The organism is Verrucomicrobiia bacterium, from assembly GCA_019634625.1.
GTDB lineage: Bacteria > Verrucomicrobiota > Verrucomicrobiia > Limisphaerales > CAIMTB01 > CAIMTB01.
Genome location: JAHCBA010000014.1, coordinates 1 through 57,671, shown reverse-complemented (window position 1 = coordinate 57,671; position 57,671 = coordinate 1). Strand labels below are relative to the sequence as shown.

Annotated in this window: 40 protein-coding genes (1 of these 40 running past the window's edge); 23 read left to right on the top strand and 17 right to left on the bottom strand. The window is 68.2% G+C overall.

Annotated features, from left to right (window positions below; translation table 11 throughout):
* Positions 1–573: the 3' portion of a hypothetical protein gene (locus KF833_10475; GenBank protein ID MBX3745722.1), read on the top strand. Its footprint begins 135 nt before the window's first position; the window shows 573 of its 708 coding nt (coding positions 136–708); its start codon lies beyond the left edge, outside the window; its stop codon occupies positions 571–573.
* Between the two features lie 154 nt (positions 574–727).
* Here KF833_10475 and aceE read toward each other — a convergent pair whose 3' ends face one another.
* Entirely contained in the window at positions 728–3,466 is a 2,739-nt protein-coding gene (aceE, locus tag KF833_10470) for a pyruvate dehydrogenase (acetyl-transferring), homodimeric type (GenBank protein ID MBX3745721.1), read from the bottom strand.
* Positions 3,467–3,571: 105 nt separating this feature from the next.
* Between aceE and KF833_10465 the strand changes: the two genes are divergently transcribed.
* Positions 3,572–4,291 carry a lipoate--protein ligase family protein gene (locus KF833_10465; GenBank protein MBX3745720.1) on the top strand — a complete coding sequence of 240 codons (720 nt, stop codon included), beginning with the start codon at positions 3,572–3,574 and terminating at the stop codon, positions 4,289–4,291.
* Positions 4,292–4,309: 18 nt separating this feature from the next.
* Here KF833_10465 and KF833_10460 read toward each other — a convergent pair whose 3' ends face one another.
* Positions 4,310–5,632 (bottom strand): DUF1552 domain-containing protein, encoded by a 1,323-nt coding sequence (locus KF833_10460; GenBank protein MBX3745719.1) that lies wholly within the window; start codon positions 5,630–5,632, stop codon positions 4,310–4,312.
* Positions 5,632–8,079, bottom strand: a complete 2,448-nt coding sequence (locus KF833_10455) for a DUF1592 domain-containing protein (protein ID MBX3745718.1) — start codon at positions 8,077–8,079, stop codon at positions 5,632–5,634. Before KF833_10455 ends, KF833_10460 begins: the two co-directional genes overlap by 1 nt.
* Positions 8,080–8,243: 164 nt before the next feature.
* Between KF833_10455 and KF833_10450 the strand changes: the two genes are divergently transcribed.
* Positions 8,244–8,585, top strand: coding sequence for a hypothetical protein (locus KF833_10450; GenBank protein ID MBX3745717.1), 342 nt, complete (start codon positions 8,244–8,246; stop codon positions 8,583–8,585).
* 16 nt (positions 8,586–8,601) lie between these two features.
* Here the strand turns inward: KF833_10450 and KF833_10445 are convergent, their stop codons facing one another.
* The 4 genes from KF833_10445 to KF833_10430 form a co-directional block, all read right to left on the bottom strand.
* Positions 8,602–9,879 (bottom strand): 6-phosphofructokinase, encoded by a 1,278-nt coding sequence (locus KF833_10445; protein ID MBX3745716.1) that lies wholly within the window; start codon positions 9,877–9,879, stop codon positions 8,602–8,604.
* Positions 9,880–9,983: 104 nt separating this feature from the next.
* The gene (locus KF833_10440) at positions 9,984–11,465 is read right to left on the bottom strand and encodes a rhamnulokinase (protein MBX3745715.1); all 1,482 of its coding nucleotides are present in this window, start codon (positions 11,463–11,465) and stop codon (positions 9,984–9,986) included.
* Positions 11,450–12,214: a class II aldolase/adducin family protein gene (locus tag KF833_10435; GenBank protein MBX3745714.1), complete on the bottom strand. Its 765-nt coding sequence runs from the start codon at positions 12,212–12,214 to the stop codon at positions 11,450–11,452. Before KF833_10435 ends, KF833_10440 begins: the two co-directional genes overlap by 16 nt.
* Positions 12,215–12,311: 97 nt before the next feature.
* Positions 12,312–13,067 carry a hypothetical protein gene (locus KF833_10430; GenBank protein ID MBX3745713.1) on the bottom strand — a complete coding sequence of 252 codons (756 nt, stop codon included), beginning with the start codon at positions 13,065–13,067 and terminating at the stop codon, positions 12,312–12,314.
* A gap of 174 nt (positions 13,068–13,241) precedes the next feature.
* On the opposite strand from KF833_10430, the gene KF833_10425 reads away from it, so the two are divergent.
* The 14 genes from KF833_10425 (at position 13,242) to KF833_10360 (ending at position 31,518) form a co-directional block, all read left to right on the top strand.
* Complete coding sequence (locus tag KF833_10425) at positions 13,242–14,231, top strand: tRNA-dihydrouridine synthase family protein (GenBank protein ID MBX3745712.1); 990 nt, start codon at positions 13,242–13,244, stop codon at positions 14,229–14,231.
* 264 nt (positions 14,232–14,495) lie between these two features.
* Positions 14,496–15,323 (top strand): NIPSNAP family protein, encoded by an 828-nt coding sequence (locus KF833_10420; GenBank protein MBX3745711.1) that lies wholly within the window; start codon positions 14,496–14,498, stop codon positions 15,321–15,323.
* Between the two features lie 296 nt (positions 15,324–15,619).
* Positions 15,620–17,167, top strand: coding sequence for a pyruvate carboxylase subunit B (locus KF833_10415; protein MBX3745710.1), 1,548 nt, complete (start codon positions 15,620–15,622; stop codon positions 17,165–17,167).
* A gap of 36 nt (positions 17,168–17,203) precedes the next feature.
* Complete coding sequence (locus KF833_10410; protein MBX3745709.1) at positions 17,204–19,363, top strand: acyl-CoA mutase large subunit family protein; 2,160 nt, start codon at positions 17,204–17,206, stop codon at positions 19,361–19,363.
* A 57-nt stretch (positions 19,364–19,420) separates the two neighbouring features.
* A complete protein-coding gene (gene scpA / locus KF833_10405) occupies positions 19,421–21,610 on the top strand; it encodes a methylmalonyl-CoA mutase (protein ID MBX3745708.1) in 2,190 nt (729 codons plus the stop codon).
* A 65-nt stretch (positions 21,611–21,675) separates the two neighbouring features.
* Positions 21,676–22,731 carry a methylmalonyl Co-A mutase-associated GTPase MeaB gene (gene meaB / locus KF833_10400; GenBank protein ID MBX3745707.1) on the top strand — a complete coding sequence of 352 codons (1,056 nt, stop codon included), beginning with the start codon at positions 21,676–21,678 and terminating at the stop codon, positions 22,729–22,731.
* Between the two features lie 10 nt (positions 22,732–22,741).
* Positions 22,742–23,149: a methylmalonyl-CoA epimerase gene (gene mce / locus KF833_10395; protein ID MBX3745706.1), complete on the top strand. Its 408-nt coding sequence runs from the start codon at positions 22,742–22,744 to the stop codon at positions 23,147–23,149.
* Between the two features lie 47 nt (positions 23,150–23,196).
* Positions 23,197–24,750, top strand: a complete 1,554-nt coding sequence (locus KF833_10390) for an acyl-CoA carboxylase subunit beta (protein MBX3745705.1) — start codon at positions 23,197–23,199, stop codon at positions 24,748–24,750.
* A gap of 44 nt (positions 24,751–24,794) precedes the next feature.
* On the top strand, positions 24,795–25,193 hold the full coding sequence (locus tag KF833_10385; GenBank protein ID MBX3745704.1) for a hypothetical protein: 399 nt from the start codon (positions 24,795–24,797) through the stop codon (positions 25,191–25,193).
* 12 nt (positions 25,194–25,205) lie between these two features.
* Positions 25,206–25,604, top strand: coding sequence for a biotin/lipoyl-binding protein (locus KF833_10380; GenBank protein ID MBX3745703.1), 399 nt, complete (start codon positions 25,206–25,208; stop codon positions 25,602–25,604).
* 50 nt (positions 25,605–25,654) lie between these two features.
* Complete coding sequence (locus KF833_10375) at positions 25,655–26,485, top strand: biotin--[acetyl-CoA-carboxylase] ligase (protein MBX3745702.1); 831 nt, start codon at positions 25,655–25,657, stop codon at positions 26,483–26,485.
* On the top strand, positions 26,482–27,984 hold the full coding sequence (locus tag KF833_10370; GenBank protein MBX3745701.1) for a succinate CoA transferase: 1,503 nt from the start codon (positions 26,482–26,484) through the stop codon (positions 27,982–27,984). Before KF833_10375 ends, KF833_10370 begins: the two co-directional genes overlap by 4 nt.
* 443 nt (positions 27,985–28,427) lie before the next feature.
* Positions 28,428–29,876, top strand: coding sequence for a DUF4912 domain-containing protein (locus tag KF833_10365; GenBank protein ID MBX3745700.1), 1,449 nt, complete (start codon positions 28,428–28,430; stop codon positions 29,874–29,876).
* A gap of 64 nt (positions 29,877–29,940) precedes the next feature.
* Positions 29,941–31,518, top strand: coding sequence for a DUF1957 domain-containing protein (locus tag KF833_10360; GenBank protein MBX3745699.1), 1,578 nt, complete (start codon positions 29,941–29,943; stop codon positions 31,516–31,518).
* Positions 31,519–31,927: 409 nt separating this feature from the next.
* Here the strand turns inward: KF833_10360 and KF833_10355 are convergent, their stop codons facing one another.
* From KF833_10355 to KF833_10340, 4 genes are all read right to left on the bottom strand, one after another.
* Positions 31,928–32,980, bottom strand: a complete 1,053-nt coding sequence (locus KF833_10355) for a class I fructose-bisphosphate aldolase (GenBank protein MBX3745698.1) — start codon at positions 32,978–32,980, stop codon at positions 31,928–31,930.
* A gap of 123 nt (positions 32,981–33,103) precedes the next feature.
* Positions 33,104–33,787, bottom strand: coding sequence for a pyridoxamine 5'-phosphate oxidase (gene pdxH / locus KF833_10350; protein ID MBX3745697.1), 684 nt, complete (start codon positions 33,785–33,787; stop codon positions 33,104–33,106).
* 29 nt (positions 33,788–33,816) lie between these two features.
* Complete coding sequence (locus KF833_10345) at positions 33,817–35,082, bottom strand: amino acid permease (protein MBX3745696.1); 1,266 nt, start codon at positions 35,080–35,082, stop codon at positions 33,817–33,819.
* 132 nt (positions 35,083–35,214) lie between these two features.
* Positions 35,215–35,853 (bottom strand): protein-L-isoaspartate(D-aspartate) O-methyltransferase, encoded by a 639-nt coding sequence (locus KF833_10340; GenBank protein ID MBX3745695.1) that lies wholly within the window; start codon positions 35,851–35,853, stop codon positions 35,215–35,217.
* A 467-nt stretch (positions 35,854–36,320) separates the two neighbouring features.
* Between KF833_10340 and KF833_10335 the strand changes: the two genes are divergently transcribed.
* The 6 genes from KF833_10335 to KF833_10310 all read left to right on the top strand — a co-directional run bounded on the left by KF833_10335 (position 36,321) and on the right by KF833_10310 (position 43,439).
* Positions 36,321–36,581 carry a DUF465 domain-containing protein gene (locus KF833_10335; GenBank protein MBX3745694.1) on the top strand — a complete coding sequence of 87 codons (261 nt, stop codon included), beginning with the start codon at positions 36,321–36,323 and terminating at the stop codon, positions 36,579–36,581.
* Positions 36,582–36,688: 107 nt separating this feature from the next.
* The gene (locus KF833_10330; GenBank protein MBX3745693.1) at positions 36,689–37,612 is read left to right on the top strand and encodes a dihydrodipicolinate synthase family protein; all 924 of its coding nucleotides are present in this window, start codon (positions 36,689–36,691) and stop codon (positions 37,610–37,612) included.
* Positions 37,613–37,619: 7 nt separating this feature from the next.
* Positions 37,620–39,686 (top strand): ATP-dependent helicase, encoded by a 2,067-nt coding sequence (locus tag KF833_10325; protein MBX3745692.1) that lies wholly within the window; start codon positions 37,620–37,622, stop codon positions 39,684–39,686.
* 225 nt (positions 39,687–39,911) lie between these two features.
* Positions 39,912–40,913: a J domain-containing protein gene (locus KF833_10320; GenBank protein ID MBX3745691.1), complete on the top strand. Its 1,002-nt coding sequence runs from the start codon at positions 39,912–39,914 to the stop codon at positions 40,911–40,913.
* A 61-nt stretch (positions 40,914–40,974) separates the two neighbouring features.
* Complete coding sequence (locus tag KF833_10315) at positions 40,975–42,327, top strand: homoserine dehydrogenase (GenBank protein MBX3745690.1); 1,353 nt, start codon at positions 40,975–40,977, stop codon at positions 42,325–42,327.
* Positions 42,328–42,362: 35 nt separating this feature from the next.
* Positions 42,363–43,439: a threonine synthase gene (locus KF833_10310; GenBank protein MBX3745689.1), complete on the top strand. Its 1,077-nt coding sequence runs from the start codon at positions 42,363–42,365 to the stop codon at positions 43,437–43,439.
* Positions 43,440–43,453: 14 nt separating this feature from the next.
* Here KF833_10310 and KF833_10305 read toward each other — a convergent pair whose 3' ends face one another.
* From KF833_10305 to KF833_10280, 6 genes are all read right to left on the bottom strand, one after another.
* A complete protein-coding gene (locus KF833_10305) occupies positions 43,454–44,797 on the bottom strand; it encodes a hypothetical protein (GenBank protein MBX3745688.1) in 1,344 nt (447 codons plus the stop codon).
* Between the two features lie 135 nt (positions 44,798–44,932).
* The gene (locus KF833_10300) at positions 44,933–45,976 is read right to left on the bottom strand and encodes a hypothetical protein (GenBank protein MBX3745687.1); all 1,044 of its coding nucleotides are present in this window, start codon (positions 45,974–45,976) and stop codon (positions 44,933–44,935) included.
* 20 nt (positions 45,977–45,996) lie between these two features.
* On the bottom strand, positions 45,997–50,880 hold the full coding sequence (locus KF833_10295; protein ID MBX3745686.1) for a hypothetical protein: 4,884 nt from the start codon (positions 50,878–50,880) through the stop codon (positions 45,997–45,999).
* A gap of 583 nt (positions 50,881–51,463) precedes the next feature.
* Positions 51,464–52,906, bottom strand: a complete 1,443-nt coding sequence (locus tag KF833_10290) for a DUF1501 domain-containing protein (GenBank protein ID MBX3745685.1) — start codon at positions 52,904–52,906, stop codon at positions 51,464–51,466.
* Positions 52,907–52,937: 31 nt separating this feature from the next.
* Positions 52,938–56,645, bottom strand: coding sequence for a PSD1 domain-containing protein (locus KF833_10285; protein ID MBX3745684.1), 3,708 nt, complete (start codon positions 56,643–56,645; stop codon positions 52,938–52,940).
* 18 nt (positions 56,646–56,663) lie between these two features.
* A complete protein-coding gene (locus KF833_10280; protein ID MBX3745683.1) occupies positions 56,664–57,506 on the bottom strand; it encodes a type II secretion system protein in 843 nt (280 codons plus the stop codon).
* Positions 57,507–57,671 lie beyond the last annotated feature (165 nt).

Genomic DNA, 57,671 nt, shown 5'->3' with positions numbered 1-57,671 from the left:
CAGGTGCGGTCCTCTGAGGCGTCGAGGCCGACGGTCGGGGCGGCGCCAATGTCGGAGCTGTCCGCTTTGGATCCCGAGGAGAAGATCGAGCTGATGCGGCTTCGGGACCGGGTCTCGACGTTGCGTGAACGGCAGCGCGGGTCGGGGATCCTTTCCAACGAACATCACCGGCTGAAGGCGCAGTTGGCATCCCTGGGAGCCGGCGCGGCGAGGCCGATGCCGGAGGGATACGTCCGGCGCCGGGAAGCGCGGCAGGCGGGAATGGCGACTCCGGAGGCGGTCCTGGAATCCCTGTTGTGGGCGCTGGAACGAAGGGACTGGCAGGCGCTGATCCGGATGTCGGCGTCGCATGGCACGCCCGAGGGGCAGGCCGCAAGCCGCTGGTGGGGTTCCGAGGGGGGCCAGCGGGAACTGGAGTCGATGGCGGCGGGGATTCCGGGATTCCGGGTACTGGAACGTCGGGAATTGGGACCGGACCGGGTCGAACTCGAGGTGGGACTTGGCCCGACGGTGGGGGCGACGATGGACTGGCGGTTCCGGAGGGTGGACGGGGAATGGCGGTGGGATCGGTGAGGGGTGGGCCAGGGCTGGGCCAGGGATGCGTTCCGCGGGTTCAGATTGGGACGCACCACTCGCTTGTGGCCGCGTGGAACCCGGGCCTCGGAACGGACCGATGCGCCGTCTGGGCTTCGGGACGAGCGGCGAATCGGATTCCAGGTTGCCGCCATTACGAGGCGGTGGGCTGGGCGAGTTGGGGGAAGGGTTTTTCGGGATCGATGCCGAGGTCGATGATGGCCTGGGCGACGGTGGTGCGGGGAAGGGCGCCCTGGTCGGCAAGGGCGGCGAGGGTGGCGAGGGCGGTGGATTCGGCGTCGATCTCGAAGAAGCGCCGGAGGTTGTCGCGGGTTTCGCTGCGTCCGAAGCCGTCGGTGCCGAGGGAGGTGAGGCCGCCTGGGACCCAGGGGGCGATCTGGTCGGGGACGAGCTTCATGTGATCGGAGACGGCGACGAAGACGCCGGTTTCGGGGGAGAGGACGGTTTCGAGGTAGGAGCGGCGGGGCGGTTCGGAGGGGTGGAGGAGGTTCCAGCGGCGGCAGGCGAGGGCTTCGTTGCGGAGGAGTTTGTAGCTGGTGGCGCTCCAGACATCGGCCGAGACGTCGTAGCGGGCGAGGATTTCCTGGGCTTTGAGGGCGGAACGGATGATGGGGCCGCTGCCGAGGAGGTGGGCGCGGTGGGAGAGGCCGGCGGGACCGGGCTGGAATTTGTAGAGGCCCTTGAGGATGCCTTCGGGGGCATGGGCCGGCATGGGGGGCTGGGGATGGTTCTCGTTGTAGAGGGTGATGTAGTAGAGGACGTCCTCGCCCTGGCCGTACATGCGTTGGAGGCCGTCGGCGATAATGACGGCGAGTTCGTAGGCGAAGGCGGGGTCGTAGGCGAGGAGGTTGGGGACGGAGGCGGCGGCGAGATGGCTGTGGCCGTCCTGGTGCTGGAGTCCTTCGCCGTTGAGGGTGGTGCGTCCGGCGGTGGCCCCGAGGAGGAAGCCGCGGGCGCGGCTGTCGGCGGCGGCCCAGATGGAGTCACCGACCCTCTGGAAGCCGAACATCGAGTAGTAGATGTAGAAGGGGACGGTGGTGACGCCGAGGTTGGCGTGGGCGGTGCCGGCGGCGATGAAGGAGGCCATGGAACCGGCCTCGGTGATGCCTTCCTCGAGGATCTGTCCGTCGGTGGCCTCGTGGTAGTAGCTGAGGGATTTGCGATCGACGGGTTCGTAGAGCTGGCCTTTGGAGGAGTAGATGCCGAATTCGGGGAACATGGCCTCCATGCCGAAGGTGCGGGCCTCGTCGGGGATGATGGGAACGATGTGGCGTCCGAGCCCCTCGTCGCGGAGGAGGCGTTTGAGGAGATCGACGAAGGCCATGGTGGTGGAGGCCTCGCGATGTCCGGAGCCTTTGAGGGCCTCGGCCCCGAAGGTGTCGAGGGCGGGGATGGGGAGGGTCTGGGAGACGGGTGTGCGACGGGGGATTTCACCGCCGAGGGCCTTGCGGCGGGAGCGGACGTAGCGGACTTCGGGGCTGTCCTCGGGGGGGCGATAGAAGGGGAGTTCGGCGATGTCCTCGTCGGAGACGGGGATTTCGAAGCGGGCACGGAACTCGCGGAGTTCCTTTTCGTTCAGTTTTTTCTGCTGATGGGAGATGTTGCGGCCTTCGCCGGCTTCGCCGAGGCCGTAGCCCTTGACGGTTTTGGCGAGGATGACGGTGGGCTGGCCGGAGTGGGCGAGGGCGGCGGCATAGGCGGCATAGACTTTGCGGGAGTCGTGGCCGCCGCGGAGCATCTTGGTGAGCTGGGTGTCGGAGAGGTGATTGATGCGGGCCTTGAGGGCGGGGTATTTGCCGAAGAAGTGCTTCCGGATGTAGCTGCCGGACTCGACGGAGAACTTCTGGAAATCGCCATCGACGCATTCCTCCATGCGGCGCTGGAGGAGGCCGTCGTGATCGGCGGCGAAGAGGGGATCCCAGTCGCGGCCCCAGATGAGCTTGATGACATTCCAGCCGGCGCCGCGGAAGAGGCCTTCGAGTTCCTGGATGATCTTGCCATTGCCACGGACGGGGCCGTCGAGGCGCTGGAGATTGCAGTTAATGATCCAGGTGAGGTTGTCGAGGTGTTCACGGCCGGCCATGGCGATGGCGCCGAGGGATTCGGGTTCATCGCTTTCGCCGTCGCCGATGAAGGACCAGACGTGGGGTTCGCGGCCTTCGGGGAGGAGCTGGCGGGCCTTGAGGTAACGGATGTAGCGGGCCTGGTAGAGGGAATTGATGGGGCCGAGGCCCATGGAGACGGTGGGGAACTGCCAGAAGTCCGGCATCAGGTAGGGATGCGGATAGGAGGACAGGCCGCCGTCGGGGGCGAGTTCGCGGCGGAAGTTCTGGAGGTGCCGGGCGGAGAGGCGACCTTCGAGGAAGGCGCGGGCGTAGTTGCCCGGGGTGGTATGGCCCTGGAAGTAGATGAGGTCCCCGAGGGCCCCGACGTCGGCGCCGCGAAAGAAGTGGTTGTAGCCGACCTCGTAGAGGGTGGCGGAGGAGGCGTAGCTGGAGATGTGGCCTCCCAATCCGTCGGAGACCTTGTTACCATGGACCACCATGGCCATGGCGTTCCAGCGGCAGATGCTTTTGATGCGGCGTTCGATCTGGAGATCGCCGGGGTATTCGGGCTGCTGGTCGGCGGGGATGGTGTTGCGGTAGGGGGTATGGGTGAGGGAGGGGGCGTTGATGCCGGCGCGGCGGAGGTGATCGATGAGATTCTCGAGGAAGGTGGCGGATTGTTCGGGCCGTTGGCGGCGAAGTTCGCGGGCGAGGCCTTCCTCGAGGACGCGGATCCAGGCGGCGTTGTCTTCGTGCGGTTCGCCGGCGGGGTGGGAAGAGGCGGCGTGGCTGGAGGCGCGATGGGAGCGGGCGGTGGTGGTATTCACGAGAGAAACGGGGCCGCCGGCGGGCGGCCGAAAGGCGGGTAACGCTACGGAAAAGCGTGGGTTGCTCCAATCAAATATGGGCCGTCAGCGGGTGGCGGGTGTGGCATGAAGGTGCTGGATTGCAGCGAATCATCGCCTGAAAGGGATCTGGCGCTGGACGAGGCGCTGCTGGAGGTGTGCGAGGAAGGGGGGGGGAGGGGGGTGTTGCGGTTGCACGCATCGGGCAGGACGCACGTGGTGGTGGGCTTTGGGAACCGCGTGGCGGCGGAGGTGGATGTGGAGGCGTGCGAGCGGGAGGGCGTGCCGGTCCTGAGGCGGGTCAGTGGGGGGGGCACGGTGGTGCTGGGGCCGGGATGCCTGGCGTATGCGTTGGTGCTGCCGATCGATGGGGAGCCGGAGCTGGCGAGTGTGACGGGGACGAACCGGTGGGTGATGGAGCGTCAGCGGGCGGCCCTGGAGTCCGTGTTGGGGCGACCGGTGGCGGTGGCCGGGCACACGGATCTGGTGGTGGACGGGAGGAAGTTCAGCGGCAACGCGCAACGGCGGCGTCGCCGGATGGTGCTGTTCCACGGGACCCTGCTGCTGGACTTCGATCTGCCGCGGATCGGGCGGTTGCTGCGGATGCCATCGCAGCAGCCGGAGTACCGCGAGGGCCGGGACCACGCGGGGTTCGTGACGAATCTCGGGGTGCCGGCCGGGGTGGTGAAGGAGGCATTGCGGCGGGCCTGGGGCGCGACGGAGCCTTGGGAGGTTCCGGTGGAGGGCACGGTGCAGCGCCTGATGGACGAGCGGTACGGTCAGGCGACCTGGCACCGGCGGCGTTGACGCGGATGGGAGAGGGGTTCAGCCGAGGGACAGCGGGCCGCCTTCGCAGAGGGTGGGATTGCCGAAGGTTTCGAGGCGATGCCCGACCGCGTGGGCGAGGGAGAGGAGGAAGCGGTTATGGGGGACGCGGTTGAGGCGGAGGGCCTGGCCCATGGGGAATCCGAAGCCGCCTCCGACGAGAACGAAGGGAATATCGTTGAGCGTGTGGGAATTGCCTTTGCCCAGCTCGTTGGTCCAGACGACGAGGGTGTGGTCGAGGAGGGAACCTTCGCCGCCGGGTTCGGGGGTGGTGTGGAGACGTTCGACGAGGTAGGCGAGTTCCTCGCAGAACCAGCGGTTGATGCGGACCAGCTTGTCCTGGGAGACGGCGTCGCTGTCGGGTTCGTGGGAGAGGGAGTGATGGCCGTCGCGGATATCGAGCCAGTTCATGCGGGCCTGACCGACGGACTTGGTGTACTGGAGCGTGGCCACGCGGGTCATGTCGTTGGCGAGGCTGTTGACCAGGAGGTCAATCTGCATGCGGGAGAGGCGGGGGACGTTGTCATTCTGGTCGGCGACGCCGCCTTCGAGGGCTGGGGGATCGGTGCGGAGGGGTTGGCGGCGGGCGTCGTCGATTTCACGTTCCATGCGGCGGACGAGGGACTCGTGCTGTTCGAGCATGTGCCGGTCTTCGCGGCTGACGTGGTTACGGACCTTGGCGAGGTCGGTGCGGACCTCGTCGAGGACGCTGCGGAGATGTTCGCGGTCGCGGATCTGCCCGTAGAGCTTGCGGTACATCTGGTACGGGTCGGAGATGGGGGCGACGGGCTGGTTGGGGCCGGCGTAGGACATGCGGGTCCAGGGGTCGGCACGGTCGGAGACGCCAACGCCGAATTCGAGGGAACCAAAGCGGGTGCGGGTTTCGGGGCGGCTTTGGAGGTGGCGGGCGATTTCCTGGTCGATGGAGATGCCGCGGGGCCAGCCGGCGGGGGTGTCGGAACCGCCCTGGATATTGCCGGGGAAGAGTTCGATGCCGGTCAGGAGGCAGGCCATGCCGCGCATGTGGTTGTCGCCATCGCCACGGACGCGATTGCAGAGGCCCTGGAGGACGAGGAGTTGGTCCTTCCAGGGGGCGAGGGGCTCCATGATCGACTTGAGGGCGAAATCCGGGCCGGAGGTGTCGGGCCAGAACTCGGGCGGGATGGTGCCGTTGGGGCTGAAGAGGATGATGAGGCGCTGTTTGGGGCCGGAGGCGGTGGAGAGGCCGAGGCTGGGAAGGCCGGTGAGGAAGGGGAGGGCGGCGGCGGAGACGCCGAGCTGACGGAGGAACTGTCGGCGGGCGAGAGGGCTGCGGGGCGTCATCATCGGGTGTGGGGGTGGGTTGGGGTTGCCGTTGGGGTTGAGAGGGAGGCGCTGGCGTTGACTTCGGGCCAGGCAGCGAGCGTGGCAATCTCGACCAGCAGGTGCGGGACGGAGAAATGCGAGTCGGCGAAGGTGTTTCGGAGCCGGGTCAAGATTTCGGGACCATAGGCAAGGGCCGGTTGCTTGACAACCTGATGAAACAGCATTTCGACGAAGGCCGTTTGGGCGGCGTGGCTGTCGGCGGCGTACCGGGCGAGGTCGCGGGCGCCTTGGAACCGGACAGGGCGGTCGTCGGGTCCGGGGAATTCCGAGGAGGCATCGACGGGGCGCCCGTCCTCCTCGGTGCGGAAACGGCCGACGGCATCGTAGTGTTCGAGGGCGAAGCCGAGGGGATTGATGATGGAATGGCAGCTCCAGCAGGCGTCGGGGCGGGTGAGTTCGGTGACTTTTTCGCGCATGGAGAGGGCGGGATCGAAGGCGGCGTCGTTGAACTCGACGGCTATCGGGGGTGAACGGAGCGGGCGTCCGACGACATTGCGGGCGAGGAAGACGCCGCGGTGGATGGGGGAGGTGTCGCGCGGGTAGGAGAAGACCGAGAGGAGGTAGGGGTGGGTGACGACGCCGAAGCGCGGTTCGTTGGCGGCCCGGGTTTTCACCCAGTCGGATCCGGGTCGGGGTTCGAGGTTATAGAACGTGGCGAGGCGTTCGTTGACCCAGAGGTCCGGGCGGAGGAGGAGATCGCGGAAACTGCCCGACCCGTTCCAGACGACGTCATCGAGGAAAAGGTCGAGGGAGGTGCGGAGATCGGCTTCGAGTTCCGGGGAGTAGCCGGGGAAGCGGTCGGGGTCTTTCGAGAAGTGGGGGCCGTGATGGAGGTCGAGCCAGTGGTGGAGGGCGTGGCGGAGTTTGGAGCGGGTGCGGGGATCGTGGAGCATCCGTCCAGCATGGCTTCGGACCTGTTCCCGGCTGTCCAGGGCGCCGCGCCGGGCGGCTTCGAGGAGGGCGCGGTCCGGGAGGGAATCCCAGAGCGCGTAGGAGAGCCGGGCGGCGACGGCGTGTGGATCCGAGGGGTCTTCGTGAAGGCCGAGGTAGAGGAAGTGAGGGGATTTGAGGGAGAGCAGGACGACGGTGCGGATGGCGTCTTCGGGGTTGGCAGCCCGGAGGAAAGGGGCATCGACCGTGCGTTGGCGTTCGTCGGGATCGAGGGGGCGTCGGAAGGCGGCCTCGACCCACTGGGCGGCGAAGGCGCGGATCCGGTCCGGGCGGTCGGCGTTTTGGGGCCGGGTGCGGGCGAAGGTGTCCAGGTGGGCGACGACATGGTCGGCCGCCTCGAGGGCGGCCTGGGTGGTGGCGTCGTCCCAGGCGCGGGAGATGGCGACGCCGCGTTCATACCCGACGCTGGCATCGTCGGGCGGGAAGGGGGTGGCGATGGCGAGGGTGACGGGACGGGACGCGGGCAGGAGCCGGTGGTTGGGGATGGGTTGGAGGGTGCCGCGGGGTGGTTTCCAGAGGAGGGAGACCGACGCGGATTCGTTGCGGTTGCGGACGAGTTCGAGGCGGAGGGGATAGGCGCGGCCTTCGAGGAGGCGGAGGGAGGCGGTATGGCGGCGGAGTCCGCCGGAGGCCACGGCGGCGTCGATGAGCGGCGTGGAGGGGTCGTTGATCCAGAGTCGGGCGCCGTTGGGGGTTTCCACGGCGAACTCGTGGAGGCCGGTATCGGCGGCCACGACGGAACCCGTCCAGCGGATGGCGAACTCGTCCGGGTTGATCCGTTCCGGGTCCGGGCTGTCGAGGCCGAAGTCGAGGTGGACGTTGGGATCGAGGCGTTCGAAGACGCGGCGATCGCGATTGAAGCCGCGTCCCTGGAAGTACTCGCCGCGCAGGCCGGCCTCGGGGGAGGTCGTTGGCGGGAAGGCGTCGCCATGGAAGCGGCCGGCGAGGTCGGCGACGGTGGTGAGGAACTGGCGGTTGGTGAGGCGGGAGAGTTCGATGCGGGCGGAGCGGCGCCGCTGGCGGGCTTCGGGCGAGTAGAAGGACTCGAAGAGGTACAGGGCGACCGCTGCGGCGTCCTCGCCGACGCAGGCGTCCGGGTCGTCGTCCGGCATGGTGCGGTCGATGATGCGGGTGAGGCGGGAGAGGGATTCGTCGCCTTCGAGGGGGCGGTCGTATTTGCCGGGGACACCCTGGGCATCGGAGCCGTGACAGGAGGCGCAGCGATCGAGGTAGAGGCGCCGGCCTAGGGCGAGGGGGTCTGCTGCGGCGGCGAGGGGGGCGAGGAAAGCCAGGAGGAGGGCGAGGACGGGGGGTGAGGGGAGGATGGGGCGCTTTTGGGTGAGGGGAGGGGCAGGGCCAGGGCCGGAGTTGCGAGGGGCGGGCGCCGAGAATGGGCGGCTGAACTCGGTTGGGCTCGCGGCGCGGGGCCGTCCGGTGGGACGGATTGGGTACATGGAGAGGGGAGCGCCTACGGCGAATGGCGTATGGATCTGCGGGGGCAGGTTGTGATAGACATGGCAGAGGCGGTTGGGAGGAGGGCTCTTGGCGGCGCGGAAGCGGCGGAGGACCCGTGGGATACGGCGACCGGACCGGCCGGAATCGGGAGCGAGGTGGTGGTATGAAGTGCTCGATTTGTTGCACCACGGAGGGGACGCGGAGGTTGGCACTCCGGACCGTTCGCACGGCGGTGCGGAACGGTTTCAACCCGTTCCGGGAGCGTGGGTTGGTGTCCGACTACATGTTGGGGCTGATGCCGCCGGGATTTCCCGGGCGATGGGCGGAGTCGGTCCTGCGGAAGGGCGAGGGCGAGGGCGAGGGCGGGAGCGGGGGCGAGGACGAGGTGGAGTGGGAAGTGTGCGGGCGGTGTGAGGAGCGGTTGGGACATTACCTGACTCCTGTGGGGGATGCGGTCTCGGAGCGGGCCCCGCGAGCCGTCGGCGTACGTCGGCCCGCGGGGTAAGGGGTCCGGGCCCGGTTCAGGAGCGTGGGGGGAGTTTCTTCTCGACGGGATTGCGGTCGAGGGTGACGAAGCGGGGCAGGCCGCCTTCCATGGGGGGGCGGACTTCGCCCTCGATGAGAGGGGCGGCGTACTCGACGAAGCGCTCATTGGGGAGGAATCCATCTTCGGAGACCCAGTCGCGGGGGACGAAGTGTTCCACGTTGGCGACTTCGGCGAGGGGCTGGAGGTCGCAGAACCAGCGGATGCCGGAATCGCCTTTTTGGCGGACGATTTTGACCATGAAGCCGCTTTTGCCGTCGATGGCGGCACGAACGGCGGCTTCGCCGCAGGAGAAGGCGTTGGAGATGTCGGTGAGACTGGCGCAGTGGGCGGCGGCGCGCTGGGCGTAGCCGAGGAGGATGGTGCGGGTCTTGGTGTTGAGTTTGCCCTGGATGAGTTCCTTGAGCTTCTCGGCGGCCCCGGCGAGGACCGGATGACCGAAGGCGTCGAGGCGGGAGGCATCGGCGCCGATTTCCTCGCCCTTTTCGTTGCGGATTCCTTCGCCGACGACCATGACGCAGAACTTGTGAGCGGCGATGGTCTCGCGGACACGCTCGACGAGGGCGTCGAGGTTATACTGGATCTCGGGGAGGAGGATGATGTGGGGCGGGAAGGCGGCGTTGCCGCGTTTGGCGAGGACGGTTCCGGCGGCGATCCAGCCGGCGGAACGGCCCATGACTTCGATGATGCAGCAGGAGCCGTCGTCGGTGGCCATGCTGCCGACATCGAGGCCGACCTCCATGACCGTGGTGGCGCAGTATTTCACGGCGGAGCCATAGCCGGGGCAGCTATCGGTGTGGGGGAGATCGTTGTCGATGGTTTTGGGGACTCCGATGGCGCGGAGATCGTAGCCGCGGCGGACGGCCTCCTCGTGGATCTTGTGGGTGGTATCCTGGGAATCGTTGCCGCCGGCGTAGAAGAAGTAGCGGATGTTGTGGGCTTGGAAGACCTCGAACAGGCGGTCCATGTCCTGGGCGGCCTTTTCGGGCTTCTTCTTGAAGTCGATCTTATAGCGGCAGGTGCCGAGGGCGGCGGCCGGGGTGGACTTGAGGCCCTCGATGGTTTTCTGGCGCTCGTCGTTGAGGTCGATGAGGTCCTCGTTGAGGATGCCGAGGATGCCGTTGAGGCCGCCGTAGATCTCCTCGATGAATTCGTGTCGTCCCGCTTCGGTGATGACGCCGGCGATGCTGGCGTTGATCGCGCAGGTGGGGCCGCCCGACTGGGCGACCAAGAGGTTTCCGGTGAGTTCTGCCATAAAAAAGTGTGCCTTGGACCGCGATCCAAGCCGTGGGCGCTGAGATCAGGGTCGCCCCGGCCGCTCAGGCGACGATGCCGACGGGGGGGGGAAGCGTCAAAAAGTTAATTGGCACCAAGCGTTTGGAAGCGGTGGTAGGCGGCGTTCCAAGGGTGGGCGGGTTCTGGATGGAAGACCTGGACGGGGAAGGAACGGCGGACGACGGCGCGCATGCTGGCGAGGGAGGGGAGGCGACCGAGGGCGAAGGCCTGGACCAGGACGTTGCCGGCGGCGGTGGCCTCGACGGGTCCGGCGTGAACGGGAATGCCAAGGGCGCTGGCGGTGAACTGGTTGAGGAGGGCGTTTTGGGAGCCGCCACCCACGATATGGAGGCGTTGGAGGGAGCGCCCGGTGACCTCCTGGATCTGATCCCGGGTCTGGCGGTAGAGGAGGGCAAGGCTTTCGAGGATGCAGCGGACCATGGCGCCGGGGGACTCCGGGACGGGTTCGCCCCGGTCGCGGCAGAACGCGGCGATGCGGTCCGGCATGCCGTCCGGGGCGAGGAAGCAGGGATGATCGGGCCGGATGAGGGAGCGGAAAGGCGGGGCGGCTTCGGCGAGGGCGACGAGTTGGGTGTAGTCGTGGGGGTGCCCGGCTTCGGTCCAGGCGCGGCGGCACTCCTGGAGGAGCCAGAGTCCGCTGATGTTCTTGAGGAGGCGAACGGTATTTCCGAACCCGATCTCGTTGGTGAAGTTCCGTTCGCGGGCGGCGGCGGTGAGGACGGGGGTTGGGCATTCGACGCCCATGAGGGACCAGGTGCCCGAGCTGAGGTAAGCCCAGTCGTCCCCTTCGGAAGGGACGCCGACAACCGCGGCGGCGGTGTCGTGAGAGCAGGAGGCGATCACCTCGGGTGGGGAGGCGGCGAGGCCGACGCGGGAGGCGAGGTCGGGGAGGAGTGGGCCGAGGCGCGTGCCGGACGGGACGATCGGAGGAAGGATTGATTGGGGCAGGTGGAGGGTGCAACAGAGGTGGGAGGACCAGGTACCGTCGGCGGGGCGGTAGAGCATCGAGGTGCTGGCGAGCGAGGCTTCGGCGACGGCGACGCCGGAGAGGAGGCGGTTGAAGCCGTCGCCGATGAGGAGGAGCCGGTCTGTCTGGGCGAGGCGGTCGGGGGCTTCGGCGGCAAGCTGGTAGAGGGTGTTGAGCGGCATGAACTGGATGCCGGTCTCGGCGAAGATCCCGGTCCAGGGGATCCGGGCGTGGGCGGCCGCGACGCCGCGGGCGGTGCGGGCATCGCGGTAATGGAAGGTGGGATGGACGATGGAGCCGTCGGCGCGGAAGAGAAGGTAATCGACACCCCAGGAATCGGTGCCGAGGGAGGACCAGGGGCGGTCAAGGGTGGCGGCGCGGGTGAGGGCGGTCTGGACATCCTGCCAGATGCGGGGGATGTCCCAGGTGAGGGAGTGGCCTTCACGGGTGGCGCCGGTGGAGAAGCGGTGGATTTCCTCGAGGGACAGTCGATCGCCTTCCAGGGTGGCGGCGATGAGGCGGCCGCTTTCGGCGCCGAGATCGAGGGCGAGGTGATGGGAAGTCAGCGGAGCTTCCATTGCTGCTGGCGATAGGTTTCGTCGGCGCGGCCCGCGATCCGATCGACGTGCTGCGGGGTGAGGAAGACGGGTCCGCCGAGGGCGGCGGCGCCGACGAAGATGGCGGCGGCCTTGACGGCCATGAGGGTGGTGGCGAGGACGGAGGGGGGATTGGGGCCGAGGGCGATGAGGCCGTGGTTTTGGAGAAGGATGAGGCGGGGCGGTTGTCCGAGTTTGTCGGCCAGCGCCCGGGTGCGGTCGCGGATTTCGCGGGCGAGGGGAAGTCCGGGATCGGTGTAGGGGACGAACACGGAGGCGGGGCCGCAGACCACGATTTCGTCAGGGAACATGCGGCGCTCGGAGAAGTCGCGAGCGCGCGGGGAACAGAGGACGCGATTGACGTCGAGGGGATGGGTGTGTCCGACGCAGTGGACTCCATCGAGGGAGAGGAGCCAGGCGTGGAAGACGCTTTCGATGCTGGGCTGGCGGGCATCGGGATCGACGCGGCTGGAGCGGAGGGTTTCGGAGATTTCGGCGTCGGTGGCGTGTTTCCGGTCGAGGAGGGCGAGAAGCGGCGGGGTATGACAGAGGGTGAGGTCGGCCGGTTGGAGAGTGGCCAGCGAGGCGCCGCTGGCTTTGACCGCCATGCGGCCATCGCCCATGCGGGCGGAGGTGTTGCCCTCGCCGAGAATGGCGAGATGCCGGTCATCGCGCCCCAGTTCGCGGGAGAGGGAGACGAGCGCGTCGAGGTCCGGTTGCACGGGCGCGATTCAAGGGCGCGGTGCGGGGTTGCGCAAAGGGGAAAAGGCGGGGAAGGGCAGGTTGGGGTCCCGGGACGGCCCGGGAGTGTGCCGGGGGGCGCGGGGATCAGCGTGGGGCGGAATCCGCCAGACCGGGATTGACAAGTTGCATGGTGTCGTCGCCCATGGCGACACCGTACACGCGGCTTCGATTGAGGAAGGGGATGATGGACGGATCGATCGAGACGCTGGCCACCACGGGGATGAGCTGGTGGTGGGCGTATTCCGGAAGGAACTCGGGGATAAGACGCACCGCGTCGAGGAATTCCCGGACCTTGTCGGCGCCGAGGCGACGCTTGGCCTCGACGATCATCAGGTGCCGTTGGCCGGCGGCGAGGAGATCGATTTCGATGGAGCGCCCGCGGTCTGCGGGGTGGGTTTGGCGGAAGCGCTGGGCGACGCGGATCACGGGGTCGTCGGGGAAGATTTCCGAGGCGATGCGGCGGGCGTTGGGGGCCACCATGTCCTCGACGAGGGTGCCCATGCTGTCGGAAGCCTCGGCCAGGCGTTTGTTGAAGTCCCTTCGGTCTTTTTCCGCCTGCTGACGGTCCCTGTCCGCCTGCTGACGGTCCCTGTCCGCCTGCTGACGGTCCCTGTCCGCCTGCTGACGATCCTTGTCTGCCTGCTGGCGATCCCTGTCCGCCTGCTGGCGATCCTTCTCTGCCTGACGCTGCATTTCGAGGAGGATGGCGTCGGTGCGGAGGTTGCTGGCGCGAATTTCAGCGGTGCTGGCACGAATATCGGCCAGCGCCTCTTCGGTTCGCTCCATGAAGGAGGCGAAGACGCGTTCGAGTCGATCCACCCGTTCCACGACTTCCATCATTGGATTTGAACGATCATGGGTGGGGTGCGGTTGTGTCAATGCGGATGGGTTCCGGAGGATTCAGGTCGCGGAGGGGTGGGCGGACGTGGTAGGGGAGGGGGCTCGATGAAGGAAGGGTTGGCAGAGATGGAGGCGTTGCTGGCGGGACGGGAGCCGGTGTTGGCGCTGGCGCCGATGCAGGACATCACGGATCTGCCGTTCTGGCGGATCATGGCGGCGCGGGGAGGGGCGGATGTGTATTTCACGGAGTATTTCCGGGTGCATGCGACGGCGCGGCTGGACCGGACGATCCTGCGGTCGGTGACGGAGAATCCGACGGGGCGCCCGGTGGTGGCGCAGTTGATGGGGAACGATGTGGAGGCGCTGGCGCGGGCGGCGCGGGAGTTGCAGCGGTACCCGGTGGCGGGCATCGATCTCAACCTGGGGTGTCCGGCGCCGGTGGTGTATCGGAAGTGCGCGGGGGGAGGGTTGCTGCGGTTTCCGGAGCGGGTGGATGCCGTGCTGGGAGCGTTGCGGGAGGCGGTGACGGAGGTGAAGTTCACGGTCAAGACCCGGCTGGGTTTCGACGATCCGCGGACGATCGAGACCCTGCTGCCGATCTTTGCGCGGCATCGTCCCGATCTGGTGACCGTCCATGGGAGGACGGTGAAGGAGATGTATCGTCCGCAGGTGCATGTGGATGGGATTGCGCGGGCGGCGCGGGAGCTTGGCTGTCCGGTGCTGGCGAACGGCGGAGTGGATTCGCCGGAGCGTGCGGAGCGGATGCTGCGGGAGTCGGGGGCGCGGGGATTGATGATCGGGCGGGGGGCGATTCGGAACCCGTGGTTGTTCGACCAGATCCGGGCGCGGTGGCGCGGACAAAGGGTTCGGGTGCCGACGGGGCGCGAGGTCCTGGCGTACGTGCGGGATCTGTGGGAAACGACGGCGCCGGCGGGACTGGACGCGGCGAAGCAGGTCCAGAAGCTGAAGAAGTATCTGAATTTCCTGGGGGAGGGGGTCGAGCCGAGCGGGCGGTTTCTGGAGTCGATGCGGAGGGTTCGGACCGAGGAGGAGTTGTTTGGGGTGGGGGAGGAATGGCTGGATCACGACCGGCCGATGGAATTGGTGCCGGGGGGGCGCGAGGGGGAAGCGGGCGTGGCAGCGGGCGTGGAGCGCCAGCCGTAGCCATGCAGCAAGGTCGGTGTCGAAATCGAAATCGATTCAGATTCTTTGAAAGATTTCGGCGGTTCGTCGCGTTATCCGGGCGACGCCAAGGAGGGCGTCACCGGGTGGGGACCCGCGAGGGGCCCGGTGGGCCCGCCTTCCCGGGCCGGGGCCGGGAGGGCGGGCCAATCCCGTTGGGCCCCCGGGTTATGTGGAAGCCTGGGATTGAACTTTGGGTGGGAACGGCGCATGGGACAGGGGCTGACACGAACCGAAGACGATCCCATGAACCGACGTGATTTTCTTTCCTCGACGGCCGCCACGGCGGCGGTGACGACGGCCCTGGCGGCGGCGGGTCCGGCTGCCAACCCGGCTGCAAACGGTGCGGCGGCCCCGGCGGCCCCGGCGGCGCGGGAGTATTACGAGTTGCGGCGCTACCATCTGCGGAGGGGTCCGCGCCAGGCGGTGTTCGAGAACTACCTGGAGAAGGCGTGGCTGCCGGCGATGAAGCGTTTGGGCATCGGACCGATCGGGGTGTTCCATGTGATGGTCGGGCCGGGCAGTCCGAGTGTGTACGTCCTGATTCCGTATGCGTCGATGGAGGTGTATGCGTCGGTCGGGGCGCGGTTGCGGGAGGATGGGGAGTATCGGGCGGCGGCGGCGGAGGCGGGCGGCGCTCCGGCGAGCGATCCGGTCTATCAGCGGGTGGAGAGCAGCCTGCTGGGATCGATTGCCAGTGTGCCGCGGTTGGAGGTGCCGGTGCAGAAGCGGGAAGGGAGGGGCAGGATTTTCGAGTTGCGGGTGTACGAGAGCCACAGCAAGCGGGCGAACCTGAAGAAGATCGAGATGTTCGACATCGGGGAGACCGCGTTGTTCCGGCGGACCGGACTGACGCCGGTGTTTTTCGGTGAGGCACTGATCGGGGGGCGGTTGCCGAACCTGACGTACCTGCTGGTGTTCGACGATCTGGCGGCGCGGGACCGGGCGTGGCGGACGTTTGCGGGGGATCCGGAATGGAAGACCCTGAGCAGCACGTCGGGCTTCACGGATCCGGAGATTGTGACGGACATCAGCAACCAGCTGCTGCGACCGGCGGGGTACTCGGAGGTGTGAGCCGGGTCCATGTGGGTGATTAGTTTCTGTGGTTTCTACGATGTTTGTGAATTAGCGATGCTTTCATTCTGCCGGAGGCCGGGGGCCGGGGCCGGAATCGGGTTGGGCAGGTGTGAATGGCTTGCTATCAGCCGGTTGCACGAGGGATGATCGGCGTCATTCGGTCTGTTGATGACAAAAGGTGGTCAGGTCTCGCCAAGGGAGGCGAAGCGGGCTGGGGGTGGGGGGGCCAAGGTGGCCGGGGCCGGGGGGAACGACCCGGCGCAGGTGGAACGCGAAAGAGAGAAGGACTTGATGTGAGCGCCCAACCGGTACTCTTCAACAACACGGTGCTGCGGGATGGACACCAGTCGATGGCGGCGACGCGGATGACGACCGCCCAGATGCTGCCACCGGCTCCAATACTGGACGGGATGGGATTCCACGGGCTGGAGACCTGGGGAGGGGCGACGATCGACTCGTGTCTGCGGTTTCTCGGGGAGAACCCGTTTGAACGGCTGCGGGCGGTGAAGAAGGCGGCGCCGAAGACGCCGCATCTGATGCTGTTGCGGGGGCAGAACATCGTGCAGTACGCGAGTTTTCCCGACGACGTGGTGGAGGCGTTTGTGAAGTGCACGGCCGATGCGGGGATGGACATCTTCCGGATCTTCGACGCGTTGAATGACGTGCGGAACCTTCAGACGGCGATCCGGGCGGTGAAGCGGTGCGGCAAGCATGCGCGGGGGGAGTTGTGCTACACGATCAGCCCGGTGCACACGGTGGAGAACTTTGTGAAGATGGGGGTCGAACTCGAGTCGATGGGCTGCGATTCGATCGCCATCAAGGACATGTCGGGGATACTTCAGCCGCAGGTGACCTACCGGATGGTGAGCGAATTGAAGCGCAAGGTGGGGATTCCGCTGACGGTGCACACCCACGACACGGCGGGGTTGGGGGCGGCGAGTTACCTGGCGGCCATCGAGGCGGGGGTGGATGCGGTCGAGGTATCGATCGTGCCATTTGCCAACGGAACCTCGCAGCCGGACACGCAGCGGATGCTGGCGTTGCTCGACGGGCATCCGCGGTGTCCGTCGTTCGATGGTGCCAAGCTGACGGAACTGCGGGGCTACTTCGAGGGGGTGTACCGGGAGTTGGGGCAGTTCACGAGTCCGGCCAACGAGCGGGTGGACTCGGACATTCTGATCTACCAGGTGCCGGGCGGGATGCTTTCGAACTTCCGGAACCAGCTCAAGGAGCAGGGGATGGCGGAGCAGTTCGACGACGTGGTGCGGGAGATCCCGGTGGTGCGCGAGGCGCTGGGCTGGGTGCCGCTGGTGACGCCGACCTCCCAGATCGTCGGGACGCAGGCGATGATGAACGTGAAGTTCGGGCGCTGGAAGATGATCTGCCAGCCGGCCCAGGACATCGCGTTGGGCAAGTACGGCCGGACGCCGGGCCCGATCGCCCCGGACGTGCTGGCGCAGGTGGAGCGGCAGACCGGCAAGCGGCCGATCGACGGGCGTCCGGCGGACCTGTTGGAGCCGGGGCTGGAGAAGTACCGGAGCCAGTGCGGGGCGAAGGGATTGCCGACCGACGACGAGACGGTGGTGTTGTTCGCGATGTTCCCGCAGCAGGTCGAGGCGCTGATCAAGCAACCCCCGGCCAAGCCTGCCGGCGCGGATGCCTCCAAGGCCGCTCCATCGGCGCCCGCGGCTTCGGCGGCCACTCCGGCCCCGGCGGCCACTCGGGCCCCGGCGGCCGCATCGCCGGCGGGGGCTCCAGCGTCCGGCGGGCGTGGACGCAACCTGGTCCTGACATTGAACGGCACGCGACACCAGGTGACGGTGGAGACCCTGGAAGGCTGAGAGCGGGTGCCGGGCGAATTGAAGCGAATCCCATCCATGAGCGACACGACGCCTGCCAATCCGTCTGCCGGGGCCCTGTTGTCCGAATTCCCACCGGCCGGGTACGACACGTGGAAGGCGTTGGTGGAGGCGGAGCTCAAGGGGGCGCCGTTCGAGCGGCGCATGGTGACGGAGCTGGTGGAAGGGATTGCGTTGCGGCCGATTTACCGGGCAGAGGATGCGGAGGGGGTGGCGCATGCGGGGTCGCTGCCGGGGTTTGCGCCGTACGTGCGCGGCACGCGGGCTGCGGGGTATCTGGACCAGCCCTGGGAGGTGTCGCAGGAGATTGCGGCGTCGAGTCCGGCTGAATTCAACGATGCGGCGCGGGCGGGGCTGGGGCGGGGACTGACGGCGCTGAACATGGTGCTCGACCGGGCGACGCGGAACGGGGCGGACCCGGACTGGGCGGAGGCATCGGACGTGGGGGCGGGCGGCCTGTCGCTGGCCTCGCTGGACGATCTCGACCGGGCGCTGGAGGGGATCGATCTGGAGTCCACGCCGCTGTTCATCCGGTCCGGGGCGTCGGGGATGCCGGTGGCGGCGTTGCTGGTGGCGCTGGCGCGGCGGCGCGGGGACGATGTGCGGTGTCTGCGGGGCTGTGTGGAGGTGGATCCGCTGGGGGTGCTGGCGCACGAGGGGCGGCTGGCGCAGTCGTTGTCGGGGGCGTACCGGGAGATGGCGTCGTTGACGGCGTGGGGTGCGGCGCATGCGCCGCGGTTGCAGACGATCTGCGTGCACAGCCGGGCGTGGCATGAGGCGGGGGGGCACGCGGTGCAGGAACTGGCGTTCGCGCTTGCCACGGCGCTGGAGTATGCGCGGGCGATGGCGGGGGCGGGGTTGGGGATCGACGTGGTGGCGCCGCGGCTGCGTTTTGCGTTCACGGTGGGGAGCCGGTATTTCGTGGAGATTGCCAAGCTGCGGGCGGCGCGGCTCCTGTGGGCGCGGCTGGTATCGGTGCTGGGGGGAGGGATGGAGGCGCAGCGGGCGACGCTGCATGTGCGGACGGCGCACTTCAACAAGACGGCGTTTGATCCGTACGTGAACCTGCTGAGGACGACGGTCGAGGCGTTTGCCGGGGTTCTGGGCGGGTGCGACAGCATGCAGGTGGGCGGGTTCGACGAAGTGATCCGGTCACCGGACGAGTTTTCGCAGCGGGTGGCACGGAACCAGCAGTTGGTGTTGCGGGAGGAATGTCACCTGACGCGGGTGATCGATCCGGCGGGGGGCTCGTGGTACGTCGAGTGGCTGACCGATGCGCTGGCGCGACGGGCCTGGGAACTGTTCCAGGAGGTGGAGAAGCGGGGCGGGATGGCCGAGGCCATGCGCTCCGGGTGGCCGCAGCTCGAGGTGGCACGGGTGGCGCAGGGTCGGTTGCAGGCGGTGGCGCGGCGACGGGAAAGCGTGGTGGGCACCAACGTCTATGCGCAGGTCGGGGAGAAGGCCTTGGGCGCCGTGGAGACGGACCGGGCGACGTTTCATCGGCGCCGGGTGCGGGAGGTGACGGACGTGCGGACGGCGGCGGAGGGGCAGCACCAGATGGTGCTGGACCGGCTGGCCGGGGTGCTGGGGCAATCGGAGGCGGCGCTGTTCCAGGCCTGCAGCGAGGCGGTGGAGGCGGGGGCGACGCTGGGCGAAGTGACGCGTGCGGTGCGGATCGAGGACCAGCTGGAGACTCCGATCACGCCGGTGTGTCTCGTCCGGCTGGCCGAGGGATTCGAGCGGGTGCGGCGGGCGGTCGAGGTCCGGGCGGCGGAGGGCGAGGGACGTCGGCCGGCGGTGTTTCTGGCGAACTTCGGGCCGTTGAAGCAGCACAAGGCGCGGGCGGATTTCGCGCGGGGATTTCTGGAGGCGGGAGGGTTCAAGGTGATTTCGCCGGCGGGATTCCGGACGGCGGAAGAGGCGGCGGCGGCGGGGGATGCGGCGGGGGTGGAGGCGGTGTGCCTGTGTTCGACCGACGAGACGTATCCCGAGTGGGTGCCGGCATTCATGGCGGTGTGGCGGGCACGGCGGCCGGGGGTGCCGGTGCTGCTGGCCGGGCATCCGTCGGAGCAGGTGGAGGCGTTGAAGGCGGCCGGGGTGGAGGATTTCATCCATTTGCGGGCCGACGCCCTCGAGGTGTTGAAGCGGCTGGCGGCGCGACTGGGGGTGGCACCGTGAGGCATGGCAGGGAGCGGATCGAGGACCGGCGAAGCGCGGCAGAAGGAGAAACACGCGATGCAATCGTTTCCTGATTTCACCCGGGTGGACTACGAGGCGACGGCGGGATCGGCCACATGGGCCGACTGGGCCGAGGCGGTGCGGCGCGAGACCGGGAAGACCGTGGAGGAGTGGGTGGAGCGGACGCTGGAGGGGATCGATGTGCGGCCGCTGTACGGGGCCGGGGACCTGGAGGAGTGCGAACACCTTGGGGGAATGCCGGGAGTGCCGCCCTATGTGCGGGGCCCGTACGGGTCGATGTACGTATCGCGACCGTGGACGGTGCGGCAGTACGCTGGGTTCTCGACGGCGGAGGAATCGAACGCGTTTTACCGGAGGAACATTGCGGCCGGGCAGCAGGGGTTGTCGGTGGCCTTCGATCTGCCGACGCACCGGGGGTACGACTCGGATCATCCGCGGGCGTTTGCGGACGTGGGGAAGGCGGGGGTGGCGGTGGACTCGATCCTCGACATGAAGCTGCTGTTCGACGGGATCCCGCTGGACCGCATCTCGGTGTCGATGACGATGAACGGGGCGGTGCTGCCGGTGATGGCGTTCTACGTGGTGGCGGCGGAGGAGCAGGGGGTGCGGATGGATCAGCTTTCGGGGACGATCCAGAACGACATCCTGAAGGAGTACATGGTGCGGAACACCTACATCTATCCGCCCGCCTCCTCGATGCGGATTGTCGCCGACATTTTCGCGTTCGCCTCGCGGAACATGCCGCGGTTCAACTCGATCTCGATCTCGGGGTATCACATGCAGGAGGCCGGGGCGCCGGCGGATCTGGAGATGGCGTACACGCTGGCGGACGGGTTGGAGTATGTGCGGGCGGGGTTGAAGGCGGGGATCGACATCGACGCCTTTGCGCCGCGGCTCTCGTTTTTCTGGGCGCAGGGGAAGCACTACTTCATGGAGGTGGCGAAGATGCGGGCGGCACGGGCGTTGTGGGCGAAGCTGATCCGGGGATTCGAGCCGAAGAACGCCAAGTCGATGGCCTTGCGGACGCATTCGCAGACCTCGGGCTGGTCGCTGACCGAACAGGATCCGTACAACAACGTGGCGCGGACCTGCATCGAGGCCATGGCGGCGGCCCTGGGGCACACGCAATCGCTGCACACCAACTCGCTGGACGAGGCCATCGCCCTGCCGACGGATTTCTCGGCGCGGATTGCCCGGAACACGCAGCTTTTCCTGCAGGAGGAGACGGGGATCACGCGGGTGATCGATCCGTGGGCGGGATCGTTTTTTGTGGAGGCCTTGACGCACGAACTGATGCGGCGGGCGTGGGGCCACATCCGGGAGGTGGAGGCGCTGGGCGGGATGGCGAAGGCGATCGAGACGGGGTTGCCCAAGCTGCGCATCGAGGAGGCGGCCGCGCGGCGGCAGGCGCGGATCGATTCGGGCCAGGAGGCGATCATCGGGGTGAACCGTCATCGCCTGGACAAGCAGGAGGCGCTGCCGGTGCTGGAGGTGGACAACACCACCGTGCGCCAGTCGCAGATCCAGCGGTTGCAGCAGTTGCGGTCGAACCGGGACGCGGCCCGGGTCCGAACGGCGCTGGAGGCGTTGGAGCGGGCGGCGGCGGACGGGGGCGGGAACCTGCTGGAACTGGCCATCGAGGCGGCGCGGGCCCGGGCGAGTCTGGGCGAGATTTCGTCGGCGTTGGAAACCCATTTCGGCCGCCACCAGGCGGTTCATCGCACCGTGAGCGGCGTGTATCAGTCCGAGTTCGGGGCCACCGACGACATCCGGTCGGTGCGCACGTTGACCGACGGGTTTGCCGAGCGGCACGGCCGGCGTCCGCGGATCCTGATTGCGAAGATGGGACAGGACGGGCACGACCGGGGCGCCAAGGTGGTGGCGACGGCGTATGCGGATCTGGGGTTCGATGTCGATATCGGGCCGTTGTTCCAGTCGCCGGAGGAAGCCGCGAAGATGGCGGTGGAGAACGACGTGCACATGGTGGGGATCAGTTCGCTGGCGGGGGGGCACAAGACGTTGCTGACGCAGTTGCGCGAGGAACTGGGGAAGGTGGGGAGGGACGACATCATGGTCATTGTGGGCGGGGTGATCCCGCCGCAGGACTATGGCTTCCTGAAGGAGCACGGGGCGGCGGCGGTGTTTGGTCCGGGCACGCGGATTCCGCAGGCGGCCCGGGAGATGCTCGAGGAACTGGAACGGCGCCTGGGAGGTGCGGGCGCATGACGGCGCCGGCCATGATGGGGCTCCCGGACTGGCTCGCCACCCTGGGTTCGGTGTGGAATGGGGCCATGCGAGCGCATGGGGCGAAGGCATCGATGGGGATGGGAGTGGACGACTATGTGGCGGGCGTGCGGCGGGGGGACCGGGCGGTGCTGGCGCGGGCGATCACCTTGATCGAGAGCACCAGTGCGCGGCACCAGGGAATGGCGCGGGACGTGCTGGAACAGTTGTTGCCGGCCACCGGGCGGTCGCGTCGGGTGGGGATCACCGGAGTGCCCGGGGTGGGCAAGAGCACCTTCATCGAAGCCTTGGGACTGCATCTGTGCGGGCGCGGGTTGAAGGTGGCGGTGCTGGCGATCGACCCGACCAGCACGTTGTCCCGGGGGAGCATTCTCGGGGACAGGACGCGGATGGAACGGCTGAGCGGGGAACCGAATGCGTTCATCCGGCCGTCGCCGGCGGGGGGAACGCTGGGCGGGGTGGCACGGCGGACGCGGGAGACGTTGCTGCTGTGCGAGGCGGCCGGGTTCGAGGCGGTGCTGGTCGAGACCGTCGGGGTGGGACAGAGCGAGGTGACGCTGCGGTCGATGGTGGATTTCTTTCTGCTGCTGTTGCTGCCGGGGGCGGGCGACGATTTGCAGGGCATCAAGCGGGGGATCATGGAGATGGCGGACGCGGTGTTGATCAACAAGGCGGACGGGGAGAACCGGGCGCGGGCGGAATCGGCCCGATCCGAGCAGGCCATGGCGCTCCATCACCTGGCGCCGGCGACGGCGGGCTGGGCGCCGGAGGTGGGGTTGTGTTCGGGGCGGACGGGGGAGGGGATCCCGGAATTCTGGGCGATGGTGGAACAGTTTTACGGGGTGTTCGAGGGGAACGGCGGGATTGCCGCGAGGCGCCGGGAGCAATCGATGCAGTGGCTGGAGGAGACCTTGAGTGATGCGTTGGTCACGCGGTTCCGGCGGCATCCGGAGGTCCGTTCGAGGCGGCCGGACATCGAGCGTGCCCTGGCGGCGGGGGAGATCGGCGTGGCCGAGGCGGCGGCGCGGCTTCTGGAGATTTTTCAGCAGACACCTGCGGGCGAACCTGGGGGGACGTTCTCCGGGACCGGCCGCCAACCTTGAACGGACCCCCATGCTTCAGCGAATCGATCATCTTGGAATCGCGGTGAAATCCCTGGCCGAGGCCATCCCGTACTACGAGAAGGCACTTGGATTGAAGTGCGAGCATGTCGAGGAGGTGCCCTCCCAGAAGGTGCGGACCGCCTTTTTTCCCTGCGGCGAGGTGCATCTGGAGTTGCTCGAGCCGACCGATCCGGAAAGTCCGATTGCGAAGTACCTCGAGAAGAATCCGTCCGGTGGCATCCATCACATCGCCTTCGCGACGGACGGGATCGAGGCGCAGTTGCAGCAGGCGCGGGACGCCGGGGTGCGGTTGGTGCACGAGGTCCCTGTGGACGGCGCGGGGGGCAAGCAGGTGGCCTTTCTCCATCCGAAATCGACCTTCGGCGTGCTCACCGAATTCTGCATGCCCAAACCCTGAGGGAAACCACGCGAACGCTTTCTTCCGACATCAACCCGACTGACCCTATGCCCATCGCCCAAGCCCTGCTCGACGAACTCAACCAGCGACGTGGTGTTGCCCAGGCCGGAGGCGGCCAGGACAAGCTCGAGGCCCGCCGGCAGAAGGGAGTGATGACCGCGCGGGACCGGATTGGCGCCCTGTACCAGCCGGGGACCTTTCAGGAATGGGGTCTGCATGCCGAGCATGACTGCCATCATTTCGGAATGGAGAAGAAGTCGCTGGCGGCGGATGCGGTGGTGACCGGGGTGGGGTTGACGGACGGGAGGGTGGTGGCGGCGTTCAGCCAGGACTTCACGGTTGCGGGCGGTTCGCTGGGCCGGATCCATGCCAAGAAGATCTGCGACCTGATGGAATACGCGCTGAAGGTCGGGTGCCCGATCGTGGGCTTCAACGACTCCGGCGGGGCGCGGATCCAGGAGGGGGACGATTCGTTGTCCGGGTACGGGCAGGTGTTCTTCCGGAACGTGCTGGTGTCGGGCGTGGTGCCCCAGATTGCGATCATCTCGGGACCGTGCGCGGGAGGGGCGGCGTATTCGCCGGCGCTGATGGACTTCATCATCATGGTGAAGGGCACCTCGAACATGTTCATCTGCGGACCCGAGGTGATCCAGGCGGCGACGGGGCAGAAGTGCACCATGGACGACATCGGGAGCGCGGTGGCCCACGCAACGGTCAGCGGGAACATCCATTTCGTGGCGGAGAACGACACCCACGCCGTGCAGATCGCCCACCGGCTGTTGTCGTACCTTCCCTCGAACAACGTCATGGACCCGCCGCATCAGCCGACCCAGCCGGTCGATCTGCAGCCGGACCCGGGAATGAACGACCTGCTGCCGGCGACCTCGAAGGACCCGCTGGACATTCTCAAGGTGATCGCGCGGTTGGTGGATCACGGCGACTTCCTGGAAGTGCAGCGGGACTGGGCACGCAACATTGTGGTCGGGTTCGCCCGCATCCAGGGGGTGGTGGTGGGGATCATCGCCAACCAGCCGGCGGTCAAGGCGGGAACCCTCGACATCGACGCCTCGGACAAATCGGCCCGGTTCATCCGGTTCTGCAATGTCTTCAATATTCCCCTGGTGACCCTGGTGGACGTGCCGGGTTTCCTGCCCGGCGTGCAGCAGGAACGGGGCGGGATCATCCGGCACGGCGCGAAGATGCTGTTCGCCTACGCGGCGGCCACGGTGCCGAAGATCACCGTGATTCTGCGCAAGGCCTATGGCGGCGCCTACCTCGCGATGTGCAGCGGAGACATGGGAGCGGACGTCGTTTATGCGTGGCCCACCGCGGAGATCGCGGTGATGGGCGCGGAAGGGGCGGTCAAGATCCTGTACAAGCGCGAGATCGCCGCCGCGGCGGATCCGAAGGCCAAGGAGGCCGAGCTGGTCGAGGAATACCGGCGCCGCTTCTGTTCGCCCTATGAGGCGGCCCAGAAGGCGATGATCACCGATATCATCGAACCGTCCGAGACCCGGGCCACGGTGGCCATGGCGCTGCGGAACACCCTGACCAAGCGGGAGACCCGCCCGCCGAAGAAGCACGGCTCCATTCCCCTGTGATGGCGGCCCGGTGTTGACCTGGAACCCCTGCGGAATCATCGCCCATGAGCACTCCCGCAACCTCCGCCCCCACCCCGCCGGCGCCCGTCGCCGACGTCGTGACCGAGGGCGAATTGCATCTCGGCAAGGCACTGGTCCTGATCCAGCGCGTGCTGCCGCGTCTGGACCGGATCGAGGACAGCGCGGCGGTCCAGGCGGCGCTTCGGCAGGCGGCGGCGGAGGTGACCGCGGCCTGCGCGGCGCATGAACGGGCCATCGAGGCCCTGCGACCGGCACCGGTGGATGCCGAGACCCTCGCCCTGGTGGCGGCCGCCGTCGCGGTGGTTCTGGGGCGTCCCCACCGGGTGCTGGGCGTGCAGAAAGTGGCGCCCGCGGTGATGTGGGTGAATGCCTGGGCGATCGAGGGCCGGTTCCAGCACTACTCCTCCCACAAGGTTCGTTAACGACAGCTCCCCATGATCAAGAAACTCCGCGTGACGGTGGATGGACGGCCGTATGAGGTGACGGTCGAGATGGAAGACGAGGCCGGGCTGCCGGGAGGTCCGGGCGGGCCGCCTCCGTTGATGGCCGCGCCGGTGGCGCCGGCGTCCGTCGCGGTGGCCACCCCCGCCGCCCCACTGGCCTCCGCCGTGCCGTCCGGCCCGGGCGACGTGCCAAGCCCGCTGGCGGGCCGGGTGACGGCCATCAACGTCGAGGCGGGCCAGGCGGTCAAGGAGGGCGACCATCTGCTCACCCTCGAGGCGATGAAGATGAACACCTTCGTCATGGCCCCGCGGGCGGGGCAGGTGAAGGAGGTCAAGGTGAGCGTGGGTTCCGCCGTCGAGGAAGGTCAGGCCCTGGTCCGACTGGAATAGCTTCCCGATGACCTCACGATGTCGATCCGAAGCCTGACCTGCATCGCCGGATGAGCACGACCGACCGCCCGCCACCAGCCCTTCCGGTTGCCAGGAGCGGGGTCGGCCCATGCGGGCGGACGTCGCTGCCGCGGGTGGAGGCGATCGACGGATGGCGGGTGCAGCACCTCGACGAGGTGGACTCGACCAACGACGTGGCCGCTGCCTGCGACGTGTGGGAAGCGGTGCGGGCGGACCGGCAGCGGGCCGGCCGCGGACGGCACCAGCGGAGCTGGCAGTCGGGTGCGGGGGGATTGTGGATCTCGGCGGTGGTGCCGATCGGGGCGCTCGACCGCGGTTGGTCGGCCCTGCCCCTGGCGGCGGGGCTGGCCGTCTGCGAGACCCTTGAGGACCATGGCGTGAAGGGACTGCGATTGCGTTGGCCGAACGACGTGCTCACCGGGCGGCGGAAGCTGGCCGGGCTCCTGGTGGACCGGTTCCGCGAGGACCGCGCGGTGATTGGAGTGGGGATCAATGTGGCGAACCAGCCCGAGGCGGAGAACCCGGAACTGGCCGGGACCACGGTGCGCCTGGCCGACCTGCTGACCCCGGCCCCCCCGGTGGAGGCGGTGGCGCGGCGGTTGCTCGCAGGGCTGCGCGGCGTGGTTGAAGGGATGCATCGCGAGGGGTTCCCGGCCCTGGTGCCGCGGATCAACCGGTGGTGGGATGCCGGATCGGCCCTGGTGGTGGAGTCCGATGCCGGGCGGACGGAAGGGACATTTCTGGGCGTGGACGGCGAGGGGCGCCTGCGGGTGCGCGCTCCCGACGGGACCGTGCGCGAGTGGGCCGCCCACGAGGTGCGGCAGGTGCGGGACATCGAGAATCAGGAGGGCCATTCATGAATGCAAAGGAACTGACCCGGCTCACCGCCGAGGAGGCGGCGGAGCACATCAACGACGAGCAGACCGTGGCGTTCAGCGGGTTCACCCCGGCCGGCGCGCCGAAGGCGGTGCCGCGGGCCGTGGCCGCGCGGGCGCTGGCCGAGCACAACGCCGGACGGCCGTTCCGGATCAACGTGATTACCGGGGCCTCGACCGGGCCGTCGCTCGATGGCGCGTTGGCCAAGGCCCAGGCGATCGGGTTCCGCACGCCGTACCAGTCGGATCCCGACCTGCGCCGGAGCATCAATGCCGGTCAGACGCGTTTCTTCGACATGCACCTGTCGCGGCTGCCGCAGGACGTGCGCTACGGCTTTCTCGGGCCGGTGCACTGCGCGGTGATCGAGGCCTGCGACGTGACGCCTTATGGGGAGATTGTCCTGACCTCCTCGGTCGGGGCGGCGCCGACCTTCGCCAGGGTGGCCCAGAAGATCATCGTCGAGCTGAACCGTTATCATCCGCCCTTCCTGCGCGGCCTGCACGACGTGTACGAGCCGCACGACCCGCCGTTGCGCAGCGACATCCCGCTGTTCAAGCCTTGCGACCGGGTGGGGCAGCCGGTGATCCAGGTGGACCCGGCGAAGATTGTCGGCGTCGTGGAGACCAACGAGCCCGACGAGACGAAGGGATTCGCCGAGCCCAGCGAGGTGACGGCGCGGATCGGCCGCAACGTGGCGGAGTTCCTGGCCGGGGAACTGCGGCGCAGGGTCATCCCGAAGGGGTTCCTGCCCGTGCAGTCCGGGGTTGGCGACACCGCCAACGCCGTGCTTCAGGCGATGTCGGAGCATCCGGAGATCCCGTCCTTCCAGATGTACACCGAGGTGATCCAGGACTCGGTGATCGGCCTGATGCGGAAGGAGCGGGTCACCTTTGCCAGCGGCTGTTCGCTGACCGTGCCGCCGGAGACGCTCGAGGGGATCTACGCGGACTGGCCGTTCTTCCGGACGCGGCTGGTGTTGCGGCCGCAGGAGATCACCAACAATCCCGAGCTGGTGCGCCGGCTGGGAATCATCTCCATCAACACGGCGATCGAGGTGGACCTGACCGGGAACGTCAACAGCACCCACATCCTGGGCCGGAGCATGATGAACGGGATCGGGGGTTCCGCGGACTTCGCCCGCAATGCGTTCCTGTCGATCTTCACCTGTCCGTCGGTGGCCAAGGGAGGGAAGATCAGCACCATCGTGCCACTGGTCAGCCACCTGGACAGCAGCGAGCACTCGGTGTGCGTGATCGTCACAGAACAGGGCGTGGCGGACCTGCGGTGCAAGTCGCCGGCGGAACGGGCGCAGACGTTGATCGAGAACTGCGCGCACCCCGAGTATCGGGACGCCCTTCGCGCCTACGTGGACCTGGCGGGGCACACCCACACCCCCCAGACCCTCTCCGCCGCGTTCGCCATGCACGTCAAGATGGCCAGGGACGGCGACATGCGAGGGGTGGACTGGTCGGCGTTCCGTTGAGGCGGCAGCGAATCGGAGGGACGAGCTCCGCGAGTCCTCAATCCCTTGCACCCCACCGTTGCGGCCTCGTGGAACTCGGCCCTCCGAGACGACGCTTGGCGAAATTTGCACCTGTCCCCACAACTTCGGGATGCACGGCACCGGGGCCCAAGCCGCGCTTTGCGCTTGCGGAGAACTGCCGGGCGTGGCTTAACGATTCGCCAGTGGTGAGCGATCCGGGCGCTCTGCGAACCCCCACGAGCGGTCCGGCGGGACAAGGGAGTCTATGAAGCCCTCGCAACGGCCCGTCCCCAGCCAGCCGATCAACCCGCCCGTTCCGTCGATGCCAGGGTGTCGAGGGTGGGTCGAGGCGCCGCCGAACTGGCGAAGACGGTGACGGGACGGGGCGACCGTTCCGTACCACACGCCACACGCCACACAACCCACGCAACCGAAATCAGGACATGCAGAAGCCGAAGTCAGCCGGTTCCAAGACCCGCCGTTCCAAGTCCGCCGCCGCACCTGCCGTTCCCGCCCCGGCGGCGGCTCGGGAGGCGGCGCCGAAGTCGAACCCCAAGTCCAATCCCAAGGCCGACCCCAAGGCGCCGGACGCGGTGTCTCCGAAGGGTGGGGGCAAGGGGATGACCAAGGCTCCCGCGCCTGCCGAGGGGGCGACCAGGGCTCCGTCGGCAAGCGTGGGGGCGTCAGGCGCGAAGCCGGCGACATCGGGACGCCCGGCGGTGCCGGCGGCGTCCCCGGCTCCGCCTCCGTCCGCTCCGCTTCCTCCCATCCTGCTGGAGGGGGATGTGGACCGCGGGCCCACGGTGGGCGGGCCGGGGGATCGCTATGTGACGGGGCCGGCGCCAGCGAAGGGGTTGGCGGGGGCCCAGGGAGTGCTGCCATCGGCTTATGGGACGGGCCGAATGCTGTTGCTGGCGCGGGACCCGCATTGGATTTATGCGCACTGGGACCTGACGGACGAGCAATTGCGGGAGCACAACAGGAAGTCGGCCAGCGGGCGCCTGACGCTCCGGGTGTATGGGGAGGCATTGGAAGGGAAGCCATTGCTGGAGCAGGAAGTGCATCCCGAGTCACGGAACTGGTTTCTGCATGTGCCCCGGGCGGGGGCGCGGTATCTCGCGGAACTGGGGTACTACGGGCGGCGGGAAGCGTGGACCCGGGTGGCGATATCCGGGGCGACCTTGACCCCGGGCGATGGGATCTCGCCGGAGACGTGGGTTCGTTTCGAAACGCTGCCCTTCGACATGCCCATGGCGACACTGGTGGCGATGGTGCGGGAGGCGGCCGGGGAGCATGTGCCGCTGCTGGAGGCCCTGGCTGCGGTACGGGACCGGGTTGGCATCGAATGGCCGTCGGCGGAGGCGGTGGCGCGGAGGGAATGGACGGTGGAGCAGGAGCGCGCGCTGGCGCAGGCGATCAGCATCGACGAGATGCGCCGGGTCTGGATCGGGTCGCTGGAGATCACCGAGCTGTTGCGCCGGCAATTGGCGCGGGGGATTTCTTCGGGGGAGTGGCCGGTGTCGAGCTTCGGTGCGGGAGAGGTCTCGAGCGTGACCAGCCTGGCCAGTCCGTTCGGCGGAGCGGCCGAGTCGCGGAGGGGGTTCTGGTTCAACGTCAATGCCGAGCTGATTGTGTACGGCGCAACGGATCCCCGGGCGACGGTTCGGATTGGGGAGCGGACGATCCGTTTGAGGCCCGATGGGACGTTCAGCTACCGGTTCGCCCTGCCGGATGGCGACTATGCGTTGCCGATCCGGGCGACGTCGCCGGACGAGGTGGAGACGCGGAGCGCGGCGCTGACGTTCCGGAGGGCCAGCGAGTACCGGGGCGAGGTGGGGCGGCATCCCCAGGATGGCACCTTGCGGACGCCGGGACCGGAGCATGTGGGATGAGGGGGTGACGGGGTTGGGGGAACCGGCTCGCCTCGGGCGGGTTGGGGAGGCAGGCTGAACGGACATGCGCGGTTACGTTGCCCTACTGCTGCACGCTCATCTGCCGTTTGTGCGCCATCCGGAGCACGAACGGTTTCTGGAGGAGTCGTGGCTGAACGAGGCGATCACGGAGACGTATTTGCCGCTGGTGCAGACGTTCGAGGGCTGGTTGCGGGACGGAATCCGGGCCCGGATCACGTTGACGCTGAGTCCGACGCTGTGCGCAATGCTGCAGGATCCGCTGTTGCGGTCGCGCTACGAGCGTCACCTGGACGTGCTGATCGGGCTGGCGGAGCGGGAGACGTACCGGACCCATTGGGATGGAGCGCTTCGCGCGCTGGCGGAGGGGTACCTGCGCCGTTTTCGTGAGTTGCGCGGGGTGTGGGAGAGATGCGGGGGCGATCTCGTCGGGGCGTTCCGGCGGTTGCAGGATGCGGGGTTGGTGGAGGTGATCACGACGGCGGCCACCCATGCGTTGCTGCCCTTGCTGCGGGAGCATCCGTCATCGATCCGGGGCCAGATCCTGACGGCGCGCGACGATTACCGACGGTGTTTCGGACGGGACCCGCGGGGAATCTGGCTGCCGGAATGCGCCTATGCGGCGGCGGTGGAACCGGCGTTGCAGGAGGCGGGGATCCGGTGGTTCACGATGGACACCCATGGGCTGATGTACGCCACGCCGCGCCCGCGGTACGGGGTCTTCGCGCCGGTTCTCACGCCGCACGGGCTGGCGGGGTTTGGCCGGGACTTGGATTCCGCACGTCAGGTGTGGAGCCGCCAGGCCGGGTATCCCGGGGATGGGCGGTACCGGGACTTCTACCGCGACATCGGGTTTGACCTGGAATTCGAGTATGTGCGGGCGGCGTTGCCGTCACCGGACCTGCGGGGGTTCACGGGGATCAAGTATCATCGGATTGCGACGGACGCATCGGGCGAGAAGGAACGATACGACCGCGGGGAGGCATGGCGGGCGGCGGACGGGCATGCCGGGCATTTTCTGAGGTCGCGCATGGACCAGGTGGGGCATCTGGCGTCGATCATGGAACGGCCACCGATGGTGGTGTGTCCCTACGACGCCGAATTGTTCGGGCACTGGTGGTATGAGGGGCCGGAGTTTCTGGATCTGCTGGTGCGCAAGGCGGCCTGCGACCAGGAGGTGTTCCGGTTGGTGACGCCGTTCGAATACCTGAAGGAGCATCCGACGCAGCAGGTGGCGGCGCCGGCGGAATCGACGTGGGGTGAGGAGGGCTACTTCCGGGTCTGGCTGAACGAGACCAACGAGTGGATCCTGCCGCATCTGGATGTGGCGATGGAGCGGATGCATGGGCTTTCCCGGCAGTTTCGGGAGCCGGACGCCCTGACGCGACGTGCGTTGAACCAGGCGGCACGGGAGCTGATGCTGGCCCAGGGGAGCGACTGGCCATTCATTTTGCGGACCGGAACGAGCCCGGATTATGCCCGGCGGCGGGTGACCGAGCACCTGCTGCGGTTCATCGAGTTGCACGAGCAATTGACCACGACCCGGGTGGACGAAGCGCGCCTGACAGTGATCGAGTCGGTGGACAATCTCTTCCCTGGGGTGGACTACCGGTACTGGGCGTAGCCGGAATCGGGAGGGAAGGACTCCGCCGCGGGTCGTGAACGGATCCTCACGCGGTACACCCGACCGCACCCAATCGAAGGCAGAAGTTCGACTCTTGTTGGGTGTTGGTTTGGAAAGTTCTACCCATCAAGAACAATACGTCAGGCGCATTAACTTTTACCTTTGACTTTTATTGTTGACGCCCCTGGCAATTAAAAGTCAGGCACTTAATTTTTGACGGCGGGCTCCAGCCCGGTGCCCCCCCGGTGCCGGTGTGAATTTCATTGGCTCGCTTGAGATGACCCTGTCGCGGGGCGTCAACAGTACAATGTCAGTCCCATTATCTTTCCTGCCGCCGCATCCGGGCAGGGGCAGGGTCCGCAGGGTCCGGATGGGCGGCGACGTTCGGGACGAGGGAAGGGGGGAAGCCTCAGGCGATGGAGATCGCCGGGTCGAGGTACACGTCCTGGATGAGGTTAAGGAGGCGGACGCCCTCGTTCATGGGGCGTTGGAAGGCTTTACGACCGGAGATGAGGCCGCTGCCGCCGGCGCGCTTGTTGACGACGGCGGTTTTGACGGCCTCGGCGAAGTCGTTCTCGCCGGAGGCGCCGCCGCTGTTGATGAGGCCGATGCGGCCCATATAGCAGTTGATCACCTGATAGCGGCAGAGGTCGATGGGGTGATCGGTGGTGAGGTCGGAATAGACCCGTTTGTCGGTCTTGCCGTAGCCGGAACCGATGGCTGTGTAACCGCCGTTATTCTCAGGGAGCTTCTGCTTGATGATGTCGGCCTGGATGGTGACGCCCAGGTGATTGGCCTGGCCGGTGAGATCGGCGGAAAGATGGTAGTCCTTGTCCTTCTTGAAGCCCGGGTTGCGGAGATAGCACCAGAGGACGGTGGCCATGCCGAGTTCGTGGGCGAGGGCGAAGGCTTCACTGACCTCGACGATCTGGCGGGTGCTTTCGGGGGAGCCGAAGTAGATCGTGGCCCCGACAGCGGCGGCGCCGAGGTCGGCGGCCTGTTCGACCGTGCCAAAGAGGACCTGGTCGAAGCGGTTGGGGAGGGTGAGGAGTTCGTTGTGGTTGATCTTGACCAGGAAGGGGATGCGGTGGGCCCACTTGCGGGAGAGGAGGCCGAGGACGCCGAAGGTGGAGCAGACGGCGTTGCAGCCGCCCTCGACGGCGAGGCGGACGATGTTTTCGGGGTCGAAGTAGGCGGGGTTGCGGGCGAAGGAGGCGCCGGCCGAGTGTTCGATGCCCTGGTCCACGGGCAGGATCGAGAGGTAGCCGGAGCCGCCGAGGCGCCCGTGACCGTAAAGGCGCTGGAGGTTGCCCAGGACGCGGTTGTTGCGGTCGGAGTGGACGAAGATGCGGTCCACGAAATCCGGACCTGGGAGGTGGAGCTGGGTCTTGGGGACCTTGGCCGAGTACTGGAGCAGCGCATCGGCGTCGGGTCCGAGGAGATTGAGGAGTTCAGCGTTCATCGCCGGTCAAGGGTGCCTGATGCGGCAGGCGGCTGGCAATGCATAAAAAAGTGAATCTTATGCAAATGGAATCCTGGCATTAGCAATATGGGTTGCGCCCAGGGTTGGGGAGGCAGGGGGGGGTCAGGGCGCGAGGCGATCGATGCGCCAGGTGCCGGGGGAGGTGCGGGAGTAGAGGAAGCGGTCGTGGAGACGGCTGGCGCCGCCCTGCCAGAATTCGAAGTCGCGGGGGACCACGCGGAATCCGCCCCAGAAGGAGGGAAGGGGGACCTGGCCTTCGCGGAACTTGCGTTTGAGTTCCTCCCATTTGGCTTCGAGGAGGGCGCGGGTGGAGATGATCCGGCTTTGGGGGGACGCCCAGGCGGCGAGTTGGGAGCCGAAGGGGCGTTTGGCGAAGTAGGCGAGGACCTCGGCGGTGCTGGTCCGTTCGGCGGTGCCCCGGATGGCGAGCTGGCGTTGGAGGGGGAGCCAGGCGAAGAGGAGGGCGACGTTGGGATTGGCGGCGAGGTGGCCGGCTTTGCGGCTCTCGAGGTTGGTGAAGAAGACGAAGCCGCGGTGGTCCCAGTGCTTGAGAAGGACGGTGCGGACGGCGGGGCAGCCCGAATCGTCCACGGTGGCGACGGTCATGGCGTTGGGTTCGAGCAGGTTGGCCTGGCAGGCCTGGTTGAACCAGAGACCGAACTGGGAAAAGGGATCGGGGGCGAGGTCTTCCTCGCGGAGGGCGGCGAGGGTGTAGTCGATGCGGAGATCGGCGAGGTTGGGATCGGGGACGGGAGGGGGGGGCGTGGGGTGGTCGGTCGGGGCCATGGCGGGGGAGGTCGGGGCGGGAACGGAATTCAGGGGGTTGGAGGGGCGGTGCGGCGGCGGGTGAGGGCCCAGGCGGCCCAGCCGAAGGCCAGCACGGCGAGACCGGCGAGGCTTTCGCCGGGGCGACGGAGGGCGCTGAAGGCGGCGACGGCGAGGGTGAGGACAAGGAACAGGGAGGGCACCCAGGGCCAGCCGGGAACGCGGAAGGAGGGGCCTTCGCGGCGGCGAAGGATCATGAGGCCGGCCACCGTGGCAGCGGTACTGAGGCTGAGGGTGAAGCCGATGTAGGTGAGGAGGCGGTCATAGGCCGCCAGCCAGAGCATGATCAGGGTGGCGACTGTCTGGAGGAGGATGGCGACACGGGGCGGGCCTTCGACGGGGGCGAGAACGCGGGGCAGATAGCCGTCCGCCGCCATGCGGGCGTACACACGCGGGCCGGCCATGGTCATGCCGGAGATGTGGGCGATGAGGACCAGGGAGATCAGGCCGGCGACGAATTGGGCGAGGGTTTCCCCTCCGAGGGCGCGGGCGGACACCACGCCGATGTCGAGTTGACCGGCGAGTTCGGGGACGGGCGCGGAGAAGACGAAGACGGCATTGAGGGCGAGGTAGATGGCGGTGACCAGGCCGGTGCCGAGGAGGAGGGCGCGAGGGAGGTTGCGTTCGGGTTGGCGGACTTCGCCGCCGACATAGACTGCGGCGTTCCAGCCGGCGTAGCTGAAGGAGATCCAGATCAGGGACACGGCGAAGGCGGTCCAGGGGAAGGACGCGTGGGGGGAGGGCGTGGGGGGAAGCGGGTCGCGCCCCGGGAAATGGGAGGCGGCGGTGGCGATGAAGATGGCGATGACCAGCAGTTTGAGGAGGACGGCGGCGTTATGGAGCCACATGCCGCGGCGGACGCTGACGGCGTGGAGCGCGGCACAGGCGACAACGAGGGCGGTGGCGGTCCAGAGCTGGGGAAGGTCCGGCCACCAGGCGCGAGAGTGTTGTCCGAAGGCGATGGCCGAGGCGGCGAGGGGTGCGGAGAAGCCGGCGAAGAAGGAGATCCATCCGGCGATGTATCCCGCAGCAGGATGAAGCGTGCGGGAAAGGAAGAGGTATTCGCCCCCCGATTCGGGCAGGCGCCGGGCGAGGGCTCCGTAGCTCAGGGCGCCGAGGGTGGCGATGATGCCGCCGAGGACCCAGGCGGTCAGGACCAGCCAGGGCGACTGCAGATCGGCGAGGGTGAAGCCGCTGGTGGTGAAGACCCCGGTGCCGATCATGGTGGCGACCACCAGGGTGGTGGCGCTGAGCACCCCGAGGGAACGCGGGGCTGGCGTTGAGGCCGACGGCGGCGGGGCTGGGTTCGGGTCCGTTCGGGAAGGGGCCACTTCGGGATGGGAAGGATGGAATCTGGAGCGACGAGAGACGCCGGGGGACGTGGCCGGTCAGGGTTCCGGCGTGGAGGCGGGGTCCTGGGGGGTGCCGGTCATGGGAACGAACCGGACGGGCAGGACGGCACGGCGCTCGACCCGCGGGCCGACTTTGCGGAGGAGGTAGAGGTCCTGACCGGTGGCGGGGGTGCCGACGGGGATGATCATGCGGCCCCCGTCCTTGAGCTGGTCCACGAGGGCGGGCGGGATGCGATCGGGGGCGCAGGTGACGATGATGGCGTCGAAGGGGGCGGCCTCGGGCCAGCCGCGATGGCCATCGCCGGAGCGGACGGTGATGTTGGTGTAGCCGAGGCGGAGGAGATCGGCTTCGGCGCGGCGGGCCAGGGCATCGACGATCTCGATGGTGTACACATGGCGGACGAGGTGGGCGAGGACGGCGGCCTGGTAACCGGAGCCCGTGCCGATTTCGAGGACCCGGTCGGAGGGGGAGGGATCGAGGACCTGGGTCATGAAGGCCACGATGTAGGGCTGGGAGATGGTCTGGCCGTAGCCGATGGGAAGCGGATGATCGCCGTAGGCGCCGGCCCGGACCTCGGGGGGGACCAGTTCATGGCGGGGCACGGCGCGCATGGCGTCGAGGACGTGGCGGTTGGTGATGTCGCGTCCGAGGCCTTCGAGTTGCTGACGGACCATGCGTTGACGGGCGAGGATGGTGGCGTCGGTATCGGCCGCATGACTTGGCCGGTGGGAATCGCAGGCCGCGGTCAGGCAGGCGAGGACGAGCCATGGCCAGCGGGGAGAAGTCACGCCGGCACTGTAGCAACGGGATGGGAACGGAGCGAGGGCGAAGTCGCGGGTGGCGGGGGCCCGGGCGCATCTCCGAGATGTCGGAGGGTGCAACGGAATCGGGGTCGGGGTCGCACTCGTAGAATCGGTATCGACAGGGGCCAAAAAGTTTCGCGTTTCCCCGGAGTTTGTTCCGGTTCGATTCCGATACCGACCCCGACCCCGAGGGTCCCCTCGTCGTATTCCTCGACCGATCGAATCGCCGACACCATGGAGATGCGGCCCGAGGGCACAGGAAGGGTGAAATCGGGCAATCTTTGGCTGGCCACCCCGGGGTGGCGGGCCTATGAATGCGGCGTCACAGGTTCAGGCTTATGCACAAACTCTTCCACCACCTCGCCGACGAGCTCCCGGAGTACCGGGAGGACATCAACTTCCTGATGGCCACCGACCCGAAGTTTCAGGAGTTGATGGGAAAATACCGCGAGGTGGACCACCAGATCCGCCTGGCTGACGAGAACATCGAACCGAAGTGCGACGAGACGGTGGAGATGTTCAAGCGGCAACGGCTGGCGTTGATGGACGACATGGTGCTGATCATCCGGGCGCGGCGGCCGGTGCGGGTGGCGGCCTGAGCGGGCGGACGCGGGAATGGGCGAACGGGCGAATGGGCCATTGAGGGTACGGCGAGGGACGGAGCGCAGGACCCCGGAGGGCCCTTTGGGGAGGGTTATTTTATTTCATGATACTGGCGAATGGCGGGGTGTACCCCGCGCTATGGACCCCGACGGATGCCGGGGGGGCGTTGTTGGCGGAAGCCCTGGCGGATCAGGTGCGGTTTCTCCGGGGGGCGGGGGCGGACGGGGCGATGGTACTGGGGAGCACCGGGGAGTTTGTGCATCTGGAGATGGGGGTGCGCCGGGAAGTGCTGACGCGGGTGGCGGAGGCGGCGCCGGGATGGCCCATCATCGCGAACTGCAGCGATGTGAGTCCGCTTCGGGTGGCGGCCTTGGGGCGGCATTCGCGGGCGGTGGGGGCGGCTGCGGTGGCGTTGCTGCCACCCTGGTTTTTCGAATCGGCGAGGGAGGACGTGGTGGAGTTTCTGGTGCGGGGTGCCGAGGCGTCGGGGCTGCCGCTGGTGTTGTATAATTTTCCGGAACGGACGGGGCATCGGCTGGAACTGGGGATGGTGGCGGCGGTGGCGGAGCGGGTGCGGGTGGTGGCGGTGAAGCAGAGCGGGGCGCCGTTCGGGTACCATCGGGAGCTGGCGGAGCTGGGTCGGGAGAAGGGCTTCGTGGTGATCACGGGAGCGGACACGCGGATTGCCGACGCGCTGGCGCACGGGGCCAATGGGGTGGTGTCGGGTCTGGCGAACGCGGTTCCGGAATGGGTGGTGTCGGTGTATCGGGCGGCGAAGTGTGGGGACGCCTCGAAGGCGGCGACGTCCCAGGGCCGGTTGGCGAGTCTGGCGGAGGCGATCGGGGGATTGGCCTTTCCGCTGGATGTGGCGGCGGCGATGGAGGCGCGGGGGCGGGTGACGGGGGCTTGGAAGGCGGTGGTTTCGCCGTCCACGGCGGAGCGATATCGGCGGGCGGTGGAGCGGTGCCGGGCGATCCTGGGCGAGGGGGCAGGTGAGGCGTGCCAACGGGGCGGGGAACAGGTTTGATCCGGGGATGGCGCGCGAGTACGAGCTTCGGGGGGCGGCGCAGGAGCCGGCGTATCGGATCGACTACGCGGGCGAGCTGAATGTCCAGCAGCATGCGGCGGTGACGGCGGGGCCGGGTCCGGCATTGGTGCTGGCGGGGGCGGGATCGGGGAAGACGCGGACGCTGACGTACCGGGTGGCGTATTTGATGGAGGGCGGGGTGCCGGCGGAGCGGATTCTGCTGTTGACGTTCACGAACAAGGCGGCGCGGGAGATGATGGGGCGAGTGGGGGAACTGCTGGGGTCGGAGGTGGCGGGGCTTTGGGGGGGGACCTTTCATTCGATCGGGGCGCGGATTCTGCGGTCGAACGCGGAGCGGCTGGGGTACCGGGGGGACTTTACGATTCTGGACCGGGAAGACTCGGAACAGTTGATGAAGGCGTGCCTGGCGGAGGAGCCGGGGGAGGGACCGTCGCCGGCGCCCAAGGCCGAGCTGCTGGTGAACATGCATTCACGGGCGGTGAACGAGCGGCGGGACCTGGCGGACGTGATCGAGCGGGACCATGGGGACTGGCTGGAGGCGGCGGACTGGATCAAGGGGGTGGTGGGACGGTACGCCGAGCGCAAGCAGGCCAGCAATGCGATGGATTTCGACGATCTGCTGGCGTTGTGGCTGAAGCTGCTCGAGGAGCACGGGGAGGTGGCGGAGCGGTACCGGCACCGGTTCCAGTGGGTGCTGGTGGACGAGTACCAGGACACGAACCGGATCCAGGCCGATCTGATCGACCGGCTGGTGGCCGGGCATGGGAATCTGATGGCGGTGGGGGACGATTCGCAGAGCATCTATTCGTGGAGGGGGGCGAACTTCCGCAACATTCTCGACTTCCCCGGGCGGTATCCGGGGGCGCAGGTGTTCAAGGTCGAGGTGAACTACCGGAGCACACCGGAGATCCTGGCGGTGGCCAACGCGGCGATTGCCGGCAACCGGGAGCAGTTCGAGAAGAAACTCACGCCGGCCCGGGCGTCGGGGCCGAAGCCGGTGCTGCTGGCGTGCGACGACGGTTCGCAGCAGGCGGCGTTCGTGGCGCAGCGGGCGACGGAACTGGCGGGGAACGGAGTGCCGTTGTCGCGGATCGCGGTGCTGTACCGGTCGCACTTTCACGCCCTGGAATTGCAGCTCGAACTGACGCGGCGCGGCGTGCCCTACGTGATCACCAGCGGACTGCGGTTCTTCGAGCAGGCGCACATCAAGGACGTCACGGCCTGGTTGCGGCTGGTGGCGAATCCGTCGGACGAGACGGCTTTCAAGCGGATCGCGCTGGCCTTGCCGGGGGTCGGGCCGAAGGCGGCGGTGCGGTTGTGGAATGCCTATCTGGGGGTTCTGGCGACGGCGATTGCGGAGAGTCTGGAGGGGCTGGTGCCCGTCAGCCATCCGGTGGCACGGGCGTTGGTGGCGGCGGGCCGGGAGGCACCGAAGAAGGCGGGGCCGGCGTGGGCCACGGTGGCGGCCACCGTGGCGGAACTGGAGACGGCCGCCGAAGGGCAGACGGCGGGGGCGGCGATCCGGCGGGTGGTGCAGGCGTTTTACGAGGGGTATGCACGGGAGACGTTTGCGAATGCGCCGGCCCGGCTGGACGACCTGGATCAACTGGCGTTGTTCGGGGACCAGTTCGGGTCGCTCACGGAGTTCCTGACGCAGTTGGCGCTGTTGACCCAGCTCGAGGCCGAGGCCGAGCAGGAGGCGGCGGGGTCGGAGGTCGAGCGGTTGCGGCTGTCCACGGTGCACCAGGCCAAGGGGCTCGAGTTCCGGGTGGTGTTTGTGATCATGCTGGCGGAGGAGTTTTTTCCATCGCGCCGGTCGAAGGAGCGGCGGGAAAGCGAGGAGGAGGAACGGCGGTTGTTCTATGTGGCGGTGACGCGGGCGGAAGACGAGTTGTACCTGACGTATCCCCTGATGCGGATCGCTCCCGGGATGGGGATGCAGTTTCTCGATCGATCGCGGTTTCTTCGGGAGATTCCCGAGGGCCTGGTGGACGAGTGGAGCTTGCGGCGGCCGCGGCGCGGTCGGGCGCCGGTGGACGAGGCTGAAGCCTGAAACCTGAAACCTGAAACCTGAAGGCTGAAGGCTGAAGGCTGAAGGCTGAAACCTGGGACCTGAAGGCTGAGGGCTGAGGGGGAATTGCGAATGGGGAGTGGGGCTTCCGGCGATGGCGCGAGTCGATGGCCCGCCTTGTGGAACCCGGCTTGGCGGGTTGTTGTGGCGGTCGGGTATCGGGCGGATTGCAATTGGGGGGCATGGGGGCGTTGAATGGCGGGGGCCATGCCGGTGGAGTTCAAAGACTATTACGCGGTGCTGGGGGTGCCGCGGGGGGCGAGCGACGAGGAGATCAAGCGCGCGTTTCGCCGGCTGGCGAGGGAGTTTCACCCGGACGTGGCGAAGGACAAGCGGGGGGCGGAGGATCGGTTCAAGGAGATCAACGAGGCGTACGAGGTGCTGGGACAGCCGGAGAACCGGAGGAAGTACGACCGACTGGGGGCCAACTGGAAGGCCGGCAGCGAGTTTCGGCCGCCGCCCGGGTGGGGTGCACGGCGGGGCCGGGGACGTCAGGGGCATGGAAGGATGGATCAGGAGGCGGGGGGCGAGTTTCACTTTGGGGGGACGGGATTCAGCGATTTTTTCGAGGCGTTGTTCGGGGGACGGGCGCGGGGAGGGGGCGTGTTCGAGGGGTTCGAGGAATCGGTGGGGGAAGGGCGCGGGCGGGGTCGGGATCTGGAGAGCGACATGATGGTGGCGCTCGACGAGGTATTGCACGGGTCGGTGCGGACTATCACCCAGCAGCGGGGAAACGGCAGGGAGGGACGGAGCGAGGCGACACGGTTCCAGGTGCGGATTCCGCCGGGGGTTCGGGAAGGGCAACGGATCCGGGTGGCGGGCAAGGGGGAGCATCGGCCCGGCTCCCTGCCCGGGGATCTCTACCTGCGGGTGCGCCTGGCGAAGCACCCTGACTTCCGGGTGCGCGAAGGAGGCGAGGGGGACCTGACGGTGGATCTTCCGGTGGCACCCTGGGAGGCGGTGCTTGGAGCGACGGTGCCGGTGCAGACGCTCGAGGGGCCGGTTTCGTTGCGGGTGCCGCCGGGGTCGAAGGCGGGTCAGCAGTTGCGACTGCGCGGACGGGGATTGCCACGGGGTGACGGTGGGACGCGGGGCGATTTGTACGTCGTCATCGGCATCGAGATGCCGGGCGAAGTCGGTGAGGAGGAGCGGCACCTGTGGGAGCAGTTGGCGGCGCGGTCACGATTTCAGGCGCGGAGCGGGAGGTGAGGTTGGCGCCGTTTTTCCGTTTGCTGGCGTGGCGGGGGACACGGCAGGCTGCGCGTCCCTTATGCGGCAGGTGAACGTGGCGATACTGGGTGCGGGGACGGTGGGGGGCGGGGTGGTGGACGCGGTGCATCGGAACGGTGCGCTGATGGCGTCGCGTTTGGGATTGGCCTTGAAGGTGCATCGGGTGGTGGTGCGGGATGCCCGGAAGCCGCGGAATCTGGCGGTGGATCGGAAGGCGATTTCGACGGACTGGCGACAGGCGGTGGCGGATCCGGAGACGCACATCGTGGTGGAGCTGGTGGGAGGGGTCACCCAGGCGCGGGACATGGTGCTGGAGGCGCTTCGATCGGGGAAACCGGTGGTGACGGCGAACAAGGCCCTCTTGTCGGCTCATGGGGAGGAGTTGTTCGCGGCGGCGAGGTCGGCGGGGACCGGGTTGTATTACGAGGCCAGCGTGGCGGGGGGCATTCCGATCATCAAGGTGCTGCGCGAGGCCCTCATTGGGAACCGCATCACCCGGGCGTTCGGAATTCTGAACGGGACCTGCAATTACATCCTGACGCGGATGCGGGAGGAGCGGGGGGAGTTCGAGGCGGTGCTGGCGGATGCGCAGCGGCTGGGGTATGCGGAGGCGGAACCGTCGCTGGATGTGGACGGGACGGATGCGTTGCACAAGACGGGGATTCTGGCCTCGCTGGCGCACGGGTTCTGGGTGGATGTGCGCGAGGTGGCGGTGGAGGGGATCCGCGGGATCACGCCCCTGGACATGGAGTTTGCGGAGCAGCTCGGATACACGATCAAGCTGTTGTCGGCGATCAAGCCGGTGGACGCGCCACGGAGCGGGCGGGGTGCCGGCCGCGGGCGAAGGGGGACGGTGTCCGGGCCCCGGGTCAGCGTCACGGTGGGGCCGACGCTGGTGCCGAACGGTCATGTGCTGGCCAGTGTGGGCGGGGTGTACAACGCGGTGTTCCTGCGGGGCGACATTGTGGGGGACACGCTGTTTTACGGGCGCGGGGCGGGTCGGGAGGCGACGGCCAGCGCGGTGCTGAGCGATCTGGCGGACGCGGCCCTGGACATGAGGTGCGGGGCGCACGACCGGGTGCCGCCGTTTGTGCCCCACGAACGGAACGGGGCGGTGCTTCCGGCGGGGGAGGTGGTGTCGAGCCACTACCTGAGGCTTTGGGTGACGGACCGGCCGGGGGTGCTGGCCCGGGTGGCGGCGATCCTGGCGCGGCAGCAGATCGGGATTTCGTCGGTGATTCAACCTGAAGGGCACGAGGGGGAGAGTGTGCCGCTGATCTTCATGCTGCATGATGCCCGGCGATCGGCGGTGGACCTGGCGATCCGGGCGATCCGGCGTCTGCCGGTGGTGAAGGCGGAACCGGCGCTGTTCCGGGTGGAGACGTTTTTGTGAGTGGGACGCAATCTTCCGTGAAATCGACCTTTGAGATGACCCCGCCTCCACCGGCGTGGCAGGGCATCATTCACCGCTATCGTTCGCGTTTGCCGGTGAGCGACGCGACGCCGGTGGTGACCCTGCTGGAGGGCAACACGCCGTTGATCCGGGCGGACCGGCTGGTGCGGGAGATGGGGTGGGACTTCGAGCTGCACCTCAAGTACGAGGCCACGCATCCGACGGCGTCGTTCAAGGACCGGGGGATGACGGTGGCGGTTTCGAAGGCGAAGGAACGTGGGTCGCAGGCGGTGATTTGCGCGAGCACGGGGAACACCTCGGCCAGTGCGGCGGCGTACGCGGCGCGGGGCGGGCTGCGGTGTGTGGTGGTGCTGCCGCACGGCAACATCGCGTTGGGAAAGCTGGCGCAGGCGCTGATGTACGGGGCCACGACCATTGCCATCGAGGGCAACTTCGACGAGGCGCTGCGGATTGTCCGCGAGCTGGGGGAGACTGGAGAGGTGGAGGTGGTCAACAGCATCAATCCGGTGCGGATCGAGGGCCAGAAGACGGCGGCGTTCGAGATCTGCGACCAGTTGGGGCGGGCGCCCGACTTCCATTTCCTGCCGGTCGGCAATGCGGGCAACATCACGGCGTACTGGCGCGGGTTCCGGGAGTACCATGCGGCCGGCATGGCCGACCGGCTGCCCCGCATGTTCGGCTGGCAGGCGGCGGGGGCGGCGCCGATTGTGGACGGCAAGCCGGTGGCGGACCCGCAGACCGTGGCGACGGCGATCCGGATTGGAAACCCGGCCAGCTGGGAGGGGGCGGTTGAGGCGGTGCGCGCGTCTTCGGGACGCATCGACAAGGTGACCGACGAGGAGATCCTGGACGCCTACCGCCGGGTGGCCCGGATGGAGGGCGTTTTTGTGGAGCCGGCGTGCGCAGCGCCCCTGGCGGGGTTGATCCGATGTGCCAAGGCCGGTCAGATCCCGGCCGGCAGTGTGGTGACGGCCACGATGACCGGACACGGTCTGAAGGATCCTGACACGGCGTTGAAGCAGGCGGATTACCGCCCGACGGTGGTGGCGCCGACCCGGGACGCGGTGCGTCGGGTGATCGGGTTGGGCTGAGTCAGTGGGCTGAGTTAGATGCGCAGGCGGTAGATGCGTCCGGACGCCGCCGGGCTGGGATCGACGAACGTCGCCTCCTCGGTGTCAAAGCGGATGGTTCCCACCGGGGACCAGGTTTGGTAGTCGCTGGTGGCCTCGACGGTGACCGACTGGATGCTCGGACGGCCGATGGCGGTCAGGATGGCCGAGCCGTCGGATTGGGGCACCACACTGCGGATGAGGTAGAGGGCGCCGAAGTGTTGCGGACGGCGCGTGCGATAGAGACGGAGCTGGCCGGAGGGAGGGGTGGCGTCCTCGTAGGTGACGATGGGTTGCGGAAAGCGGACGATGTCGAGGGGGCGCCACTGCCGGCCGTCGGGCGACGCCTCGACGACCGTTTCGGAACCGGCGGGACCTTCGAGAGTGAGGAGGGAGGCGCCGGATTCGGAACGCTGGATGCCTTTCACCAGAACGGTGCGGCCGGGGAAGGGGGATGGGCGGGTCCGGTAGAATTGTTCGGTGCCGTTGGGGACGCTGTCCGCGAGGAAGCTGGAGGCATTGGTGGTGGCCAGGCTGACGATGCCGAGGGCGCGCCAGTTTTGGGAATCGGAGGATGCCTCGAGAATGTGCTCCGAGCCGATCGGACCGGTGATGGTCAGGAGCGGGCGGCCATCGGGATGAGCGGCGGCAGTGACGAGCACGGGCGGGTCCGGTTGGGCTTCGAACCGGGCGCCGAAGGCCGCGGGCAATCCGTCGCCCAGGAGGTAGAGGCGGAAGGAGTCAGGGTCGCGCACCCAGTAGTCGCGGAAGGTCCTGCCGACGGTGGGTGGAAAATAGACCTGAAGACCGGCGCGTTCTCCGGCCAGGGCCGGGGTGTTGAGGAACTCGACGGTCCAGACCACCACGTTGGGCACCGGAACGTCGATGTCCGTGATTCGGAGGGTCTGAATGCCGGGAAGAAGGGGAATCGGGTGGCTTTCGTAGAGAAGTTCGCCGGGAGTGGGGATGGCGGGATCGGGCGGAGCCGGAATCGGGCCGTTGTTGCGATAGATGCGGAAGACGGCCCGCGCCTCGGAGGGGAGGTCCCGTTCGCCGACGACCTCGAAGGTCATCGCGGTGATGACGCGGGCCGAGCCGGCGAAGCGGATTTCGTCGCCGAATTCCTCGGGGCGGGAGACAAACGAGACAAGGGTGTTGGCGAAGTTGTCGTAGATCACCTCGGTGCGTCCCGGGAGGGTGACGGCGAGCAGGAGGAATGCGGACAGGACGGATCGGAAGGGGCACGATCGGGGAAGGGGGGGGCGTTCGGTGCGCCGGCCACGGTGGGCGGGCGGAGCGGGGGGAAGGTCAGGACCGAACCGGCAGGAATGAGGCGCCATAGAACGTTTGGGACCATGCGGGACCCTCGCGGTGGCGGTCAACGGCGATTCGGGCACCCGAACGTGCGCCGGCGGGCGGTACGTTCCGACCAACCCGGACGTCACTCCTCCACGGCGGCTCCGCTCCGATGCCGCTCAAAACCCGTAACGCAGGCCCGCGATCAGGAAAAACCCGCGGCTGAACCGCACGACAGCTTCCTGTCCCTCCAATGCCTGCCGGAAATCTGGGAGATACTGGTATTGCGCTCCGGCGAACAGGCCGAACCCGCGGGGCCATGTGACATGGACCAACCCCTCCGCGTACGCCCCCACCAGGAACTCCGTGTCGGAGGTTCCACCCGACCGTCGCACCGGAGGCCCGGCCCAGGGGGACAAGGTCTCCGACCGGGTGAATTCGCCGTCCGCCAACGCCAGGGCCAATCCGGCGCCGAACTGGGCCGACCACTGCTCCGTCCACGGCACCTCGACGGCCGGCCCAAGGCGCAGCGTGCCCAGGCTCGTCCGCAACCGGCGTTCCCCCTCCAGCACCAGGCCGTCGGGTCGTGTCTCGGAAGTCCGGATCGGCGCATCGCCCAGAATCGGGCCGGGCCCCGCGAAGGACCCGGAGTAGGGTTCCGCCGGCGCGGCCCAGGGCGGCACCACGCCGTCGAGCGGGAAGGTATCGACGGTCCGCCGGGCCGGTCCCGTCAGCGTCCGCCGGTCGGTGAAGTCGAACTCCGTCCAGCCGAGGGCGGCCTCCAGGAGCCAGAGGGCGCGAGGATCCGATCGCCACACGTAGCCATACCGCAGTTCCACTCCGGCATGTGGATCGTCGTGGACCGACGACGTCAATCCGCCCGGAGCCTCGAGGACCTGCATCTGCACGGTGTCGCCCACGACCTGGCGTTCGGAATCCTCGTAACCCCAGTACCAGGTTCCGCCATCGGCGTTGCCTGAAGCATCCACGCGAACGAAGCCGTCCTCGTAGAACCGGTCCGTGCCGCCGCCACGCTCCGGACCGGGGTTCATCGGGCTGCGATACTCGCCGAGGTTTCGGAACGTGGCCTCCACGCGGAATGCGATCCGGGTGTTGATCCCGATCCGGTGGCGTTGCCCTTCGCTGGCGTGAAGATCGGTTGGTGCCAGGCCGAAGGCGGCCACGAGTCCGAGGGTCAGCAGGCCGGGCGGGAGGGCGTTCATGATGGATGCAGCGGGGGGTGTCATGGCTGTTTGTCCGCCGTCCCGGGTACCAGGAACACCCGGTAGAATCGTTGCGCCGTGGTCAGGGGCGGTGTCTTGGGCGGGCCCTGGTCCAACCACTGAACCCGCTGACCGGTGCCCGCGAGCGGCGGCGAAACGGTCCACCAGCGCTCGGCGTCATCACTGGTTTCCACGATGTACTCCCGGCCGGCCAGCGTGGGGAACTCGACCAGCACCGCCCCGTCACGCAACCGCAGCACCCGGGTGACCACCGGCGTTCCTGCTCCCGCCTCCGCGAGCACCGCGGGAGGCGTCAGATCCGCCAACAGGATCGGGGGCGTGAACGGCCGGCGATCCGCTGCGTAATACTCGAGCACGAACGACACGACATCGCCCGGCTCCCAAGGCCCCTCAGCCTCGACGTAGGGACCGTCCGCACCGTTCCGGGCCTGGCGGAACTCGATGCCCGGCGGCAGGTCGCCCAGCAGCAGGCGCGCCACCGGGTGCGGGTTTGGGCCGGGCACCTGGAAGGACACGCGTTGTTCGAACAGGCCGGTCTGCCGGTTCAGTACCGGGGGATCGGGCGTGGCGACGGCGGGAGACGGCAGCAACAGGGCGGCGCGGCGCTGCTCCTGGTTGCCCACCACGCGGACGCCCCAGGCGACGATCCAACCCCGGTCATTGATCCCGGTGGCCTCGATCAGGCGCAGCGGGGCCGGGCCGACGACGAGGTGGTTGAGGTCATGGGCCACGTCGTCGATCCACAGGCAGGCGTGGCGTTCGGTCCGGTAATTGATGCTGTGCCCCACCACGAGGCCGTGGTCGTTGAGATCCAGGGCCACTCCGGATCCCCCGCCCAGCGATCCCAGCGCCCGCCACGCCCCGTCCGCATGAATGAAGGCGCGGCGTTCGCCCTGAAGGGGCCAGGCCGCCCCGGCCACCTGCCGGTGCCGATTGATGGACGTCGCCTCGCTGGCGGCGTAGCCCGGGCCGGGCAATCCCAGGCCCGTCAACGCCGCCGCCCCGGAGCCCGCCTCGTAAAGAAACGCCTGGCGACCTCCAATGCCTTCCATGGTGCCGGCAATCCATCCTTGATCGTTGATGGCGACCGCCTCGCTGGTGCCCACCCCGGCGGCGGGCAGCGCACGCATGACGCCGTCCTGAACCACAAAGGCCAGCGTGCGTGGACCCTCGCCCAGGTCGGCGTAACTCCGCCCCACGACGTCGCCCCGATCATTGATCCCCAGCGCCGTCGCACGGCCCCCGGAGCCGTCCAGGGATCCCAGGATTTCGGATCCGGCAACGCCGAACCGGACCGCCACATCCTGATCCCCAATGCCGGAGGCGAACCCCGCCACCTCGCCATGCCGGTTGATGGCGAACCCGTAGGTGCGGACAATGGAAGACGGCGCCGCCCCCACCGGGTCCGGCATGAACTGGAACCGGGTCCCCAGGACCGGATGATGGGCCATTCCAAAGGCTTTGTCCGCCACGTCGCCCATGGGCGCATACCCGGTCACCTCGCCATGGACGTTGATCGCTTCCGCCCGGCTGTCCCGCGTGCCCGTCCACGCGCCGAGGTCCACCATCCGATACCGCTCCGCCCGCGTGACCACCGTGATGCAGACCGCCTCGGTCCGGACCGTTGCCCCCCGGTTATCGGTCACCTCCCCGGCCAGACAGTAGGTGCCGTCCGTCAGGTTCGTCAGGACGAGGTCCGCCACCGGCCCCGGCGCATGACCTGCGAGGGTTTCATCCACCCACAGGCGGACTTCGACGACCTCTCCGTCGGGATCGGAAGCCTCGAGGCGCACCACGAGGTTGGTCGGGCCGGTGAGGACCTGGCCTGCACCGGGCCGGACCAGGCGAACGACGGGCGGTTGATTGGGAGGTTCCACCCGAAACGCGGGCAACTCCTGGCGGGTGATGGCTCCTTCGCGGTCGATGGCCACCACCCACGGCTGGTAGGTGCCCACCGGCGCGTTGGTCCATGAGTACCGGTATTCCGCCCAGTCCGGCCGGGGGGGCAACTGAACCAACACCCGGTCGTCCACCCCGAATTCGACCGACAGAAGTTCGCCGTCGTAGTCCTCCGCCCGGGCCACGAACACCACCGGGGCGGGTTGCTCGTACACCGGTTCGCGCGGGGCGATGAACTCGACAATGGGCGGGAGGTTCGGTTCGCGCACGACGAACCGGACGCGGGGCGAGACCCCCACCGCACCGGCGTCGTCATGGGCCCGGGCCCAGGCCTCATGCACCCCAGCCGCCCGAGGTGGACCCGGCACGCGGTATGGGGCACGCGTGGCCACGCCCACCTGCTCCTGGCCCACCAGGAATTCCACGCGCACCACCTCGCCATCCAGGTCCAATGCCGTCGCCTGCAACGTCCACGGCTCGCCCCGAACCAAGACCTGCTGGTTCGTCGGGCTGACCAGGGACACCTGGGGCGGGAGGTTGTCCAATGGCGGTGCCACGATGACACGACGGACGCCCGACTCGACCGTGCGTCCGTCGCCGTGCACCGCCACCGCCCGCAGCTCATGTTCGCCGGGGCGCGCCGTGGTCCATGTCCAGGCGAAGGGCGGTTCGCTTGCCGACCCGAGGACTGCGAGACCCCGGTAAAACTCCACTCGCGCCACGGTCGCCGGGTCGAGCCGCAGGAGGTCCACTTGCATTGGGATGGGTTCGCCTGCCGGCACCACGGCGCCCGGGGAAGGGCTGGTCCAAATCAAGGCGGGTTCGGTGGCCTCGATTCGCCACTCCGCCAGGCCGTGGGAAGGCACGCGCCCTGCCCGTTGGAACTCTCCGCCCGCCACCAGACGTCGTGCCGCCACCGCCAGCGCCCGGACCGGGCTGGCGATGCCCTCCTCGAGCGAGGCCCAACCTCCGGCCGCGTTCCATCGCGCCACACCCGGTGCCAAAGCCCCGCCTGCTTGCTCGAAGTTCCCGCCCACATAGAGGTCTGCTCCGTCCACCGCCAGGGCGTGAACAGGTCCGCCCAACGAAACCTCGATCCGGCCATTCACCGGACCCACGTGCTGGCCGTCCCAGAACGCCAGATGCCCGGCCGTTCCTCCGTCCCCGGCGACGCGGAAGCGGCCGCCCAGGACGATCCCGCCCTGCCATGGCGCGAGGGCATGCACGGCCACCGTCTCCGAACCGACGAATGGGTCCAGCCCCGTCGATCCCTCCCACCGACCCTCCAGGCGGCGCCACCGGGCCAATCCGGTGGCTGGTTGACCTCCGGCTTCGGTGAACCACCCGCCCACGAACAGGTCGTCCCCCTGCACCACGAGCGTCTCCACGCGTCCGTTCACTCCCTGGACCTCCGGGGTGCCCAGGGATTCCCAGGCCGAGCCGTTCCAATACCCGACATTCCGCGTTGGGATTCCCCCGGCCTCGGTAAAGCCGCCACCGACAAAGAATCCGGCCCCGGCCGGCGCCAGGGCGGTCACCTCCACGTTGGGACCGCCCAGCGGTGGATCCCAGCCCGACCACGATCGGCCGTCCCAGCGGGCGAGACCGCGGACTGCTTCGCCGCCGGCGCTCTCCAATCCTCCGCCGACCACCACCGATCCGTCCGCCAACCGGGTCGCCGCGTGCACCACCCCCTCCACGCCTTCCCCCAGGGCTTCCCAGCGATTCCCGGTCCATCGCCCCACACCGCCCAGGACCTGCCCGCCGCCGTGGGCGAACTGGCCCCCCGCCAGCACGGCTTCATCGCCGTCCGGTACCAGGGTCAGCACGCTGCCCACGACGCCGTCGCCCAGAGCCTCGAATCGTCCCTCCCGGAACCGGGCGATCCCCAAACCCGTCACGGCCGCTCCCAACCGGGTGAACCGGCCACCCAGATACAACGCGCCATCCGAAGTCGTCGCCAGGCGCGACACGCCTCCCTGCGGTTCCCCGTCATCCGCCCGAGGTTGCCAGGCTGCGCCATCCCAACGGGCGAGGCCGACCACCGGCCGGTCACCCGACCTCGCGAACTCCCCGGCAGCCACCCAACCCTCGCGTGTCCGAACCAAGGCCGTCACCTGGGTGTTGGGCGACCCGGGAGGGCCCAGGAGCCCATCCCCCAGCGCCGACCAGGCGTGACCGTCCCAACGGGCCACGTGGTTCACCGTCACACCGCCCGCTCGGACGAACTGACCCGCCACCCACCAGCCCTCGTCGTCCCGTCCCAACGCCAGCCCCTGACCGGGCATGGGTCCTGCCAACCCTTCTCGTTCCAACCCGTCCCCCCATGCCGACCAGGTCGTTCCATCCCATTCCGCCACACCCAAGGCCGGCACGCCGCCGGCCTCGGTGAACCAACCCGCCACCACCACCTCGCCGCCGGGACCCAGGGCGATTGCCTCCCCGGAACTGTCCAAGCCCTCCGCCTCGTCCCCTTCAAGCGCGTGCCATTCCCCAAACTCCCAGCGGGCCACGAACCGCACCGGCACCCCGCCCGCCTCCCGGAAATTCCCGGTCGCCACCACGGTCCCCAAACCTCCCGCCACCGCGAACACGGGCGCGTCCACGCCGGAGCCCAGAGGATGCCAGCGTTGCCCGTCCCACAACGCGATGTTGCGCGCCACGACCGAACCCACCCGGTCAAACCGTCCCCCGACCACAATCCCCTCCTCGACCCGCGCCAGGGCGTACACAGCTCCGTCCACGTCGCCCCCCACGCCGTTCCAGGCCTGCCCATCCCACAACCGCAGCCCGAAATCGCCTCCGACAAAAACCCGGTTCCCGTCGGCAATCATCGCGTGGACCGCCGAGGTCAAACCGGGTTCCCCAAACCCGCGGGACCAGCGACTCTCCTCCTCGGCCTGTCCGCCTCGAGCGCCACCCAGCATCAGCCCCGCCGCGGCCAGCAGCCATCGCGAGAAGTCCCATCGAGACAACGTGTTCATCAGACGTCCGCGCACGCTGCGGACCGATCCCGATCGAGGCAATGGCAATCCGGGCCGTGTAATAATGGTGACCCTATAAATAATAGGACTGACATTGTATTGTTGACGATCTGCGATCAGGTCACGCCCAGCGGCCATCTGGCACTTCGAGGAGTACCGGGTAGAATCGTGTCAACCATGGTGAGCCTGACATGATAACGATTATGGATTGCCTGACTTGCTGCAGATCTCAGGGGCGCGGAGCGTCAATAATATAATGCCGGACCGACTAGGATCGGCTATCTGGCTAGATGGGATGGCGGGAGGAGGTGTGCGGAGCGGCTGTCGAGGGGGACGTCCGGAGGTGATTCCGGCAGGACGGGCGCCGGGGAAGGGGGATGGCTGCCGCGCGGACCGTTCCCACGATGGGGATGCGGCAGATCACCGAAGGAGTGTGCCTGAAGGCGCAGGGAGTTGTGGCACCGCTGTGGTTCCGGTGCCTCCCCCATCGATGTCCTGGCTTCAGCCGGCCTCAGACACACCCCAGAGCCGTGCTCCCATGGCCTGCCCCGACACGCTATGGCCAAGCCTGCGAGGCGCGGGTTCAGGCAAGGATGGGCCGGACCACCTTGCCGGCCACATCGGTCAGGCGGAAGTCGCGTCCCTGGAACCGGAAGGTCAGGCGTTCGTGGTCGATGCCGAGGCAATGGAGGAGGGTGGCGTGGAGGTCGTGGATGTGGACGCCGTCGCGGACGATGTTGTAGCCGAGGTCGTCGGTTTCCCCATGGACGTGCCCGGGCCGGATGCCGCCGCCAGCCATCCAGATGGAATAGCATCGGGGATGATGATCGCGGCCGAAGTTGTCCTTGCGGAGTTCTCCCTGGCAGTAGGCGGTGCGACCGAACTCGCCGCCCCAGACGACGAGGGTGTCATCGAGGAGACCGCGGCGTTTGAGGTCCTGGATGAGGGCGGCGCTGGCGCGGTCGGTGAGGTGGGCCTGGTGGCGGATGCCGGAGGGGAGGCCGCCGTGGTGATCCCAGTCGCGGTGGATGAGCTTCACGAACCGGACCCCGCGTTCGACGAGGCGGCGTGCGAGGAGGCAGTTGTTGGCGTAGGAGGCCTCGCCGGGTTTGGCTCCGTAGAGTTCAAGGGTTTCAGCGGATTCCTTCGAGAGGTCCATGAGTTCCGGCACGCTGGTCTGCATGCGGAAGGCCATCTCGTAGGCCTGGATGCGGGTGTCGATCTCGGGGTCGCCCACAACCTCGGACTGGAGGCGGTTGAGGGACTGGAGATCGTCGAGCATGGCGCGGCGGGCGCGTTCGCTGAAGCCGGGCGGGTTGGAGAAGAAGAGGACGGGATCGCCGGCGCCCCGGAACTGGACGCCCTGGTGGCGGCTGGGAAGAAAGCCGGAACCCCAGTAGCGGGTCTGGAGGGACTGACCGCCGCTGCCGGAGAGGAGGACGATGAAGGCGGGGAGATCCTGGTTCTCGCTGCCCAGGCCGTAGCTGGCCCAGGCACCCAGGGTGGGACGTCCGGGCTGCTGATGGCCGGTGAACAGGTAGGTGACCGCCGGGTCGTGATTGATGGGGTCGGTGTGGACCGCCCGGAGGAGGCAGATGTCGTCGGCGATGTTCCCGAGGTGGGGGAGGATGTTGGACAGTTCCATGCCGCACTGGCCGCGTCGGGAGAACGGGAAGGCCGAGCCGACACAGAAAAGGTTCTTCTGTCCGCTGGTCATGCCGGTGATGCGCTGCCCCATGCGCACCGAATCCGGCAGATCGAGCCCGGTCATCTCGGTGAGCCGGGGCTTGGGATCGAACAGGTCGAGGTGGGAGGGGGCGCCGGACTGAAAGAGATAGATGATGCGTTTGGCGGTCGGAGCGTGGTGGTACGGGGACTGGGCCACGCCAGCGCCGGGGGTGGCGGCGCGGAGGTCGTCGCCGAGCAGGGTGCCGAGGGCCATGGCTCCGAGGCCCAGGCCGGAACGGCGGAAGAAGGCGCGGCGGCTGAGGGATCGGGCGATTTCGTGGGGCAGGGGGGGGAGCATCGCGGTCAGGGGTTGGGCAGGTTGGAAGGGTTCAGCCGCGGGTGATGGCTTCGTCGAGGTTGAGAAGCGTGCTGGCCACGATGGTCCAGGCGGCGAGTTCGGCGATATCCACATCCACGGGAGGCCGGGAGGCGCCGACGTGGATGAGGCGGTTGGCGGCTTCGCGATCGGCGGCGAACTGGCTGAATTCGCGGTCGAAGGCGGCGGTGAGAAGGGCGACTTCGGCGGGAGCGGGCCGGCGTCCGAGGACGAGGGTGAAGGCGTAGCGGACGCGGTCGCGGGTGGTGGAGCCGCCGTGGGTGAGGACGCGGTGGGCGAGGGCGCGGGCGGCCTCGACATAGACCGGGTCGTTCATCAGGGCGAGCGCCTGGAGGGGGGTGTTGGTGCGGGGCCGGCGCACCGTGCAGACCTCGCGGCTGGGGGCGTCGAAGAGGGTGAAGGAGGCGTAGGGGATGGAGCGGCGCCAGTAGGTGTAAAGGCCGCGGCGGTAGTTGTCGGGGCCCTCGCTCTGGACGTAATCGCGGGTGCCTTCGAAGGCGACCTGGCCCCAGAGGCCGGGGGGTTGATAGGGAAAGACGCTCGGGCCGCCGATCTTCGGGTGAAGCAGGCCGCTCGCCGCCATGGCGAGATCGCGGATGTTTTCGGCATCCAGGCGGAAGCGGGGACCGCGGGTGAGCAGGCGGTTTTCGGGATCCTGTTCGAGGCGATCGCGGGAGATCACGGAATCCTGGCGGTAGGTGGCGGACGTGACGATGAGGCGCTGCATGGCCTTGATGTCCCAGCCGGTGCGGAGGAATTCGGTGGCCAGCCAGTCGAGGAGTTCCGGGTGGCTGGGCCATTCGCCCTGGAATCCGAAGTCCTCGGAGGTCTTCACCAGCCCGGTTCCGAAATACTTCTGCCAGTACTGATTGACGACCACACGGGCGGTGAGGGGATGGCGGGGATCGGTGAGCCAGCGGGCCAGACCGAGGCGATTGGGGGGAAGGTCCTCAGACCATGGGAACAGGGCTTCGGGAACGCCGGGCGGGACCTTTTCGCCGAGGTTGTCGTATTCGCCACGGATCCGGATGTGGGTTTCGCGGGCGGGGGAGGCGGCCTGCATCACCATCGCGGTGGGCCAGGTGCGGACGAACTGGTCGCGTTCCTGCCGTTTGGTGGTGAGCAGTTGACGGGCTTGCGCGGCTTCGGGGACGTGTTGTTCGCGGTAGAAACGGCGCAGGGCGGATCTCCGGGCGGCATCGAGATTGGCGGACTCGGCGAGGAGCGAGGCGCGGATGGGATCGGGGAGATCGATGAACTCGGCGAGGGTGGGGGAGTCGGTGACCGACAGGCGGATGCGATCCCAGTCGCCGGCGCCGGTGTGCCCGCGGAAGGTGAGGCGCACGCGGATCCCGGTGCCGCCCTTGAACCCGAACGTCTCGTGGGTGCGAAGGAAGGCGGCGTGGGCCGTGGCGGGCGAGGCTCCGACGGACCAGCCGGTTTCAGGCCGGGGATCGAGGAGACCCTTGGGATGGTGGTCGCCCGCGTGATGATCGGCGGCGGCGGCGGCGAGGTCGAGGGGTGCCGTGGTGACGGGATCGCCGGTCAGGTGAAGGGCGACGGTGTCCCCTTCGGTGGCATGGACCGCCTTGACGAGGAGCCGGTTGGTGCCGGGTCGAAGCCAGAGGACGAGGCGGTCGGCCTGGGCGCCTTCGGAGGGAGGGGTGGCCTGGGCGAAGACCGGTCGGTCGTTCAGCCAGAGGCGGACGCCCTGGCGTCGATCGAGGCGGGCTTCGACGAGCCGCCCTTCGCGGACGGTGAGGGTGCGTTGGAGGTACGTGGCCCCCGGCGAGGGCGGGAGCGTCACGATGTCCAGGGTGCCGGGGGCGCTGGGGGCGTCGGCGGAACGGTTGGACCCGTTCTCCGGGGTCCAGCGCAGTTTGCCGTTGTCGAAGGTGGCGTCGGGGGAAGCGTTCTTCTCCGGTCCGAACTCGCGGTCGAAGGCGTCCTTGGCGGAGGCGGCACCGAAGGGACCCAGCCGGAGCCAGCCGGTGGTTTGGGGGGCGTCGTCGGGGAAGACCTCGCGTTCGGGGTCGCGGCTGTGGATTTCGACGGTGATGTGGGAAAGGACGACGGGGTCGGCACCGGCGGGGGGCTCCGGCCGGGTGTCAGAAGGCGGCGGAAGGGTTTCGAGGCGGAAGCCACGCAGGTCACGGGCTTCGGTGTGGAACGTAAGGTCGTAGGTCGCGGTGTCGTGCGGGGCGCCATGGAGGGTGAGTGCGGCTTCGTCGTCCTGACGGAGGGACGTGGTGCGGGCGACGCGGGACGTGGCGAGGGAGAGGGGCTGCCAGCCGCGGACGCTGCGGTTCCGGTGGGCGGTTTCCCAGGCGGCCTGGGCGGCATCCCACTCCGCATGATCGGCGGCAAGGACGAGGCGTTCGGAAGCTTCGAGAGCGGCGACCTCGCGGTTCAGTTGGTCGGCCCGGGCCCGCTGCTCGGGCGTTTCCAGGGTGATCCGGGGAACCGGGTTGAGTTCCTCGGCATCGAGGCCGTTTTCCGGGGTGTCGTAGAAGAAGGCGAAGAAGCGGTAGTAATCGCGCTGGGAGATGGGGTCGTACTTGTGGTCGTGGCACTCGGCGCAGGCCACGGAACTTCCGAGCCAGACGCGGGCGGTGGTATCGACGCGGCCGACGGCGTACTTGACGAGGTACTCCTCGGGGAGGGCGCCACCCTCGGACGTGGTCATCTCGTTGCGGTGAAAGCCGGTGGCGACGCGTTGTTCGCGGGAGGGGTTGGGGAGGAGATCGCCGGCGAGTTGATCGACGGTGAACTCGTCGAAGGGCTGGTTGGCGTTGAAGGCCTGGATGACCCAGTCCCGCCAGCGCCATAGGTCGCGGTGACGGTCGTGGTGGTAGCCCTGGGTTTCGCCATAGCGGGCGAGATCGAGCCACTGCTGGGCCATGCGTTCGCCGTAGTGGGGTGAGGCGAGGAGGCGATCCACGACGCGCTCGTAGGCGTCGGGTTCGGGATCCGCCAGGAAGGCATCAAGGTCCTCGACGGTCGGGGGGAGTCCGGTGAGATCGAGGGTGACGCGGCGGAGGAGTTTTTCCCTGGGCGCTTCGGGGGTGGGATCGAGGCCTTCCTGGTGAAGGCGGGCGAGGACGAAGCGGTCGAGATCGGATCGGGGCCAGGAGGCGTTGGGGACTTCGGGAGGCTCAGGGCGGACGGGAGCGCTGTAGGCCCAGTGACCCTCATAGGGGGCGCCCTGGGCGATCCACTGGCGGAGCAGATCGATCTTCCCGTCGGTGAGGGGTTTCTTTAGATCCGGCGGCGGCATCAGGTCACCGGCGTGGCGGGTGGTGATGCGGGCGAGCAGTTCGCTTTCGTCGGGTTGACCGGGGACGATGGCGGCATAGCCCGAACGGAGAACTTTCCGGGCGTCGGATTCGAGGTCGAGGCGGAGGCCGGCCTTGCGGGTGTTTTCGTCGGGGCCGTGGCAGGCGAAGCAATGGTCGGAGAGGATGGGGCGGATGTCGCGATTGAAGGAGACGGAGGGGCCGGATCCGGTGGCGGCTCCCGCCGCGAGGGACAGGGACAGTGCGGCGAGGAATGGGGCGGCGAGGCGGGCGGACATGGCGGGTGCAGGAAGGGGCAATGGGCACGCCGCCCGTCGGAACGGCGGACGTTCCGGGCGGGCGGCGGACGTAGGCGACTGGACGGGCACCGGGCCGCGGGTGGCGTCGGTGCGGCGGTAAGTCATGCGGGGCGGGTCAGGCGGTCAGGGCAGGGGGCGCCAGTTGACGTGCTTGTAGCGGTCATAGACCCAGCGGAAGTCGCGGTTCTTGGCGTTGCCGCCGGACCAGTAGAAGCTGGACTTGCCATTGGCCGAGTCGGTGGCGGCCTTGATGGTGCTGGCTTCGAGCCAGCGGCGGAGTTCGGCGTGCCCATCGGCGAAGGCAAAGGTGCTGACCTTGCCATGGAAGATGGCGAACGGATCGACCCAACCGGGCGGATTGACGTCGATGACCCAGGTGCCGTTGTTGTAGCTGCGGGGATCGGCCTCCTCGATGAAGACCATGGCCTGCGAGGCCTCCTGGATCTGGGACTGTTTCGTGTAGAGGGTGATGCCACCCCAGCCGAGGCCATTCATGCCGTCGGCCTTGGAGTAGCTGTCGTAGGCCCAGCCCTGGCCTGGACGGAGGCGCTTGGTGCGGAGATCGCCCGGGCAATGGTAGGTGCCGTAGGCGGTGTACTTGGTCAGGGGGGAATTGCTGAGCCCGTTTTCGACGCGGCGCATGGCTTCGCTGACGGAGATGCCGGCGGAGATGCCGGGGGTGGGGCCGCGCCAGAAGCCCCCGGCGTAGAGTTCGACGGCGACGCGGCCGTCATGCCAGCGGGTGGAAAGGATGGAGTCATCGCTGTCGGAGGCGTAGAGGACCCAGCCGAGGACGAGCTGTTTCTGATTGTTGAGACAGGCGGCGCCGGTGGCCTTGGTCTTGGCGTTGGCCAGGGCGGGCAGCAGCATGCTGGCGAGGATCGCAATGATGGCGATCACCACGAGCAGTTCGATCAGGGTGAACGCCCTGGGTGTACGCGGGACGGGGGTTTCGGAGGGTTGCATGGCGATCAGCGGTGTGGGCTGGGGGTCGGTGGTAGGCGGTTGCGGGTTCCCACGTGCGCCCCTGCGATCGAGGAACGGGGCCGACGGTGGGAAACTTTCCCAGTGCTTTAGCGGGTCTGCTGGGGGATGGAAACCTGTTTTTCGACGCACACCCCTGGGCGGAGG

Bases quoted from the DNA above. Each gene is read 5' to 3' on its own strand.
- KF833_10280 (MBX3745683.1), bottom strand. From the start codon at position 57,506: ATGCAACCCTCCGAAACCCCCGTCCCGCGTACACCCAGGGCGTTCACC.
- KF833_10440 (MBX3745715.1), bottom strand. From the start codon at position 11,465: ATGGAAGCTCCGCTGACTTCCCATCACCTCGCCCTCGATCTCGGCGCC.
- KF833_10365 (MBX3745700.1), top strand. From the start codon at position 28,428: ATGCAGAAGCCGAAGTCAGCCGGTTCCAAGACCCGCCGTTCCAAGTCC.
- KF833_10285 (MBX3745684.1), bottom strand. From the start codon at position 56,645: ATGACTTACCGCCGCACCGACGCCACCCGCGGCCCGGTGCCCGTCCAG.
- KF833_10420 (MBX3745711.1), top strand. From the start codon at position 14,496: ATGAACCGACGTGATTTTCTTTCCTCGACGGCCGCCACGGCGGCGGTG.
- KF833_10325 (MBX3745692.1), top strand. From the start codon at position 37,620: ATGGCGCGCGAGTACGAGCTTCGGGGGGCGGCGCAGGAGCCGGCGTAT.
- KF833_10310 (MBX3745689.1), top strand. From the start codon at position 42,363: ATGACCCCGCCTCCACCGGCGTGGCAGGGCATCATTCACCGCTATCGT.
- meaB (MBX3745707.1), top strand. From the start codon at position 21,676: ATGCGAGCGCATGGGGCGAAGGCATCGATGGGGATGGGAGTGGACGAC.
- KF833_10340 (MBX3745695.1), bottom strand. From the start codon at position 35,853: ATGGTCCGTCAGCAACTCGAAGGCCTCGGACGCGACATCACCAACCGC.
- KF833_10300 (MBX3745687.1), bottom strand. From the start codon at position 45,976: ATGAACGCCCTCCCGCCCGGCCTGCTGACCCTCGGACTCGTGGCCGCC.
- KF833_10465 (MBX3745720.1), top strand. From the start codon at position 3,572: ATGAAGGTGCTGGATTGCAGCGAATCATCGCCTGAAAGGGATCTGGCG.
- KF833_10370 (MBX3745701.1), top strand. From the start codon at position 26,482: ATGAATGCAAAGGAACTGACCCGGCTCACCGCCGAGGAGGCGGCGGAG.
- KF833_10305 (MBX3745688.1), bottom strand. From the start codon at position 44,797: ATGGCGCCTCATTCCTGCCGGTTCGGTCCTGACCTTCCCCCCGCTCCG.
- KF833_10375 (MBX3745702.1), top strand. From the start codon at position 25,655: ATGAGCACGACCGACCGCCCGCCACCAGCCCTTCCGGTTGCCAGGAGC.
- KF833_10355 (MBX3745698.1), bottom strand. From the start codon at position 32,980: ATGAACGCTGAACTCCTCAATCTCCTCGGACCCGACGCCGATGCGCTG.
- KF833_10430 (MBX3745713.1), bottom strand. From the start codon at position 13,067: ATGATGGAAGTCGTGGAACGGGTGGATCGACTCGAACGCGTCTTCGCC.
- KF833_10450 (MBX3745717.1), top strand. From the start codon at position 8,244: ATGAAGTGCTCGATTTGTTGCACCACGGAGGGGACGCGGAGGTTGGCA.
- KF833_10295 (MBX3745686.1), bottom strand. From the start codon at position 50,880: ATGAACACGTTGTCTCGATGGGACTTCTCGCGATGGCTGCTGGCCGCG.
- scpA (MBX3745708.1), top strand. From the start codon at position 19,421: ATGCAATCGTTTCCTGATTTCACCCGGGTGGACTACGAGGCGACGGCG.
- KF833_10315 (MBX3745690.1), top strand. From the start codon at position 40,975: ATGCGGCAGGTGAACGTGGCGATACTGGGTGCGGGGACGGTGGGGGGC.
- KF833_10455 (MBX3745718.1), bottom strand. From the start codon at position 8,079: ATGTACCCAATCCGTCCCACCGGACGGCCCCGCGCCGCGAGCCCAACC.
- KF833_10410 (MBX3745709.1), top strand. From the start codon at position 17,204: ATGAGCGACACGACGCCTGCCAATCCGTCTGCCGGGGCCCTGTTGTCC.
- KF833_10290 (MBX3745685.1), bottom strand. From the start codon at position 52,906: ATGCTCCCCCCCCTGCCCCACGAAATCGCCCGATCCCTCAGCCGCCGC.
- KF833_10335 (MBX3745694.1), top strand. From the start codon at position 36,321: ATGCACAAACTCTTCCACCACCTCGCCGACGAGCTCCCGGAGTACCGG.
- mce (MBX3745706.1), top strand. From the start codon at position 22,742: ATGCTTCAGCGAATCGATCATCTTGGAATCGCGGTGAAATCCCTGGCC.
- KF833_10360 (MBX3745699.1), top strand. From the start codon at position 29,941: ATGCGCGGTTACGTTGCCCTACTGCTGCACGCTCATCTGCCGTTTGTG.
- KF833_10385 (MBX3745704.1), top strand. From the start codon at position 24,795: ATGAGCACTCCCGCAACCTCCGCCCCCACCCCGCCGGCGCCCGTCGCC.
- KF833_10330 (MBX3745693.1), top strand. From the start codon at position 36,689: ATGATACTGGCGAATGGCGGGGTGTACCCCGCGCTATGGACCCCGACG.
- pdxH (MBX3745697.1), bottom strand. From the start codon at position 33,787: ATGGCCCCGACCGACCACCCCACGCCCCCCCCTCCCGTCCCCGATCCC.
- KF833_10425 (MBX3745712.1), top strand. From the start codon at position 13,242: ATGCAGGACATCACGGATCTGCCGTTCTGGCGGATCATGGCGGCGCGG.
- KF833_10320 (MBX3745691.1), top strand. From the start codon at position 39,912: ATGCCGGTGGAGTTCAAAGACTATTACGCGGTGCTGGGGGTGCCGCGG.
- KF833_10460 (MBX3745719.1), bottom strand. From the start codon at position 5,632: ATGACGCCCCGCAGCCCTCTCGCCCGCCGACAGTTCCTCCGTCAGCTC.
- KF833_10445 (MBX3745716.1), bottom strand. From the start codon at position 9,879: ATGGCAGAACTCACCGGAAACCTCTTGGTCGCCCAGTCGGGCGGCCCC.
- KF833_10380 (MBX3745703.1), top strand. From the start codon at position 25,206: ATGATCAAGAAACTCCGCGTGACGGTGGATGGACGGCCGTATGAGGTG.
- KF833_10390 (MBX3745705.1), top strand. From the start codon at position 23,197: ATGCCCATCGCCCAAGCCCTGCTCGACGAACTCAACCAGCGACGTGGT.